53 protein-coding genes (1 of these 53 running past the window's edge) are annotated in these 57671 nt (G+C 42.1%); 29 read left to right on the top strand and 24 right to left on the bottom strand.

Translation table 11 applies throughout. From position 1 onward, the window contains the following. The 3 genes from FLL46_RS22380 to FLL46_RS22370 all read left to right on the top strand — a co-directional run. A protein-coding gene (locus tag FLL46_RS22380) for a CheR family methyltransferase (protein ID WP_168204288.1) crosses the window boundary here: on the top strand, window positions 1–111 show its 3' end. The gene continues 720 nt to the left of window position 1, outside the view; only the last 111 of its 831 coding nucleotides appear in the window; its start codon lies beyond the left edge, outside the window; its stop codon occupies window positions 109–111. Then, window positions 108–707, top strand: a complete 600-nt coding sequence (locus tag FLL46_RS22375; RefSeq protein WP_142933931.1) for a chemotaxis protein CheB — start codon at window positions 108–110, stop codon at window positions 705–707. Before FLL46_RS22380 ends, FLL46_RS22375 begins: the two co-directional genes overlap by 4 nt. Before the next feature lie 170 nt (window positions 708–877). Next, a complete protein-coding gene (locus FLL46_RS22370; protein WP_142933929.1) occupies window positions 878–1822 on the top strand; it encodes an ABC transporter substrate-binding protein in 945 nt (314 codons plus the stop codon). 5 nt (window positions 1823–1827) lie between these two features. On the opposite strand, the gene FLL46_RS22365 is transcribed toward FLL46_RS22370, so the two are convergent. Next, entirely contained in the window at window positions 1828–2580 is a 753-nt protein-coding gene (locus FLL46_RS22365) for an AraC family transcriptional regulator (RefSeq protein WP_142933927.1), read from the bottom strand. Window positions 2581–2811: 231 nt separating this feature from the next. Between FLL46_RS22365 and FLL46_RS22360 the strand changes: the two genes are divergently transcribed. The 7 genes from FLL46_RS22360 to FLL46_RS22330 all read left to right on the top strand — a co-directional run bounded on the left by FLL46_RS22360 (window position 2812) and on the right by FLL46_RS22330 (window position 12555). Beyond that, the gene (locus FLL46_RS22360; protein WP_246119383.1) at window positions 2812–3978 is read left to right on the top strand and encodes a Gfo/Idh/MocA family protein; all 1167 of its coding nucleotides are present in this window, start codon (window positions 2812–2814) and stop codon (window positions 3976–3978) included. Window positions 3979–4056: 78 nt separating this feature from the next. Next, a complete protein-coding gene (locus tag FLL46_RS22355) occupies window positions 4057–5109 on the top strand; it encodes a sugar phosphate isomerase/epimerase family protein (RefSeq protein WP_142933925.1) in 1053 nt (350 codons plus the stop codon). A gap of 129 nt (window positions 5110–5238) precedes the next feature. Continuing rightward, window positions 5239–6474: an MFS transporter gene (locus tag FLL46_RS22350; protein ID WP_142933923.1), complete on the top strand. Its 1236-nt coding sequence runs from the start codon at window positions 5239–5241 to the stop codon at window positions 6472–6474. Between the two features lie 96 nt (window positions 6475–6570). Continuing rightward, entirely contained in the window at window positions 6571–7191 is a 621-nt protein-coding gene (locus FLL46_RS22345) for a gluconate 2-dehydrogenase subunit 3 family protein (protein WP_142933921.1), read from the top strand. A 50-nt stretch (window positions 7192–7241) separates the two neighbouring features. Next, window positions 7242–8960: a GMC oxidoreductase gene (locus FLL46_RS22340; protein WP_142933919.1), complete on the top strand. Its 1719-nt coding sequence runs from the start codon at window positions 7242–7244 to the stop codon at window positions 8958–8960. A gap of 40 nt (window positions 8961–9000) precedes the next feature. Then, a complete protein-coding gene (locus tag FLL46_RS22335; RefSeq protein ID WP_142933917.1) occupies window positions 9001–9900 on the top strand; it encodes a sugar phosphate isomerase/epimerase family protein in 900 nt (299 codons plus the stop codon). 489 nt (window positions 9901–10389) lie between these two features. Beyond that, window positions 10390–12555: a cytochrome D1 domain-containing protein gene (locus FLL46_RS22330; RefSeq protein WP_142933915.1), complete on the top strand. Its 2166-nt coding sequence runs from the start codon at window positions 10390–10392 to the stop codon at window positions 12553–12555. 79 nt (window positions 12556–12634) lie between these two features. Here the strand turns inward: FLL46_RS22330 and FLL46_RS22325 are convergent, their stop codons facing one another. Continuing rightward, window positions 12635–13255: a DUF2238 domain-containing protein gene (locus tag FLL46_RS22325; protein WP_210418798.1), complete on the bottom strand. Its 621-nt coding sequence runs from the start codon at window positions 13253–13255 to the stop codon at window positions 12635–12637. A 184-nt stretch (window positions 13256–13439) separates the two neighbouring features. Between FLL46_RS22325 and FLL46_RS22320 the strand changes: the two genes are divergently transcribed. Beyond that, window positions 13440–14801 (top strand): MATE family efflux transporter, encoded by a 1362-nt coding sequence (locus FLL46_RS22320; protein WP_142933913.1) that lies wholly within the window; start codon window positions 13440–13442, stop codon window positions 14799–14801. 163 nt (window positions 14802–14964) lie between these two features. On the opposite strand, the gene FLL46_RS22315 is transcribed toward FLL46_RS22320, so the two are convergent. The 5 genes from FLL46_RS22315 to FLL46_RS22295 form a co-directional block, all read right to left on the bottom strand. After that, window positions 14965–15681, bottom strand: coding sequence for a YebC/PmpR family DNA-binding transcriptional regulator (locus FLL46_RS22315; protein WP_142933912.1), 717 nt, complete (start codon window positions 15679–15681; stop codon window positions 14965–14967). A gap of 55 nt (window positions 15682–15736) precedes the next feature. Next, window positions 15737–16855 carry a hypothetical protein gene (locus tag FLL46_RS22310; RefSeq protein ID WP_142933910.1) on the bottom strand — a complete coding sequence of 373 codons (1119 nt, stop codon included), beginning with the start codon at window positions 16853–16855 and terminating at the stop codon, window positions 15737–15739. A gap of 336 nt (window positions 16856–17191) precedes the next feature. Continuing rightward, on the bottom strand, window positions 17192–17674 hold the full coding sequence (locus FLL46_RS22305) for a hypothetical protein (protein ID WP_142933908.1): 483 nt from the start codon (window positions 17672–17674) through the stop codon (window positions 17192–17194). Window positions 17675–17694: 20 nt separating this feature from the next. Next, complete coding sequence (locus tag FLL46_RS22300; RefSeq protein ID WP_142933906.1) at window positions 17695–18270, bottom strand: RNA polymerase sigma factor; 576 nt, start codon at window positions 18268–18270, stop codon at window positions 17695–17697. A gap of 14 nt (window positions 18271–18284) precedes the next feature. Continuing rightward, complete coding sequence (locus FLL46_RS22295; protein WP_142933904.1) at window positions 18285–19262, bottom strand: hypothetical protein; 978 nt, start codon at window positions 19260–19262, stop codon at window positions 18285–18287. Window positions 19263–19823: 561 nt separating this feature from the next. Here FLL46_RS22295 and FLL46_RS22290 point away from each other — a divergent pair. From FLL46_RS22290 to FLL46_RS22255, 8 genes are all read left to right on the top strand, one after another. Then, window positions 19824–20201: a tetratricopeptide repeat protein gene (locus FLL46_RS22290; protein WP_142933902.1), complete on the top strand. Its 378-nt coding sequence runs from the start codon at window positions 19824–19826 to the stop codon at window positions 20199–20201. Between the two features lie 137 nt (window positions 20202–20338). Continuing rightward, complete coding sequence (locus FLL46_RS22285) at window positions 20339–20830, top strand: hypothetical protein (RefSeq protein ID WP_142933900.1); 492 nt, start codon at window positions 20339–20341, stop codon at window positions 20828–20830. Window positions 20831–20895: 65 nt separating this feature from the next. Then, entirely contained in the window at window positions 20896–21264 is a 369-nt protein-coding gene (locus FLL46_RS22280; RefSeq protein WP_142933898.1) for a DUF1428 domain-containing protein, read from the top strand. Between the two features lie 407 nt (window positions 21265–21671). Continuing rightward, entirely contained in the window at window positions 21672–22439 is a 768-nt protein-coding gene (locus tag FLL46_RS22275) for a hypothetical protein (protein ID WP_142933896.1), read from the top strand. Continuing rightward, window positions 22436–23395 (top strand): hypothetical protein, encoded by a 960-nt coding sequence (locus FLL46_RS22270; RefSeq protein WP_142933894.1) that lies wholly within the window; start codon window positions 22436–22438, stop codon window positions 23393–23395. Before FLL46_RS22275 ends, FLL46_RS22270 begins: the two co-directional genes overlap by 4 nt. 140 nt (window positions 23396–23535) lie before the next feature. Further along, entirely contained in the window at window positions 23536–24699 is a 1164-nt protein-coding gene (locus tag FLL46_RS22265; protein WP_142933892.1) for a COG3904 family protein, read from the top strand. 243 nt (window positions 24700–24942) lie between these two features. Next, window positions 24943–26160, top strand: a complete 1218-nt coding sequence (locus tag FLL46_RS22260; RefSeq protein WP_142933890.1) for a S8/S53 family peptidase — start codon at window positions 24943–24945, stop codon at window positions 26158–26160. 71 nt (window positions 26161–26231) lie between these two features. Next, entirely contained in the window at window positions 26232–31133 is a 4902-nt protein-coding gene (locus FLL46_RS22255) for a hypothetical protein (RefSeq protein WP_142933888.1), read from the top strand. A 47-nt stretch (window positions 31134–31180) separates the two neighbouring features. On the opposite strand, the gene FLL46_RS22250 is transcribed toward FLL46_RS22255, so the two are convergent. Continuing rightward, window positions 31181–32308 carry an S-(hydroxymethyl)glutathione dehydrogenase/class III alcohol dehydrogenase gene (locus FLL46_RS22250; protein WP_142933886.1) on the bottom strand — a complete coding sequence of 376 codons (1128 nt, stop codon included), beginning with the start codon at window positions 32306–32308 and terminating at the stop codon, window positions 31181–31183. A gap of 135 nt (window positions 32309–32443) precedes the next feature. On the opposite strand from FLL46_RS22250, the gene FLL46_RS22245 reads away from it, so the two are divergent. Continuing rightward, on the top strand, window positions 32444–33307 hold the full coding sequence (locus FLL46_RS22245) for a LysR family transcriptional regulator (RefSeq protein ID WP_142933885.1): 864 nt from the start codon (window positions 32444–32446) through the stop codon (window positions 33305–33307). 23 nt (window positions 33308–33330) lie between these two features. Here the strand turns inward: FLL46_RS22245 and FLL46_RS22240 are convergent, their stop codons facing one another. The 4 genes from FLL46_RS22240 to FLL46_RS22225 form a co-directional block, all read right to left on the bottom strand. Beyond that, window positions 33331–33603, bottom strand: coding sequence for a CBU_0592 family membrane protein (locus FLL46_RS22240; RefSeq protein ID WP_142933883.1), 273 nt, complete (start codon window positions 33601–33603; stop codon window positions 33331–33333). A 343-nt stretch (window positions 33604–33946) separates the two neighbouring features. Beyond that, window positions 33947–34363 (bottom strand): MAPEG family protein, encoded by a 417-nt coding sequence (locus tag FLL46_RS22235; RefSeq protein WP_142933882.1) that lies wholly within the window; start codon window positions 34361–34363, stop codon window positions 33947–33949. 73 nt (window positions 34364–34436) lie between these two features. Then, a complete protein-coding gene (locus tag FLL46_RS22230) occupies window positions 34437–34991 on the bottom strand; it encodes a YHS domain-containing (seleno)protein (protein ID WP_210418797.1) in 555 nt (184 codons plus the stop codon). 134 nt (window positions 34992–35125) lie between these two features. Beyond that, window positions 35126–36052, bottom strand: a complete 927-nt coding sequence (locus FLL46_RS22225) for an AraC family transcriptional regulator (RefSeq protein WP_210418796.1) — start codon at window positions 36050–36052, stop codon at window positions 35126–35128. A gap of 252 nt (window positions 36053–36304) precedes the next feature. Here FLL46_RS22225 and arfB point away from each other — a divergent pair, with 252 nt between their 5' ends. Together arfB and FLL46_RS27910 are read left to right on the top strand one after the other, a co-directional pair. Further along, window positions 36305–36721, top strand: a complete 417-nt coding sequence (arfB, locus tag FLL46_RS22220; RefSeq protein WP_142933878.1) for an alternative ribosome rescue aminoacyl-tRNA hydrolase ArfB — start codon at window positions 36305–36307, stop codon at window positions 36719–36721. 387 nt (window positions 36722–37108) lie between these two features. Further along, window positions 37109–39067: a PKD domain-containing protein gene (locus FLL46_RS27910; protein ID WP_142933876.1), complete on the top strand. Its 1959-nt coding sequence runs from the start codon at window positions 37109–37111 to the stop codon at window positions 39065–39067. Between the two features lie 183 nt (window positions 39068–39250). Here FLL46_RS27910 and FLL46_RS22210 read toward each other — a convergent pair whose 3' ends face one another. The 5 genes from FLL46_RS22210 to FLL46_RS22190 all read right to left on the bottom strand — a co-directional run bounded on the left by FLL46_RS22210 (window position 39251) and on the right by FLL46_RS22190 (window position 44617). Next, window positions 39251–41725 (bottom strand): ABC transporter permease, encoded by a 2475-nt coding sequence (locus FLL46_RS22210; protein WP_142933874.1) that lies wholly within the window; start codon window positions 41723–41725, stop codon window positions 39251–39253. Window positions 41726–41910: 185 nt separating this feature from the next. Continuing rightward, window positions 41911–42594 carry an ABC transporter ATP-binding protein gene (locus tag FLL46_RS22205; protein WP_142933872.1) on the bottom strand — a complete coding sequence of 228 codons (684 nt, stop codon included), beginning with the start codon at window positions 42592–42594 and terminating at the stop codon, window positions 41911–41913. 10 nt (window positions 42595–42604) lie between these two features. Beyond that, a complete protein-coding gene (locus FLL46_RS22200; RefSeq protein WP_142933870.1) occupies window positions 42605–43030 on the bottom strand; it encodes a hypothetical protein in 426 nt (141 codons plus the stop codon). A gap of 7 nt (window positions 43031–43037) precedes the next feature. Then, entirely contained in the window at window positions 43038–43715 is a 678-nt protein-coding gene (locus tag FLL46_RS22195) for a DUF2306 domain-containing protein (RefSeq protein WP_142933868.1), read from the bottom strand. Between the two features lie 44 nt (window positions 43716–43759). After that, window positions 43760–44617, bottom strand: a complete 858-nt coding sequence (locus tag FLL46_RS22190; RefSeq protein WP_142933866.1) for a DUF2306 domain-containing protein — start codon at window positions 44615–44617, stop codon at window positions 43760–43762. A 296-nt stretch (window positions 44618–44913) separates the two neighbouring features. On the opposite strand from FLL46_RS22190, the gene FLL46_RS22185 reads away from it, so the two are divergent. The 3 genes from FLL46_RS22185 to FLL46_RS22175 all read left to right on the top strand — a co-directional run bounded on the left by FLL46_RS22185 (window position 44914) and on the right by FLL46_RS22175 (window position 48465). Then, on the top strand, window positions 44914–46428 hold the full coding sequence (locus tag FLL46_RS22185) for a sigma-54-dependent transcriptional regulator (protein WP_142933864.1): 1515 nt from the start codon (window positions 44914–44916) through the stop codon (window positions 46426–46428). After that, window positions 46418–47842, top strand: coding sequence for a sensor histidine kinase (locus FLL46_RS22180; protein ID WP_142933862.1), 1425 nt, complete (start codon window positions 46418–46420; stop codon window positions 47840–47842). The genes FLL46_RS22185 and FLL46_RS22180 overlap by 11 nt, the downstream gene beginning before the upstream one ends. A gap of 119 nt (window positions 47843–47961) precedes the next feature. Further along, a complete protein-coding gene (locus FLL46_RS22175; protein WP_142933861.1) occupies window positions 47962–48465 on the top strand; it encodes a DUF6488 family protein in 504 nt (167 codons plus the stop codon). A 33-nt stretch (window positions 48466–48498) separates the two neighbouring features. On the opposite strand, the gene FLL46_RS22170 is transcribed toward FLL46_RS22175, so the two are convergent. The 5 genes from FLL46_RS22170 to FLL46_RS22150 form a co-directional block, all read right to left on the bottom strand. Then, on the bottom strand, window positions 48499–49638 hold the full coding sequence (locus tag FLL46_RS22170; RefSeq protein WP_142933859.1) for a 5-(carboxyamino)imidazole ribonucleotide synthase: 1140 nt from the start codon (window positions 49636–49638) through the stop codon (window positions 48499–48501). After that, a complete protein-coding gene (purE, locus tag FLL46_RS22165; protein WP_142933857.1) occupies window positions 49638–50138 on the bottom strand; it encodes a 5-(carboxyamino)imidazole ribonucleotide mutase in 501 nt (166 codons plus the stop codon). Before purE ends, FLL46_RS22170 begins: the two co-directional genes overlap by 1 nt. A 42-nt stretch (window positions 50139–50180) precedes the next feature. Continuing rightward, on the bottom strand, window positions 50181–51116 hold the full coding sequence (locus tag FLL46_RS22160) for a sodium-dependent bicarbonate transport family permease (protein ID WP_142933855.1): 936 nt from the start codon (window positions 51114–51116) through the stop codon (window positions 50181–50183). 9 nt (window positions 51117–51125) lie between these two features. Continuing rightward, window positions 51126–51353: a hypothetical protein gene (locus FLL46_RS22155; RefSeq protein WP_142933853.1), complete on the bottom strand. Its 228-nt coding sequence runs from the start codon at window positions 51351–51353 to the stop codon at window positions 51126–51128. A 292-nt stretch (window positions 51354–51645) separates the two neighbouring features. Then, on the bottom strand, window positions 51646–52611 hold the full coding sequence (locus tag FLL46_RS22150) for a LysR family transcriptional regulator (RefSeq protein WP_210418795.1): 966 nt from the start codon (window positions 52609–52611) through the stop codon (window positions 51646–51648). A gap of 238 nt (window positions 52612–52849) precedes the next feature. On the opposite strand from FLL46_RS22150, the gene FLL46_RS22145 reads away from it, so the two are divergent. Together FLL46_RS22145 and nhaA are read left to right on the top strand one after the other, a co-directional pair. Continuing rightward, entirely contained in the window at window positions 52850–53326 is a 477-nt protein-coding gene (locus tag FLL46_RS22145) for a Rap1a/Tai family immunity protein (protein ID WP_142933849.1), read from the top strand. Between the two features lie 132 nt (window positions 53327–53458). Beyond that, on the top strand, window positions 53459–54679 hold the full coding sequence (gene nhaA, locus FLL46_RS22140) for a Na+/H+ antiporter NhaA (RefSeq protein ID WP_142933847.1): 1221 nt from the start codon (window positions 53459–53461) through the stop codon (window positions 54677–54679). A gap of 21 nt (window positions 54680–54700) precedes the next feature. Here nhaA and FLL46_RS22135 read toward each other — a convergent pair whose 3' ends face one another. Then, the gene (locus tag FLL46_RS22135; RefSeq protein WP_142933846.1) at window positions 54701–55777 is read right to left on the bottom strand and encodes a ParB/Srx family N-terminal domain-containing protein; all 1077 of its coding nucleotides are present in this window, start codon (window positions 55775–55777) and stop codon (window positions 54701–54703) included. 408 nt (window positions 55778–56185) lie between these two features. Further along, window positions 56186–56347: a hypothetical protein gene (locus FLL46_RS27205; protein WP_168204287.1), complete on the bottom strand. Its 162-nt coding sequence runs from the start codon at window positions 56345–56347 to the stop codon at window positions 56186–56188. 464 nt (window positions 56348–56811) lie between these two features. Between FLL46_RS27205 and FLL46_RS22130 the strand changes: the two genes are divergently transcribed. Beyond that, window positions 56812–57054, top strand: a complete 243-nt coding sequence (locus FLL46_RS22130; protein ID WP_142933844.1) for a hypothetical protein — start codon at window positions 56812–56814, stop codon at window positions 57052–57054. A 99-nt stretch (window positions 57055–57153) separates the two neighbouring features. After that, a complete protein-coding gene (locus FLL46_RS22125) occupies window positions 57154–57429 on the top strand; it encodes a phosphopantetheine-binding protein (protein WP_142933842.1) in 276 nt (91 codons plus the stop codon). The last annotated feature ends 242 nt before the right edge of the window (window positions 57430–57671 follow it).

Genomic DNA, 57671 nt, shown 5'->3' with positions numbered 1-57671 from the left:
AATGGTTATCTCGTCATTGGTGCAAAGGAAAGTTTGGACACCTCTCGTATTTTTAGATCGCTCAAAGTTATTGACGATGAGTCCAGAATTTACCAACGTAAAGCAACATGAATCAACCGATTGGACGTGTGGTCTTAATAGGCGGGTCCGCAGGCTCGATTAAGACAGTCCATCAAATAATTACCAGCTTACCGGCCGACTATTGCTTTCCAGTCATCATCGCTATTCATTGCGCCTTTGATTCTGATCCAAATATCACGCGGAATTTAAGAGATAAGTCACCTCTCAATGTCATAGAGGTAACGGATAAGCTGAAGATAACTTTGGGGAGTATTTTTGTAGCGCCTTGCGGCTATCACTTATTGATTGAAAACGTAACGAATTTTTCTCTTTCGCTAGATGAAAAAGTTAACTTTTGTCGGCCTTCGATCGATGTTCTTTTTTCGAGCGCGGCAGAAGTATTTGGCGCGCGTTGTGTCGGAATATTATTGAGTGGCGCAAATAAAGACGGGGCAGATGGATTACTTGACATTGTGCAAGCGGGCGGCTTTGGAGTTGTCCAGTCTCCTGAGTCATCACTTGTTAGCGCAATGCCCCAGGCCGCGATCGACTTAGGGATCGATAAACGTATACTTGATCCTGAAGAGATCGTTTTATTTCTTAATTCACTGAGCAAAAAAGTTGATAGTGACCAGGCTAATAATTAGCTTAAGTTAATATCAAATGCTACAGTTGAATAGATAATATCGGATAAATAAAGCAGTCGGATCATAAAACCGGGTTGCTAAACTGAGTTAATCCCGGTTTCTTGGTTTCTTAGTTTCTCGGTTACTGAGCACTGCAATATACTTTTTTGGGGCAAACAGATGAGAGCTCAATGAAATTCTATTTACTGTTAATCATATTTTTATCAAACTTTGCCGCCGTTCACTCTAAACCTAAACTATTTTCTTCAGATTGGCCTGTCTGGAGCATCACTGAAGGGATGAAAGATAGTCACTTACTTGATGGTTTTGATTATAAGATTAAAAAGTATGAAACGTCACTAAAATGGTTCAGGGCTGGCAATCTAGATGTGACATTTATGACGCTTTACGATTTTATTTCAATTCAACCCAGTAAAACGCCGACGGTGATCCTGGGGGTTACAGATTATAGCAATGGTGGAGATAAAATTATTCTTCGAAATGACATCAAAAAAATCAGTGATTTAAGAGGCAAAAAGATCTTATTAGCCAGCAATACAATTTCGCTTTGGTTGCTGCATAATTTTCTTCGTTCCCATGGTTTAACTTTAGATGATGTGCAGATTGTGAATGAAAGCGTGACGTTAGCTCCTTTGTTATTTAAAGAAGATAAGCGTTACTCTGCTGTGGTTGGTTGGAATCCAAGCATTGATGGGGCGCTTGATGAAGACGCCTATGTTGCAAGTACTAGCTCAGATTTTCCAAGAGCAATATATGACCTAATTGTCGCGAAGAAAACTGTTGTTGATGAACATCCCGAACTCATCGAAGCGTTTGTTAAAAGCTATTATCAAAGTATTCGGAGCGACTTGATTATCAGCAAGACTGCGCAGACATTATCTGTTTCTGTCGCCGAGTATAAATCCTGGCTGGGAGATGCGAGTATTTTTCCAACGCGAACAGCATCCAATAATGAGTATAAGAGCCTGCTTGATAGTGCAAGGGATATACAGGCCTTTCTAACTGTCGCACCATTATCGGTTCAGGATAACGAAACCAGAAAAAGATTTAAACCGAGACAGCTCGATTTTAAATCATTGATGATTCAAGGAACTGCCACCGAGATCAATCGCTAGATGATTTACTGACAGCTTTCTCTGAACGCCGATGGCAAAGCGCCAAATTGCTTCGAAAATTGACGACTGAAATAACTATGATCAGAAAAGCCCACGTCATTTGCGATGACTGAAATGGGCAAGGTAGTTTCTACCAAGATTCGACGAGCATTTTCAAGCCTTATTTCATTGATAAACTGTTTCGGGGTTTTACCCAGGTGCTTTTTAAATCGCCGCTCTAGTGCGCTTATTGACAGGTGGCTTATTTCTGCGAGTTGTTTCAACCGGATGTCGTGCATGTAATTGCGTCTGATGTAGTTGACCGGCACTTTAATTGCCTCCATCCCACTTAGCACTAAAGAGCTTTTCTCAAGGTGTCGTGATATGCCATAGGAGCCAATGATATTCTGCTGAGAGTCGAATAATGGTCTTTTTGAGGTCACAAACCAGGCAATGTCACCGGATTTGGACAGGTTCATTTCTAAACGGTCATTCACCCATTTGCCTGACATTACTTTTTGATCGTCAACGATAAATTGGCGCGCGATATGAGGCGGACTAAAATCAAAATCGTCACAGCCGATAACTTGCTCCAGGCTTGAAACGCCGACGTGCTCCAGAAAATAACGATTACCAAAGACAATGCGACTTTCAGCATCTTTAATCCAGAAAAGTACATCTGAAAGCAGGTTGAACATTGAAACAATCTGCTGCACACCGATCTCGTTCATAATGTCACTAGCGGTGAAATGATTATTATCGTTTGTTTGATACGTCATATTTATTCTTGATCCCCAGTTTATCCTAAACCCCAATTTAATCTTGAGATTCTAGCAAGCTAAAATATTGTATGCAAAATCATGGCGCCGAATTTGTTGCATTGCGAACCGAATTTATCTTAACCACTCAAATTTTTTTTCTTTAGTATTGTTTGAACGAGTTTTTGAAGCCTGTTTCTCAGACAAAATCGTTTTTTAAGCAGTCATTGTTAAACTGCAAATCGAGGTAAAATGCGCAAAATAAGAATGGGGATGGTTGGAGGTGGTGAGGGCGCCTTTATTGGTGCAATCCACAGAATTGCTGCGCGCATGGATGGTGAAATAGAGTTAGTTTGCGGTGCCTTCAGCCGTGATGCCGAACGCTCGAAGGCATTCGGCGAGTCGCTGTATTTTGAGCAAAATCGCTGCTACCCAAACTATCATGCAATGTTTGAAATGGAGGGCCAAAAACCATCTCAGGAACGGATGGACATGGTCGCCATAGTCACGCCGAATCATTTACATTTTCCTGTGGCTAAGATGGCATTGGAACATGGATTTCATGTGCTTTGCGATAAACCGGCGACGCTTGATTTAGCAGAAGCCATCACACTGCGGCAGTTAGTCGATAAAACCGGGCTGCTCTATGGCTTGACCCACACCTACACCGGTTACCCCCTGATTAAAGAAGCGCGTCACAGGGTCATCGCCGGGCAATTGGGCCAGATCAGAAAAGTGGTGGTCGAATACCCTCAAGGTTGGCTGGCCGATAAACACAGCGAGCAGAGTAAACAGGCGAGCTGGCGCCTGGACCCTGCACAAGCAGGTTTGAGTGGTTGTATGGCTGATATTGGCGTTCATGGGGCGAACCTGGCGGAATATGTTACCGGCCTTAAAATCTCGGAGGTTTGTGCTGATCTCTCGACCGCCTTCGATGACCGAATGTTAGACGATGACGGTACCGTATTAATGAGATTCAATTCCGGCGCTCGCGGCGTGTTAATGGCAAGTCAGGTCTGCGTCGGTGAGGAAAATAACCTGAAGTTACGGGTCTATGGGGAGTTCGCCAGCATAGAGTGGTCGCAGATGGCGCCTAATGATCTGTGGATGAAATATGCTGACAGGCCTACGGAATTGATTCGAACCGGTGTCGGCTCAATGGCCGCGAACACACTGGCGAATATACGTACACCGGCCGGTCACCCGGAAGGTTACCTGGAAGCGTTCGCGAATATTTACCGAAACTTTGCACACCTGATACAGGCGAGAATCGCCTCAAAACCTGCTTCACAGGCTTCATTAGACGTACCGGGAATCGACGAGGCTATTCGCGGCATGGCATTTATTGAAAATGTCGTGGCGGCCAGTCGCTCAGAATTAAAGTGGCATCCGTTTCGAGTGGAGTTGGATTCTGAATAATTTTTGTTTGCAAACTGACTTGGCATCAACAGACGAATACGAAGATTAATTGATTAGTATGAAAAGACAAAAGCACAAATGAGAAAAATCAAAGGGCCGGCGATATTCCTGGCACAATTTATCGATGATTCAAAACCCTTCAATGATTTATCGTCGATTTGTCGTTGGGCGTCACAACTCGGTTTCAAGGGCGTTCAATTACCAACCTGGGATAAGCGGTTATTCGATCTGGATTTGGCCGCCGAAAGTCAAACCTATGCTGACGAAGTTCAGGGAATAGTCAATCAGTCAGGTATGGAAATATCAGAGCTATCAACTCATCTGCAGGGACAATTAGTCGCGGTACATCCTGCTTACGATAAAATGTTTGATGGTTTTGCGCCGAAGAGTGTACGAGGCGATAATCCGCAAAGAACGAAGTGGGCGACAGGTCAGCTGATTAATGCGGCTAAAGCCAGTCGGCGGCTGGGCCTTAAAGCACATGCCACTTTTTCCGGTGCATTATTATGGCCGACGATCTATCCCTGGCCCCAAAGACCTGCGGGGTTGGTTGAGCAAGGTTTTGCGGAACTCGGAAAACGCTGGATGCCAATTTTGCAAGCTTTCGATGAATCCGGCGTAGACCTCTGTTATGAATTACACCCCGGAGAAGATTTGCACGACGGTGCGAGTTTTGAGCGTTTTCTCGAGGTTGTCGATAATCATTCAAGGGCAAATATTCTTTACGACCCAAGTCATTTTGTCTTGCAACAACTCGATTACCTGCAGTTTCTCGATATTTATCACCAGCGAATAAAAGCCTTTCATGTTAAAGACGCAGAGTTTAATCCTTCTGGTCGTTCGGGGGTTTATGGGGGATACCAGTCCTGGCAGGAAAGACCGGGTCGTTTTCGTTCGCTAGGTGACGGACAGATTAATTTTAATGGCATTTTCAGCAAGCTCACTCAATATGGGTTTCAAGGTTGGGCGGTTTTAGAGTGGGAGTGTTGTATTAAAAATTCGCAAGCTGGTGCAGAAGAGGGGGCCGAATTTATTCGTCGCCACCTGATTGAGCCGGCAACTAAAGCGTTTGACGATTTTGCTACAACGAAGAGTGATGAAACATTGAATAACGCGATCCTGGGATTATGAAGTCAGGGTAGTTATAAGCCTGGGCAGTTATAAGCCAGCATAAACATGGGTTGTTTATACATTCAATTAAGAATGCTTAAAAGCTTATTACATCATCAAAAGATATTAATTAATACGAGAGACCTTAATATGCAACAACATTCTACTTCCCGCTTATTCAGTGCATGTTGTTTTGCGTTAATTGTAACCGCAATGACCTTCGCTATTCGTGCGGGAATTTTGACGCAGCTGGGTAAAGATTTTTTACTGAGCGATAGTCAGCTAGGTTGGATTAATGCAATGGCTTTTCTCGGTTTTCCAATAGCGACTATTTTAGGTGGGTTGCTCTACAATAGCCTTGGCGCAAAGAAACTACTAGTGATTGCTTTTAGTTGCCATTTATTTGGATTGGTATTCACCATCTTTGCCGGTGGTTTTTGGACGCTGTTGATTTCAACCTTTTTTATCGGATTTGCCAATGGTGCCGTGGAAGCCGGCGCCAACCCTCTGATCGCCAATATCTATCATCAACAGAAAACAACGATGTTAAATCGTTTTCATGTGTGGTTTCCTGGCGGTATCGTTATTGGCGCGATTGCTTCCAAACTGATGACCGATGCGGGGTGGAATTGGCAAGCACAAATTGCCATTATGTTATTACCTGCTCTTGTTTATGGGGTCATGGTTTTACGACAAAATTTTCCACAACCAGTCGCTCATCAGAACCAGTTAGAAACCTCAACCGCTACCAATGCAAAAGCCCTTTTATCGCCGCTGTTTTTATTGATGGTTGCCTGTATGACGCTAACGGCAACTACCGAGCTGGGTACTCAGCAATGGATTGAGCGCATTTTGGGAGCGTCAGGTGCATCGCCCATGCTAATTCTGGCCTTGATTACCGGTTTAATGGCTGTCGGTCGCTATTTTGCCGGTGGATTAATTCGCCGGTTTAATTCTGTTGGGGTACTCTTTTACTCCGCGATTATTGCGACTTTGGGAATATATGCGATGAGCCAGTCAACCGGTGTTTTTGTCTATTTTTCCGCTGTGTTATTCGCGTTAGGCGTCACTTATTTTTGGCCGACAATGCTCGGCTTTGTGGCTGAAACTATTCCGCAGTCTGGCGCTTTGGGACTTTCGGTATTGGGCGGCGCCGGTATGTTTGCGGTGAGTCTCTGGAACCCGGTTATTGGCAGTTGGATTGATAATGCGAGAGAAAATATTTCGGCGGTCACCAACTCTGGCGTTCAAACTGAGCTATTGGTCGGCCAACAGGTATTATCAAACCTGGTATTATTTCCGTTGGTGTTGATACTGTGTTTTGGTTTACTTTACTGGTTTCAAAGTAAGAAAAACTCGTTAGTGATTGCAACTGAAAAGGGATGATTTTTCATCAGGAAATCTTCGAAAGCTAATGCTATCGGTATTTGAATAATTTTAAAACTTAAAAAAGAAGTGTAATAAAAGTCAAAGAGAAATAGGATGAAAGAAAACGAGAATCAACCAAGTAGTTTCTCAAAAAGACGCTTTGTGCAAGGCCTCAGTTTCATAATTGGCGGAACGGCTGCGAGTAGTTTGCTCAGTGGCAACGCCTTTGCACACGCTATAAGCTATCAAAAAAGTAATGATAAATTAATTCGAGAAGGGAAAGTGCTTAATTCTGCGGAAATGGCGCAGCTTAAAAAAATCGCCGAACTAATCATTCCAAAAACAGATACGCCCAGTGCGGCGGATGTTGATTGTCATGGCTTTGCCGATAATCAGTTATTTCATTGTTATGATAAAGTGCAGCACCAACGCATTAAAAAGTTGCTCAGAAAAATTGCGCTTTCTTCTGATGATCGTTTTCAAATTCCGTTTTTAAAGCTGAAAGAAAATTTACAATATCGACTGCTTAATAATGTTGAGCAGGCAAAGCAAGAATTTCTGCCAGAACACCGAAGTGACTTTAAATTTTTAAAATACCTGATTGTTTTTGGATATTACACTTCTGAAGTTGGCGCGACACAGGAATTAAGTTATCAAGCGGTTCCAGGCGGCTATAAAGGCTCTGTTCCATATTCAGAAATTGGTAAGGGATGGGGCTCGCTTGCTTATTATTAAACTTGCTTAGAAAAAGCAATAAGGCGATGACTTAAATTGAGACTTGAACGATGAGTTTATATGTAAGCAAAACTTCCGAAGTTTTTGACGCTATTGTTGTCGGCTCTGGTATAACCGGCGGCTGGGCGGCAAAAGAGTTTTGTGAGAAAGGATTTAAAACCCTCATGATTGAACGGGGGAGAGTGGTTGAGCATCAAAAAGATTATATCGGTGAAAATAAAGCACCCTGGGAACTTCCTCTCAGAAGTAAAGTTGACAATCTTTTAATTGAGCAACAATACAAAATTCAAAAACAGTGTTATGCGTTTAGCGATACTACCAAGCATTTTTTCGGTAACGATAAAGAACTACCTTATCAAACTAAAGAAGGAACAGAATTTAGTTGGATACGCGCGAATCAGCTCGGCGGCAAATCGTTACTGTGGCATCGACAGTCTTATCGTTGGAGTGATCATGACTTCAATGCGAATAAGCTGGATGGGTATGGCAATGATTGGCCAATCCGATACAAAGACCTGGCTTCTTGGTATGCCCATGTAGAAAGTCACGCGGGTATTAGTGGAAGCACGGAGAATTTACCGCAATTACCTGACAGCGTTTATTTACCGCCGTTTGAAATGAACCAACCGGAAAAGTTTGTTAAAGCCAAAATAGAAAAACATTTCGATGATCGTAAAATGATCATCGGGCGCTGTGCTCATTTGAGCCAACCAGAAAAGCATCATTTAGAACAGGGAAGGGGGCCGTGTATGGCGCGAAATGAGTGTCATCGAGGCTGTTCCTTCGGCGCTTATTTTTCGACACAGAGTTCTACCTTGCCCGCAGCTGTGGCAACCGGCCATCTAAAAATTGCGCCAAATAGCGTGGTGCACAGCTTGATTTATGATGATAAAACTCAGCGCGTAAAAGGTATTCGAGTGATAGATAACGAGAATCTTACCCAACGAGAATATTTTGCCAAAGTTGTTTTTCTATGCGCATCAACTTTAGGTTCCACCCAGATATTATTAAATTCGAAATCCAGACATTTCCCAAATGGTCTGGGAAATCGTTCAGGTGTGCTCGGGCATTATTTGATGGATCATAATTATAATGCAGGCTCAACCGGTTACATTGACGGCTTTGAAGATGAGTATTACGCCGGGCGTAGACCAACAGGAATTTACGTACCCAACTTTAATTATACGCCAGATAAAAGTCGTGGTTTCTTACGCGGCTATGCATTGTCTGGAAAAGCATACCGAGAAAACTGGAAACACATGCAAAGCGCTGACGGATTGGGAGTTGAGTTCAAAAATCGTTTAAAGCATGCGGGCCGTTGGAAGTTTGGTTTACATGCCCAGGGAGAAATGTTACCTCGTTTTGAAAACCAGATCAGTTTGCATTCTAGCTTAAAAGATAAGTGGGGAATTCCGCAACTGGAAATCAATTGTCAGTATTCGGATAACGAAAAAAGAATGATGCAAAGTGCCGCGGAAGAAAGTGCAAAAATGTTAAAAGTGGCTGGTGTGAAGGATATCAAAAGTTATGTTTCGCATGATGCGCCTGGACTTGCCATTCATGAAGTTGGCACTGCTCGAATGGGAAATGACCCCAGAGAATCGGTTCTCAATGGTTTTAATCAGTGTCACGATGTTAAAAATTTATTTGTCACCGATGGTTCCAGCTTTTGCTCAACCGCGGTGCAGAATCCTAGTCTGACTTTTATGGCGTTAACTGTTAGAGCAGTTGATTACGCTGTGAAGGAACTGAAAGCACGGCGAATTTAACCTTTTATTTTTCTAGTAATATTTTAATCAGGACTTATCAATGAAACCAATCAAACTAGTGAGCTTTATATTGCTCATCGTTGCCAATGTCGGGTGTCAAAATACAGTGCAAGAAAAAGCGCAGAATAGTGCTCTACAAGAGCAAACTAAAGTATCTTCGATGCCAAAAGTTAGCGTACAACTTTATTCAGTTCGAGATAGCCTGAAAAAAGACTTCATCGGCACACTGAAAGAAATTGCCAGTTTTGGATTTGAAGGAGTAGAGTTTGCCGGTGTATTTGGTCCTTACGAAAATGATCCGCAAGGATTAAAAAAGTTGCTGGATGAGCTTGGTTTAAAAGTCAGCGGCGCTCATGTTTCTTTTAAGCATTTTACTGAGGAAAAATTTAATAGGACCGTAGAGTTTTATCGAGCTTTGGAAGCTCCAATGCTAATTGTTCCCTGGGATGACCGTTCGATCGATCCTGATAAAATTGATGAGTTTGCAAAGGACTTAACGGAGTTGTCGAAAAAGCTTTCCGCCTATGGAATGAAAACTGGATATCACAATCACGATGATGAGTTCGCCGAGTTTAAAGACAGTACTTACTGGGATTATCTTGCGCGTAGTACACCATCAGATGTTGTTTTGCAGTTAGATGTAGGCTGGGCCATTTATGCAGGTAAAGATCCGGTGAGCTACGTTAAGCGCTATCCTGGAAGAACTTTAACCACTCACTATAAAGCCAAATTACCGAAAGGAGCCAGCGACAAGCTTCCATTAATCGGCCAGGATGCTATCGACTGGGAGTCCTTAATTCAAAGTAATATTGCTGTCGGTGGAACTCAGTGGTTAGTTGTAGAGCAGGAAGATTACCCGAACGGATTGTCTCCGCTAGAGTCAGTCAGGGTTTCAAAACGAGGGCTTGATCTCATATTGCAAAAGATGAAGCTCAAGTAGTCTAATCGTAAAACCATATCGAAAAACGCTTCATATTGCTCATTGCTTTAAGCGGCTATCAAAGATGGTCGCTAATGCTTTTGTAATTATTTCAATCACTCAAAATTGATTGCCTTGCAACTTTCTCCACAGGAAATAACCCTAAAATAAAAATGGGTATTTTAAAGATTAGTTAACAAAAATTAGTTAACAAAATTAGCGTGGTCTAACTCGTGTTAACAAGCCTCAACTCTGCAGCAATTAACCCTAAAATAAATATGGATATTTTATAAAGTTAGTTAACGAAAGTTATTGTGTTGTGAACGGTTCTAACTGGCTTTTAAGATTGTCTTGCTGTTCAAAAAATTACTTTCTTCAGGTGTTTTTTTCGATTTCTTTAAACGCCGGTTGGTAACTTGATTTAGGTCAAAACTTTGTTTTGTTTAGCACTTAAACTTATTGTTGCACAAAACAAAAAATTTAAATTTTTGACCTTCCTGGAGGTAACCAATGAGTTCTTCTCGTGTCGTGCTCTGGTCAGTAGCAGTAGGAGCTATTTCTCTTCTTTCTTCCCATCAGTTGTTAGCTGAAAAAAATTCTGACGCTGCGCTCAAAACTGATGTTAACAAAGCGGGTATTCATAAAGCGCAAGTCGCATCGGCGTCATTTGAAAAGTCGATTGAGCGAGGAAAATCGCTTTACCTGAAAAATTGTTCAGCTTGCCATCAGGCATCAGGGACTGGGCTTAAGGGCGCATTTCCTCCGCTGGCCAAATCAGACTACTTACTTAGCAATAAGATGCGAGCCATCAAAGTGGTCCTGAAAGGACTGCAAGGGCCGATCACGGTTAACGGCGTTAAATATAATTCGGTCATGCCAAATCTCAGTAATATGAGTGACAGTGAAGTAGCGGATGTCATTAATTACACAATGAGAGCCTGGGGAAATAAAGGGCCAATGGTGAGCGTCGCTGAAGTTGCCAAAGTTCGCGGCGGACAAACTGATCGCTCCGCAGGAGAGCCACACAAAGGTGCGACTGAAACCGAGCTCAGGTATCGCGGTTCGCCTTCACCGATAAAGGCAGAAGATACTAAACAATATGTTTCTACCACTGGCCCCAAAATGACTACCGAAGAATATGCCCACGCAACGCAGCTTTATTTCGAGCGCTGCGCCGGTTGTCATGGCGTGTTGCGTAAAGGTGCGACGGGTAAACCTTTAACAACTGATATTACTCGCGAGAAAGGTGTTGATTATCTAAAAGCGCTAATCACGTATGGTTCGCCTGCGGGCATGCCGAATTGGGGAACTTCTGGCGAGTTAAGTCCGGCAGATATTGATGAGCTTACGCGTTTCTTGTTGCACGAACCACCGTCACCGCCAGAGTATGGTATGAAAGAAATGCGAAAATCCTGGAATGTTTTTGTGCCCGTTGATAAACGTCCCAAGAAAAAAATGCACAAATATAACATCGAGAATTTCTTTTCAGTCACATTACGAGACTCTGGTGAAATAGCGATTATTGATGGTGATAGTAAGAAAATCGTTTCGATTATTAAAACAGGATATGCGGTGCATATTTCGCGTTTCTCTGCCTCAGGGCGTTATTTGTTTACCATAGGCCGTGATGCAAAAATCGATATGATCGATCTCTATATGAACCCACCCACAAGAGTTGCTGAAATTAAAGTGGGTCTTGAGGCGCGATCAGTTGAGACGTCTAAATATTATGGACAGGGTGGTAAATTCGTGGATAAGTATGCGATTGCCGGTTCTTACTGGCCGCCACAGTATACCATTATGGACGGCGATACCCTTGAGCCATTAAAAATTGTGTCGACTCGCGGCATGACGGTGGATACTCAAGAATACCATCCTGAGCCGCGTGTGGCTGCTATCGTCGCTTCCCATGAGCACCCTGAGTTTATCGTGAATATTAAAGAGACCGGAAAAATTCTGTTGGTGAATTATTCCAACCTGGATAGTCTACAAGTACAGACGATAAACGCCGCACGTTATCTGCACGATGGCGGTTGGGATGCGAGTAAGCGTTATTTCCTTACCGCGGCCAACAAGTCAGATAAGATTGCGGTGATTGATTCGAAAGACAGAGAACTAGAAGCGTTAATCGACGTCGATAAGATCCCACACCCAGGTCGTGGTGCTAACCTGATTGATCCTGAGCATGGTCCGGTTTGGGTAACCAGTGCTTTGGGTAACGATAAGATTACTTTCCTCGGAACCGATCCGGTCAAACACAAATCTAAAGCATGGAAAGTTGCTCGTGTTTTACATGGACAGGGCGGCGGATCATTATTTGTGAAAAGCCATCCCAAATCTAAAAACCTTTGGGTTGACTCGCCTTTAAATCCTGATACCGGCATATCGCAATCAGTCGCGGTATTTGATGTGAATAACCTGGACAAAGGCTACGAAGTTCTACCGATTGCGAAATGGGCAGATATTGGTGAGGGCCCGAAACGCGTGGTTCATCCTGAATATAATCAGGCGGGCGATGAAGTCTGGTTTTCAGTTTGGAGCGGTAAGGAACAGCAATCTGCGATAGTGGTTGTCGACGATAAAACCCGCAAGCTAAAAGCTGTGATTAAAGATCCAAAGTTAATTACACCAACGGGTAAGTTTAATGTTTATAACACCATGAACGATGTGTACTAAGCATCAACGATAAAACTCAATTCAATCACAGGCCAAGGATGGCCGTAAAGATTGAAGTTAGAAGTAAAACATCAAGTGATTAGTTTGGAAGGGGATTTCGTTTCTGATAAAAGTAGAGAATGAGCATGCTGACGATTGAACCGACAGTTGCCACAAAGCTATCTTTTTGAGCATCCCATTCATCCCCCTGAGTACCGAGGAAAGCAGCCCCGAGTTCGGGACTGACAATAACCGCCGTAATTGCTTCTAACAACTCATAAAGGGCACTTAATGCAACAATCACCGTTATTGTCATAAGATAACGCCAGGAATGCTTCAACCCTGACTGGCGGCTAAGGAGTTCATAAAACGGCGCCGCTAACAATAATCCAAAAGCGCAATGCACAATGCGATCATAGTGGTTTCGAGACAAATCGAATGTCTCCTGCAGCCAGAATCCAAGTGGCGTTTCTGCGTAAGTGTAGTGTGCGCCAATTAAATGCAAGCTTAAAAAAACACAAAGTTGAAAATAGGATGCATTTGAAAAAGTAAATCTGCGATAAGTTAACCCAAGTAAGATTAGCGTGGCGAAAACTAACAGGTTTTCCAGCAGCCAGTCGCTGCGATCAAAAGGTTCGATAGCGGTCAATGACCAAAGTATGATTAGCCATACAATCATGGCTTGTAGAAAGTGATTATCTCGAAGTTTTCTTGGTTGCATGTCGATCAGATTATTCTGCCTGTCATGCGGTTAAAATATACCTTAATGTCGTCTGGCAGTTCCTGTTCTCGATCAATGTCCTAACCATAATAATTCTTAATTCTGATAAACTGCCTTCTCAGGCTGTAATTTTGTCTATATTTCAATTGGGTTATCAAAAATAAGGTTAACGAGAATAAATTCGATGACAGACCCTCAACCGAAATTCGTTACAGGCTCTATAGTCAGACATATCATTACCATGTCGCTGTCTTCTTCAGCGGCGATACTGGGGGTATTTTTTGTCGATCTTCTCGATATGTTCTTTCTCAGTTTGCTCGGTGAGTCTGAGCTGGCTGCTGCAATCGGTTATGCCGGAACCATTACTTTTTTCACGACATCTATTTGTATCGGTCTTTCGATCGCAACAGGAGTTGTTACCGCCAAAGCCATTGGAATGACCCAATACCAGGAGGCGAAAGACAAGTTCATAAGTTCTGCGTCCATAACGTTTGTCATTAGCGTGATAATTGTTGCACTGATTGTCCCTAACATTAAATTGTTGCTGAACTCGTTAGGCGCAACCGGAAAGACGTTAGAGTTTGCTCAGAACTACCTGCTGATTGTTGTTCCTGCGTTACCATTTTTGGGATTAGCAATGTGTTTTAGTGCGACTCTGAGAAGTTTGGGCGCAGCTAAGGCGGCCATGTTTTCGACGCTCGGTGGCAGTGTTGTTAATGGCGTTCTTGATCCAATACTAATCTTTTCGCTCGATATGGGAGTCGAAGGGGCCGCAGTCGCATCAGCGCTCGCAAGAGTTTCGATGTTTTTAATTTCCGGTTATGTGTTATTCAAGCACCACTCGTTTTTTACTCGAATTTGTTATGCAAAAATAAGCGCCAACGGCAAAGAAATTTTTGCTATCGCTTCTCCGGCCTTACTCACCAATTTGGCGACACCGGTTGGTAATGCTTACATTATCTATGTAACTGCGAGTTTTGGCGACAGTGCTGTGGCGGGTTTTTCGATAATTGGCCGAGTGATACCGGTTGCGTTTTCTGTGGTATTTGGTTTGTCTGGTGCGGTCGGACCAATTATTGGCCAGAATTACGGCGCGAAGGAATATCAACGAATTAAGCGCACAATATCGTTTGCGTATATTTTTGTCGCTAGTTATGTCTTGTTTATTTGGTTAGGTCTCATCGTTTTATCGGACTATCTGGTTGCTGTATTTAATGCCACAGGCGACGCAAAAAAATTACTCTTACTTTTTTGTCATTATGTCTCTTTGTCATTTCTATTTACCGGCATTACATTTGTTAGTAATGCGGTCTTTAACAATCTTGGGAAGCCTTTTTATTCAACGCTGACAAATTGGATGAAAGCAACGGTTGGCACCATTCCATTTGTCTATATTTTTAGCGTACTTTACGGTGTTGAAGGAATTTTGATTGGGCAGGCAATCGGAAATTTTGTATTTGGCGTTGTGGCTATTATTTTTGTTCATTATTTTATTACCAAAAGATGTGAAAGTGGTGGTAACGAGAGAGTTGAAATTAAACCATAAAGTTAATTACCAACTGGATTGAAACAGGGAAGGACTTGTGTAAATTGCCGATTCTAACCAAGAAAAGTGTAAGGCAGAAACTCTTTTTAGCGCAACTAAGCGTTTTTTTTTAGCTCCCTCTCCCTTTGGGAGAGGGTTGGGGAGAGGGGATAAATCACATGCTTCAAATCTCGGCATTATGGTAGACATTTTGAACGTCGTCCAGGTCGTTCAACATATCTAGAAACTTTTCAAACATTTCTTGATCTTCTTCGCCAATCGCAGTCATTGTTTGTGGAATAAATTGTATTTCATCAATTTCAAACTCAATATTTTCAATAATATTGATTAGCGTCTGTTTGGCTTTGAAATATTCTGTATTAGGCGTAAATACCGTAATTTTTCCATCGTCACTTTCGATATCGGTCACATCAACATCTTCTTCCATTAAAGCTTCGAGCACTGCCTCTTCATCATCACCCGCAAAAACGAAAATCGCACTGTGGTCGAACATATGTGAAACCGCGCCTTGCGCACCAATTTTCGATTTAGTTTTAGTAAAGCATTGACGAACATCGCCGAAGGTTCGATTGGGATTATCAGTGAGACAGTCTACAATCACCATGCAGTTACCGGGTCCGAAGCCTTCGTAACGGGCTGTATCAAAATCTTCTCCACCGGCACCTTGTGATTTATCAATTGCTTTTTCGATCACATGACTTGGCACTTGGTCTCGTTTTGCGCGCTCAAGCAAGCTACGTAACGCGAGGTTAGCTTCAGGATCGGGTCCACCCGATTTAGCCGTGACGTAAATTTCGCGACTATATTTGCTATAAACCTTGGCATTAGCGTCAGAGGTTTTTGCCATGGATTCTTTTCGGTTTTGGTAGGCTCTGCCCATAACTTGATTCTCTTTATCGTTTAGTTAAGGTTTTCGGGTGGTGGATTAGACCACATCAGTTTAATAGCGACTCAAATACTTCAGCAACTGACTCGCCGTCAACAAGCCGTTGGATAATGCTTTCACGGTGGGCTTTGACGTTGACTTTGGCGAACTTTTCTTTGTTAGCAAAATAATATTGAGACATTAATTTAGTCGCCGCCGCGATATTGGTTTTGGCCGTTTTGCGCTTGTCTATGGTCATCTTTTTTGGCTGCGCTACCGGTGCTTTTTTAACCTTAGGCTGGTATTCATTAGCCAGAACAGAGTGACTTTGAGGTTTATCGGTAACATGGTTTGCCGCTGGGACGGAGGTCATTTCTTCCGTCGACGTTTGCACTTCATCTAAATCCGGTGAGTTTTGAATGACTAGCCCTGCAGCGGGTGTCGCCGCAAATCGTTCCAGTAATGCCATTCTGCCGCGGTGAAAGGGGAGCTGTGCCGGGTCGGTCGGTTGATTGGTTTGAAACCAGTCAGTTTTGTGTATCGCCGTAATAATTTCGTCCCAGTACCGTTGAAAATCCTGTTTTTTCAACGGTTTTATTTTAAGGGCGCTGTAAAAAGTGTCAGCGGTTGCTTCACTAATTGCAACAAATTGATCGGGGCGCTTCATGCTTAGCAGACGGGTAGCGGGAAACAAAACAGACTGCTTGAAACCGTTAGCGGCGAATAGCTGTTGGTAGCTGTCAATAAATTGCATGAAATGCCAACCATCAATGGGTCCGGTTTTAGGAATAATTTTGAGTAATTTTGCAATACCAGCGGGATCGTTTCTTAGCAACTTTTTAAATGATGCAAAGCTTTCCATGTTACCCAGAATCTGAGTATCAAAGGGAAATTGGTTCGCGGTTTGTGCATCTTTCACGCCTCCAATCAAGTAACGCTCAGTTTGAGAGGCATTTGCCGGATCGTCTGCTTGATTGAGAATCTCGTCGGCGGCATTCAGTAATTTTAAACACTCGGGTATCTGGTAGTTAGCAGCTAGTTGCGACAACGCCTGGTAATAATCAGTCCAATTAGCGTTAATCAAGGTGTTAAGTTGAGCAACACAATGTTCTTTGTCTGTTGTCTCGGTTTGGTCCGCAGATGTTGTAACGTCTTGGTCTAAAAGCGCTTCTTGTTGTTCGTTTAGCATAGATCCCAACTTAATAATTGATAAACAGTGGTAGATAGTAATGATCGCACGCATTTTACGATATAAGCGACATCATTCGCATCATTATTTTTGGCTAATCTGTTATGTGGGGCTAAATCGAAGTTTTCCTTACTGATATAGACTCTACTGGCTGCAGGGAATATGGCAAATGATTGGTTTAATTGAACGGATTAATTGAGATAGGGGGAATTGGTTGGTTCTGATTCGAAGTATCTATAAAGTAATATTCAGATAAATCTATTTCTATATTTTTCAACTGGTTATGTGTTTTTCTTAAAGTAAAATATTCTAACCTGAGACTTTTGAAAGCAAACCCTAAAGAGCCACAATTCGCCGTTTAATTTTGTCCATATCAGACAGAATCGCTTTGTACTCATTCTCCAATTGCTGTGACGCGAGTTTCTGTTCATTATTTACTCGAAATAGCAATTCCTCAATCGAGGGCTCTTTAGTCGTCCGCAAATTAGTTGCTTGCGAATCAACTGGGGCTGTTATTTCCGATTGAGTGGCAACACCGGGTGAAGGCTTCTGTAATTGACCTGAATTAAAATAGACTGATAGAGCCAGTAGTGAAAACACAACACTGGCGGCCAGCGCAAAGTGCATTTTCCTGGTTGGCTTGTCCGATGTTTGCTCGCTTACATTTTGTTGTTTTAGTTGATGGAATAGTGATGACCTTAAATCGTCGTCTACCGAACAGGGGAGTTCCTGAGCTTCACGCTTTAACTGTTTTTCGAGTGAAGTGTCTTGTGACTGTCGCGCAGTATCAAGTTGTGTGATTGTTGGTTTGTTGGCCATAGTCAATTGTTCTCCCATCATCAGCTCGAAATTAAGTCGATAAGTTTGAGGTTTTCACTGGTTAGCGCCTGTTTGAGCTGTTGTTTGGCTCTAATCAAATTAATCTTAACCCAGGGAAGACTTCTATCGAGCATAAATGCGACTTCTCTACCAGTATACTCCTCAGCATAAGTAAACCACAACAGGCAGAACTGTTCGTTGTTGAGCGTTTTTTTAGCTAAATGCCAAATATTTTGAGTGGTATTTTGCGTCGTCTCATGATTCGCCTCTAAAACTGGTTCAACGGTCGGCAGGTTCGAGGGCTCCAGACTGTCTATTTTCTGGCTGCTTTTTTCCAAACCACCTTTAACGTGTTTTTTAATCAGGTTTAACGCAATATTAAAAAGCCAGGTGCTAAACGCATAACGCGTGTTGTAACTCTGTAAATAGAGGTGCGCATTTAAAAAGGTTTCCTGAAATATGTCGTCGGCGTCATTTCGACAGTTGCAGCGTAGTATTAAAAAGCGCATTAACTTTTTTTCATAGCGAATCACCAGTTGCTCAAAGCAACTGGTGTCGCCGGTTAAACTTTGACTAATCAGTTCTTGTTCTGTCAAAGCGTAATCTCTAGTTAGTCTTTGCCATTGAGTAATGCTTTAAAAGCTTCGACCGAACCTGACATGATAACTTTCAACTCGCCCGCATCTTGCTCGAAACGAATATTCGCGAGTAGGTTAGTAATGGCTGGATTTTTGACCGTTAGTGATTTGAGCGCTACGAGGCCTTGAACTATCGATTTAATCTTGGTTGCCGTTTCCGTGGTTTCAGCGCTTAAGCCGAGTTGCAGCTCGGAATCCATATCATTCTCGTTGTATGAAACTGATACTTGCGACAATTGTTTAGCCGAAATTGATTCGAAATTAAAGGCTTGCGCTTCTTCATCCAGGTTGATTCCAGCGTGTAACATGGCTTTCTGAATATCGACCACGACTTTAAAAATTCCCGGTTGCGTTTCGGCAGGCGATGCTTTTTTATCTTGCAATAGTGATTCTATCTCTGAAATGTTGTTGCTGAAGATAATATTGTCATCATGGGTAAAAGCGGCATAAACAGACTCTTTAAACTCGCTTTTTTCTGTGAGTTCTTTAATTTTGATATCCTTGTCCGATTCGATTAATCCTGCTTTCTTGGCATCAGCGTGAAGATTGGTGAGCACTTTTTTGAGAGTACCGTGATGGATAGCCTGTTGATTAATTTCGCTGGATTTAGTTAAGCCCAGTTGTTGCAGCCTCTCACGAATTTGCTTTTTGTTGACGGTAAAGTCACCTTGAACGAGTAGTGCTTTGTCGCGCTTTTTCTGATTGGCATTTCCAAACGCGGTGATGAATTCCACCTTATTAAAAACTTGTTCGCCGAATAAAAGCTTTAGAAACTTAATTCCTTTTTTGGAATCTACATCGACTTGTTGGCTCAATACACTCTTTTGTAGACCGTTGACATCAAGATGAAGGTACCAGTCAGACGGCTGACCTATCTCGGCGAAACTCGTTGAGATATGGCATGATGCCGCAATCACTAACCCGCAAACAAACTTTACATGCTTCTTCATTTATTGCTCCTGGAATGGTTGTCTTTTCACTGAGTTATAGTGAGACAATATTAAAAAGGATACAGAAAATTTTAAAATAGTTGATCAATAAGGTGTGAATCGGTTGGGTAAGATGTTTCAGGATGTTTATTTGTAGTGGTTTAGAGTTAAATTGAGCGTTTCGACATATTGCTTCAATTAATTCTGGAGATGGTAGTTCATAGTCTTAATCTGTCATTTGTGAACGATATATGATTGACCCAAACGGATCCAAAACAGCCGAATAAGTTATTTTCTCGACAACCAATTCATTCAACAAAGCGATCTATAACGTGTTCGTTATATTAAACAAAGTTGGCTTTATGCCGTTGGATAGGTTGCCGAATTTCACTTAAACACTTGAATCTAATATCTATTTTTAAAAACACGCCAATTGACTTTATTTGGTAAAAACATAAAGTCAAACCTGCTAGAATACGGCTACTTAAATAATCTATTGAAAGCAAAAAGAATTTACTCAAACTTAGTTTTTGACTGGTTGGCTTTATTTTTAGCTGAATAAAATCACTGTTAAGTATCGAAATGAATATTGAAGATATAAACAAGAAAGTAAAATCATTGATAGGTGAAACTTGGAAAGATAGTTCCAAATGGCATCTGAACTTCGATGAAGCCAAAAGGCTACTAGAACGCGCTTTGAGTTTGGCTCCTGATGATGAGACCACTCTAATAAACTATGGTACTGTTTTGTGTGATATGGGCAATCATAAAGAAGCTGCTGAGTATCTTAGAAAAGCAATAGATCATGGTACTGTAAACAAGCACGCATTTTTTAACCTTGGTGTGGCATTAATGAATTGTTCCTCTCACGAAAATGCGATGATGTTTATGAAAAAGGCTAAATCAAAAATGGCTGGTGCTTTAACATGGGAGGCATATTTTGACCCAATGGGGCACTAGAAACTTAATACCAAATACCCAGTATCATAATGATCCGGATTAATAAGAAGTTACGTTTTAAAATTAGTGACTCGTTTTCGCTTCGCTTAGTATTAACCTATAATTTTTAGCCCATTACTAGGACATTAAATGTATATATGGCCATCACTCTAGAAGAAGCAAAATCAATTGTCGAGGACTACAAAAAAAGTCACTTTGTAACGGAGTTTGATAGCAATGTTGTTGAGCAGGAAAAGTTTTGGTACTTTCGAGTTGGGTTTGTTGGCTCTTCGGGTGTAATAGTAAATAAGTTTGATGGACGCCTTTTTGTCATGGGGTCAGGATTATCGAATGAAGAAATGTTTTGGGGTCATGAAAACGGTTTTTCCCCAGATAAAGTTGATATTGAAATTTTTGAAGTAAATAATCCACTAAAGGTTAGCGGTATGGTCGGGGCCTTGTTAGTTCAGTTGGGAAAAGCTCCATCGCACCCAAATCGGGCGGCCCGAGAAATTGCACGAGAACTAATTAAGGAACTGCCTCAAAAATTTCATGGAGTCTCTTTGTGGCTTCAAATACCGTGGTTTATAGAGGCAGTTGAACAAAATTGGTTAACCTATAAAATCAATGAACATCGAGCAAACACTTAACGACTATCAGTTGAGTGTCTGATATTGCTTGAACACAATATTTAGTAACAAGACTGGAGGATAACGTGACACACTATATCGACGGGTTTGTTCTACCTGTGCCAAGTGACCAGCTACAGACGTATAGAGACGTCGTTGAAAAGGTTGCGAAGATTTGGAAGGAACACGGCGCACTCGATTACTCAGAATATGTTTGTGACAATTCAAATTTGGAAGGCACCCGATCTTTTTTTGACGCGGCAAGTTCAAAAGAGGATGAAGTCGTCATCTTCGGCTGGGTTGCATTCGAATCTCGTGAGGCACGTGATCTTGTAAATAAAAGAGTCGCAGCCGATCCAAGGATGGTAGATTTGATCAATCCACTGACTAGTTCATCAAGGCCCATCTTTGATGCTGAACGGATGGTGTATGGCGGGTTTCGGTCGCTCGTTTGATCATCTAATTAGAAGCACCGTGTAGCCAGTGTTTTCACTCGACATTTTTCCGCTACGATCTGAAAGTACGAGTGAAACAAAGCGCTGAATGGTCGCGATTGGGAAAGTAATCAACAAAATCGGATTTGCTAGTTAGATTCAGACTTTCCCAGTTTATTATTGTCTTCAACGGCCTGGCAGGAACGAAATATTTAGAGGTTAATTAGTAGAAACAAGCATGGGAGGATAGCTAGAGTGATGACACCACAAGCTAACTATTCGGTGAAAACTGAGAATCTCATTTTAGTATATTTGCTGGTTGTGACCGCATAATTCTTGCTAGTCTTACATCTGTGTGTTTTGTAGCTGCGCGATTATAAAGAGACAAGAATCTAAGCCCCAATGATTGCTGTTTAAATGGAAGCTGTATGAACTACATAAAAATAATAAAAAATTCGGTTGTGTTAGTTTTGATTGGTTTTCTGACCTTGCTGGCTACGTCGAATAAATCGCTTTATGAGCAAATATTTTCGAGCTGGCTTGCCCAATGTCGTATAGCGATTGAAACTCGCTTTGAAACAAATGTGGGTTCATCAGACACCAGCAAATCTTTCGCCTATGTTTCTGTATTTGCTTTTGGTGATGCTCCGGAAGAAATGCTGATGCGGTTTAAAAGTAAGGTTCCCATGCACAAAGTCGAAATGTTGCAGTCCCGAAGAAATAATCGGTTGCTTCATCAAGATGTTGCTCGCTTTTGTCCTGACACCAGTGGTAAAGAGCATTGTCAAACTGATGCGCAAACTCACAATCGCTACCCACAAATTGACTGGAACATTACCGCATTTAGCGCCAATCTAAACCCGGTTTTCAGGGTTGAGTTATCACCCGGAGATAAAGAGCTGACTGAAGAAGTTTTTACCGCTTATGTGGTGAACTCGGCATCGCTAAAACAGTGTAAAGTAGAGCAGGTGAGTGCTTGGAATTTCTGGGCTTGGGGTAGTAAGGGGTACTCGATCATGTTACTGCTGGCGATCCTTATTGTGCTGACAGCATTAATTCAAATTCTCAGGTCAAGCCTCAATGAATCTAAAAGTGAAACAGCGAAAGCTGATCCTGAGACTGCGGCTGATCCTGGGGTTGCACCAGCGGCAGATAATAACGCTAATCAAAACCATGGCAAAGGAGAAAAGCAATGATGACCGTTAAGCATCCAATTGTGATAGGGGGCATTGTCTGGTTGTATTCTGCCGCAGCTTTCGGTGAGGGAGTCACTGAAGTAAAAGTGAATGCGCGTCATCAAGATGCCTTTGAAGCCGGGGTTTCTCATCCTATTGCCCGAGTACCTTTAACTATCGTCGATACGCAATTTGGCAATGTGACTGATGTTAAGTGTGGAAAAACGAGCCAGCAGGGGATTGCCGGGTGTCGTGTGGTTAAATCTGATTGTGCGAATGATACTTCTGATGTTTCTTATGAACTCCGCTTGGAGCAATATTTTGACGGTTATTATCTTGAACGCAATATGGTTGAGCTGGAAGTCAATCAGTGTGAGTTTAAGTTACCCGAAAGCCACAGCTTTTTATATGTACCTGAGAATCTGATTGTTTATCAAAATTCTGCTAATAGTCTAAAAATCGCTTTTACCGAGTCAAGCACTGCAATCGGTGGATTCGATAAGGCTAACCCTCAGTATGTATCAACCATTGATGCTTTCGCTGGGTTCGCAGCGAAGCAAGAGCCTCAGGACGTAAAAAAACTCATCACTGATTCCAACAATTTGGTTCAATATTATGTCAAGGTGGCTTCGTCTTACGAAAAGGGAAGTGAGGAGTATAAGCGCTATCAAGAAAAGGCGACTTATTTTGAGCGGCTTTCAGTTTTAACCGCCAACAGTGAATTAGCCTTAATTGCGCAAAAGTCTTTACCCGATTCTCAACGGGAGAAATTTAAGGTTTCGCCTTCATTAAAAGACTACATGAGCAATATTAAAAATATCGCCGAGTATCAAACAGAAATTTTAGCAGCTTGCGCGAGTTGTGATAAACAACAAATTGAACTCAAACTCAAAGACCTGTCGTCGCGAGATAAGTTAGATGCTAAGGCTATAAAGATGCTTAAAGACATTTCGAGTGAGATCCGCTCTTTCGATTAAGCTTATTCTCTTGATTAAAAGCTGTTCTTTCGGTTGAGAGAGTTTTTTTTAGTCATCTTAGATAAGCGCAAATCTATTGCACAGTGAAATAGACTATGGGGTTGTTGTTAAACGGATTCTCTAAACAAGGAGTTATAGTAATGGATAAAAACAGCACACTCGCGACACTATTGTTGATTATTTTATTTGTCAGTTTACCGGTTATTTCCGTTGTGCCGGAACAATCAATGACCTTTAAGGAAATGAGTTCCGGTGGAAACTGTTCTCATTGCTCCTGGATAGTCGCTCAGGGAACCATAACCAATCAAACCGTCGCTGAATTTGAGAGCCTGATTGCTAATGGCGATATGAGGACTGGAGGGATCGTCATATTGAACTCCCTTGGTGGGGAACTCGGCGCTGGCTTAAGGCTCGGTCATTTGCTTCGAAAAATGGAGGCCAATGTTCATGTTGGCTCTGAGTTTTCCGGGGAAGGTGAAGGCACGGGAGGCGTTTGTTACTCGGCATGTGCCTACGCGTTTTTGGGTGGAATGACCCGAAGTGTTTCTCATCAAAGCAGCTATGGTGTACATCAATTTTTTATAGCAAAAGAATCGAAAAAAATTGCTGGCAGTTTTTCCAGTATTGGTGATATTTCTTCGACTCAATTAGTGGCAGCCGTTATTCTTGACTATGTGATTAGCATGGGGATTGATCCGAAATTGGTTGCGATAGCGTCGAAAATTCCGCCGAATATTCCAATTCGCGAATTGAATGAAAAAGAACTACATGAATTGCAGATCGATAATTCAACGCCGTTGGCAAGTCCGTGGCGATTAGAGCCCGTTGAGAATGGGATCGTCGCGGAAAATCAGCAGAAACAGAGCTTTTTCGGCAAAAAACACCAGGTGATAACTGCGCAAGTATTTTGCAAAAAAGGAGACCCATTGCCTGTTTATTTCCTCAGAATCAAAGAGAAGTTATCACCCACGCTGTTGAAACTTGACTGGATAAAAAATCACTCGATTCGGCAACAAACTTTTATCGATGTAAAAATTCATATCGATGAAACATTTAACATTAACAGCGAGGATTTTCCTGTTGTTAGTAACCTGATCGAAAATAGCAAAACTTTGACTTTTGAAATATTGTTGAATAGGAAGCTTGTTGAACGACTGATTAACAATACTGCCCAATTTTTTTATGTCAGTAGTAACTCCGCACATTTTACCTGGCCGGTTTTAAGGGCTTATTTCCCCTTGGAAGAGAGAGCGACAGGAACAGCAAACAAAATTAAGTTTGCTGTCAACCAATGTCACAACTAAAAGCTTATTCTACGCTGACCAACATGAACCATCGATTGTGCTTGATAAACGGCTTAAGATAAAATGGCTTAAATATAGCCAAAAGCAATTTTTTGTGTCTACAATGTAATTGTATGGTTTTTATAGGATCTTGAGTTAAGTACCCCGCCTAAGCAGTCCATCATCTTGATTTTCAATGTAATTTATTAATGTTTTTTGAATACAGAGGATTTAATCCAAAATAATGCGCTGAAAAGGACTAGCATGGCTGAAACACTTCAAAATTGGATGCGTCAGGGCGTTTACCGTGTACTTGACTATCATCATGCCGATAGCGATGGAGAGCTTATCGACTGGGATTCTCTCGATAAGGAATTTATTAAGCTGTTTGGTAAAAAGAATAGCAAAACTGTCAGAATTGCCGTCCTCGACACCCCGGTTATCGCTCAAGGCTACTTAGGTGCTAACGATAAACTGCAACACGCTGCCAGAGAATTTTTTCCAGCGACAATCAGGCGCGAAAACTTGGGGGCACATGGTACCTTTGTCGCTGGTCGCGCAGGGTGGGGCACACCGGCTATTCGTATTCTTGATGTACCGATAGGCTACCATCACGGAAGCGCAACCCACAATATGCGCGATGTGTACGACGCAATTGTTTATGCGATTGAAGAAGAAAAAGTTTCGATAATTTGTTGCTCAGTAACGCTCAATTTTGCAGCGAGTTTTCAGGTTGGCGAACAATCAACAACGCTTTCGCAATTACTCGCCGCACACCCTGATATTCTCTTTGTCATGACAAGCGGCAACAATCATGGACCGATATTACCCGGTGATGAACAGGAATCGAATTTATGCAGGGGGCGGCGATACGCGCCCAAGTTAGACCACGTACTTTGTGTCGGTGGCTGCACTCGCCGCGGCCAACTGCACTGGCAAAGTATGTACGGAGAAATCGACGTTTGGGCGCCTTCGGGCTACTTTCCGCAATTTCGTCCGAGCAATGCTGACATTCACGGCGGCGGCGCGCCGAAAGATACAAGGTCAGGGACTATGAACCGTGTGATCCTGAGCGAAGTTGATGAGTTTAATGCGACTAATATCGTACCTTATCAAGATGACGAAGCAATCAACTATGTCATGGATTCTGGCGTTTCATTTGCTGTGCCTATGGTGGCAAATGTTGCCGCAAAAATTAAGTTACTCCAGCCAAAAGCAAACGCCAAAAAGATTGCGCAAATCATCAGGAAAACATCTCGAACAACCCATGAGGGAATTGATTTCAAAGCGTCATTATTTAACCCAACGACAGGCCGTCCCTTAAGTAGAACCGGTTCGACTCAAGTGAAAATGCTTGATCCTGCTGCGGCCTACAAAACTGCGAAAAAATCAAATAATGTCGTGATTGGTATAGCCATTACCGCGATATTATTTCTTGCGGCCGGCGGGATTATTTATAAAAAGGAAAAAGATAAAAACTGACGCAATCGTTACTCTGAAAATAATGATTTTAGAATAAGAAACTAAAAACAAAAGCGACCCCGGAAGCAAAAATGCATATCCAACAGTTGAACGAAAAGCTGGATGAGAAAATCGATCACAATCAATTGTCTATCAGCGACTTAATTCTCGTCCTGCCTGAAGTTGCCGACCTGATATCCACGTTTCCCTTTCCGCAATCAGGCAAATTACAAAATGTCGACCAAGCGCTAACGGCAACACGTTTAAGGCTAAGCGGCGAGTTTTCGATGGAAAATACGGGAGTCGTTAAATTAGGTTTTGTGTTTAACGGTCCGAATGTTAAAAGCGATATTGCATTAGAAGCCGATTTGGAAAGGTTCTCTGCGATTAGTTTCGCAAGTTTTGATAATTTCGCTTTAAAACAACTAATGATTAGCTTGCAGCTAAAAAATAACGAGATAAACGGTAAAGCCTCCGCGAATTTACAGATAGGGAATAAAGTCAACTTGCCGATTAGCATTGCGTTTCCTCCACATCCATCTCATTGGTATCTTGAGTTAGAACGTGCAGTCCACCTATCAGATTTTGCTGATTTCTCCAGCCAATTTGGCGGGCAATCACTCCAACCTGTCACCGAAATTCTAGGTGTTGTTAGTGGGGTTACCATTAATGCTTTTGGAGTGGGTTTTGATATCGAAGAAAAAACCATCAGTCGACTATTTTTTCAGATCGATCTCAACACCGAATGGGATATGTTGCCTGGCGTCATAAAGTTGCGTTCTCCGTCATTAGGACTTGGTTTTTCCGGTAGCTTATCGAGTCTTGAAATTACTCTGGGTGGTTCGGTTGTTGTTGACGACTTTGAAATACCACTCGCTGGACTACTTAAAAAAGACTTTTCATTTGGCGGCGGAATCAGCCACTTAGCATTAACAAAAATAGCGAGAGAACTCTATCCCGCATTACCCGAAATGATTCCGGAAATTAATTTAGATGACGCCGTTGTCAATGTCGACTCTACCGGACTATTCGCTTTTAGCGGCAACCTCGCTATGAACTTTAGCACCTTGGCCAGTAGGTTTAAGCTACCACTGTTACCGGGTATGACAGATTTAAGTTTGTCTGACTTATCTTTCGAGTTTAATCCAAAAGCCGATAAATATCGTTTGGCGGGAGAGTTAGATGGGCCAATTGTTTTTCCCATTGGCAATGAAGAAAATAATAATCTGCAAATAAACCGGTTAGCCTGGTCTTTTTCAAGAGAAGATGGAAAAGCGAATACCAGTTGCCAGCTATCACTGAGTGGTCAAACGAAAATCTCTGAACAGCTTTATCTCAACTGTGAAAAGTTGGAGATTTCCTGGGATTCTGCTGCGCAACAATGGAAAACGCTCGGGCAAGCGAGAATTAGTGCATGGGGAGAGGAGTACGCATTTGAAGTTGAAGTTGTTCAGAGAAAGTCGGTCCAGCAAAACTCTCAACAGGGAGAAAGTGAATTATCGCTAGTTTTTAGCTATTTAAAAAGTATTCGATTGAGTAATCTTGGCGGTTTAGGCCAACTACAACTCAATGAATTTTCGATTTTTACCCGGTTAGGTAATCAAGGTACTGAGTGGGGAGTGAGAGGTAACGCTCAACTCACCATTGATCATTTGTTTGACGAAACTGCCGAGTTACAACTCGCGCATACAACCGAAGGTAATGAACTAATTTTTACGGTTAAAACACCAAATATACCGGCTATCGATTTACCGATAGAAGGTATTCCTCATGCGCCCAGTTTCGATATTGAGCTGGATGACTTAAGGCTGTATCTGCGTGCCGCTGGTAAAAAGTCAGAAGCCAATGATAGTGCTTCCTGGGAAATCAATGCAGCCGGGAAATTGACCGTTAATGATTTACCTGACTGGTTATCACAGTATTTTCCCAAAGCGATGGGAGGGAGCTTCGCTGCAAGTCCAAAAGGAATTAAATTAATCATACCCAAGGAAAATTTACCTCAACCGGATTTTCCAGAACTCAAATTAACCTTCGCTGATGAAAGCGTGCTGTCGCTGGGAAAACCGAATGTTGTGGTTGAGTCACTCGAACTCAATCTGAGTAAACCGCTCGCGATCAAACAGACACTTTGGGTCGGCCTGCCGCAACAACTTAATTATCTTTTTGGACGCAAAGGGGACGAACCCAATATTCAATTTATCAATGAATCATTTCGACTGGAATTGCAACTGGCGAAAAAGCTCAGCCTCAGACCACTAAGCTCGCCGTTTAGCAGTTTAACCATGTATGAACGCGATGGAAAAATGTGGTCTGACTGGGTATTCGGTGAGTTTGCCAGTTTTCGATTACAAACCCCTGAGTTTGGTTATAGCAACGGCAGTTGGCAAGGTTCAATGGCGTTTGAACGATTAACGCCAATTAAAATACCGATGACGCCAGTTAAGTTTGTTCTTAAACAGCTTGGCATCAGCGAAACCTTATTAAATTCGTTACCGGATGCTATTGAACTGGTTGAGGTCGATTTTGGCAGTGAGCACTTTTATGACCAACTTGAAAAACTTTTGGGCATAAAGGCACTCGCGAAAAAGCAACCTAAACTGGTGGAATTATTAGCGGAGCTGCTGGAAAATATTAAGAAAGTTATCGAGCGGCTGCCGCAAGATTTTCAAGATTATTTGCAAATAAGAATCCCTGAAACACTGGCTGTAGAAATTAGCGTTGGCGGGGGAGGTAGCACTCGGTTTAACATCGCAACACAAGATGACAAGCCATTAAAATTACTCGTTCCCGGCGTATCACTCACTGGTCCAACGCTGTTCGGTTTCACTTTTTACCGACTTGCTTTTGGACAGATGGCTGGTGGCTCATTGGCGATTCTTGAAATTGATGGTCACATTGATCCCTTCAGCTTAATTACTTTAGTGGGCGCGCCGTTATTACCTGACGAAGGTGGAGTTCAGTTACGCAATCGAATAACTTTGCAAGACACCACGATTGTAGCGCCCACCGCTTTGCCGATCCCAATTCCGTTGTTTTATAAAAAACTCGGATGGGATCTGAAGAACTTGTTGGGCCTGGAAATTAACAGTCACTGGTCTTATCCACAGCCTTCGGCGTCCATTTTTGATCTGGCTGGTTTGTTTTCGAAACTGGTTAACTTTTTTAAAAATCCAGATTACCTGTTGCATAAACAACCGCAACCGGAAAACCTCGAACTTGAGTTTACCTTAGGACGAAACGCGCTTTGCTTACCGAGCTATTTAGGTGGCGCCGAAATTGGATTACCTAAACCCTTACCACCACTCAATGTTTACCGAAGCACCGCTCGCTTATTAGATGCCATGAAAACCGGCAATGCGAGTTATTTTATTGAAGCTGTCCCGTTACGTCATAATGGCAACTGGATCAGAATTGGCGAGGTTGAACTGAGTTTTGGACCGTTAACTTTACTAAAAGCAAGCTGGTGTATTACCACTGAACTTGAATTTCAAAAAGAAATTTTAAACGACTCCGAAGCGCTCGCTTTAATCGGTGTTGAGAAAGATAACAGTTTAATAAAGACGTTACACGCGGTTCCGAGCGATGAAATTAGCGATAAAGGATTTATCGTTTTACTAAAAGCGGGGGCGGGTTTAAAAGGTGTTCTCTCTGGCGAATGCCAGTTTGGGTTATCAGTCACCGCTAGTGGCGGTTTTGCCACTGGTTTTAAATGGCAATTAAAAATTGCCGAAGCGGTTTCAATTAATATTCTTGGTGTCATTCAGATCAATAATGATGCACTGTCAGTGGACGGCAGTTTAAATTTATCCTTCGGTAATAAGATGCTCGCAGAAACAAATGCGGGGCTGGAAATTAGCAAGCAGCATTTTAAAACTTACCTGGAATTTAAATTAACCGACGCTTTCCGAGTTCGCGGTGACCTGTACATTGGCGTCAAAGGGGTTGAAATAAAGGGCACTGTCGCTTGGGGAATTCGCGCGAAGGACAAAGCCGATCAACTTGAGTTATTGGCGAGGTTTGATAAGCAGGGAATTACCTTTGGAATAAACAAGTTGTCCGTATTTGGGAACCGGGCCAACGCGAAAATAATTTTGGGAAATCCGAAAGCGCCGCTTATTGCCAGTATTGAAATAGAACCCCAGCCAGGTATCGCGAAAGCGTTACAGGATAGTTTGAATCAATTGGGAAAAGATGTTGCTAACGAAGTAGATAGGGCCACTAAGGAACTCGACCACGCCGCAGAAAATGTCAATAAGGTGACTCTCGACTTAAATAACATTAAAAATTTCGTCGCACAACAATTGATAACCACTGCGAATGATTTACCCGGCATCGTTAATCGGCGAGTCCATGTTGCGGTTGCTCGTTTTATCCGTGGTGTTCCAAAAAGTTGGGGGCGACGCTGGGCAGTAAAAACAGCCTGGAACCTGGTTAAAGGCGGCGTTATGAAGACTATTCAAAGAGATCTGGCAGAGCCGATAAAAGACATGCGCATGTTATCGGCACAGCTAAAAAGAGCTGATGAAGCCACCGCTAAGAAGCTTATGCTACAAGCGCTTAATGATACTTTGAAGCGCTATCGAAGATATCGGTATACTTACCGAGTTCGAATCGTCAGAAACTTTAGTTATACCTACACCTACCATATGCCAGCTAGTTTACAGCAGCAGATTGCCGAGGGAATTAGCGCGCTTAAACAACTTGATGTGGGCCAAAAAGTGGTTGTGAATCGTCAACACTTTATTGCCGCAGAAAAACGCAAACAGATTTTGCTTAAAGATATTCAAAAGGGAATAGAAAAACAGACTGCTGGCGTAGTACCGCAGGTAAAATACATACGCTTTACTACTGGGTTAGGGGTGATTAGCGCGGCACAAACGAAATTGACAATTGGCTTAAATTATAAAGGAAAAACACACCAGTATGAGCTGGCCGGCGACTTGTCTTCGCCGGCTGGTGCGCTGAAAAAAGCACTCAATCAATTGCTCAATTAAAGTGCGGTTGGTCAGGATGGGAATAGCTCGAAAAACTCAAACAGTCTCTATTCAAAATGTATCACTGTGCGAATACTTTCCCCTTGATGTAATAGTTCGAATGAATGGTTGATGTCTTCCAGCTTCATTGTGTGAGTAATAAAATCGTCTAACTTAAATTCACCTTTCAAGTAGCGTTCAACATAATCTGGTAATTCTGAACGACCTTTTACACCGCCAAATGCTGAGCCGCGCCATACCCGGCCGGTCACTAATTGAAAAGGGCGAGTGGATATTTCCTGACCCGCGCCGGCGACACCAATGATGACCGATTCGCCCCAACCTTTATGGCAACACTCAAGTGCAGAGCGCATCACATTGACGTTGCCAATACATTCAAAGGAATAATCGACACCGCCGTCGGTTAATTCGATAATAACCTCCTGAATTGGTCGATCATAGTTTTGTGGATTAATGCAATCTGTGGCACCCAGTTTTTGCGCTAACTCGAATTTCGATTCGTTGATATCAATTGCAATGATGCGAGACGCCTTCGCCATGGTCGCCCCAATAATCGCCGATAATCCGATCCCTCCTAAACCGAAAATAGCCACGGTTGCGCCTTGCTCAACTTTCGCTGTGTTCATCACCGCGCCCATACCTGTGGTGACCCCACAACCTAACAGGCAAATCTCTTCTAACGGGGCGGCAGGATTAACCTTGGCAAGCGAAATTTCCGGTAACACGGTATATTCAGAAAAGGTTGAACAGCCCATATAGTGGTAAATCGGTTTGCCATCTTTATAAAAACGTGTGGTGCCGTCAGGCATCAAACCTTGACCTTGAGTTTCGCGTATTTTCTGGCAGAGATTGGTTTTTCCAGACAAACAAAATTTGCATTTGCCACATTCTGGCGTATACAGCGGAATAACGTGGTCGCCGACTTTTACATCGGTGACGCCTTCGCCGACATGCTCCACAATACCACCGCCTTCGTGGCCAAGTACGCAGGGAAATATGCCCTCAGGGTCGTCTCCTGATAAAGTGAAAGCGTCAGTATGGCACACACCAGACGCGAGTATTTTAACTAGCACTTCGCCTTTCTTCGGTAACATAACGTCGATTTCTTCGACAGATAGTGGCTGTTTTGGCCCCCAGGCTATCGCCGCTTTTGACTTAATAAATTGTTCAGACATGTCGTTTCTCACTCTTCAGGGTCAAACGGGTTAGAAAATAACAAATTGATTTAGTGATGGACGCTATTATATTTGTTTCTACTTAATTGATAATCTAGTATTTTAGTAATTCACTTTTACTGTATGGTAACAATCATGAATTGGGAAGGTATTAGCGAATTTGTCAAAGTTGCTGAAACCGAGAGCTTTACTCAGGCTGCGAAAAAATTACAAATTTCGACGGCCCAGGTAAGCCGCCAGGTGAGTGCATTGGAACAGCGATTGAATGTGAAGTTGTTCTATCGTACCACTCGAAAAGTATCGCTTACCGAAGAAGGGCGTGTCTTTTACCTGCATTGTCGAGGTGTTTTGGAAGGACTCGATGAGGCTGAACGAGCGATCACCAATTTACAGACACGACCACAAGGAAAAATTAAACTCACTGCGCCGGTGACTTATGGAGAGCATCGGATTTTGCCCCTGGTGAATAATTTTATCGAGGAATATTCTGAGCTTGAAATTACGGCTTATTTAAGTAACCGGCAAGTCGACCTGGTTGAAGAAGGTTATGACCTGGCAATTCGGCTCGGTAAGCTCAATGATTCAACCATGATGGCAAAGAAATTAGCAGAAAGAGTGAGTCACCTTTGTGCGTCACCAGCCTATCTGAATAAATATGGTAAACCTCAATCCCTGGCTGAACTTGAAAATCATAATTGTTTGTTAGGTACTCTGGATTATTGGTTTTTTAAAGAATCTGGAAAAGAAAGAAAACTTCGTGTCAGTGGTAATTTACGTTGTAACAGCGGATTGTCCCTGGTCGATGCTGCGTTGAAAGGTTTGGGAGTAGTACAGTTGCCAGATTATTATGTTCAAGCTTATTTAAAAAGCGGCGAGTTAGTATCTTTGCTTGATGATCATCGCGCTGCTAACGAAGGGGTTTGGGCTGTTTATCCTAATAATCGTTACCTGTCTCCCAAAATTCGTTTGTTGATAGATTTCCTTGCAGATAATTTGTAAATGAAACCACATCCGTCGTTGATTTATTGTTTCGCATCAGCATTGTCAGTGGCGTGATTTTTTATCAGTCCGACGACAGCTACCGTTGCCCAAAAGGCATTCAATAATGTGTAATGGTATAGTTCAGAAAAATAACTATTCGCAACGAGCAAGGACGCACCCAGAAAATTCACAATTAAAAATGTTTTTGATTCTGAAGTGAACCGTTTAACTAATACGTTCAACGAAAAGCCAACTAAAATTAAAGACACACCTAGCCAGCCTGACAGGTAAATAAGCAAATTAGTTTCGTTCATTGCTGAGTGGACCTCTGCTATAAATATAATAGTGAGTTTGTAAAACAAAAATGCTAACGATTGCTCGGAACGATAGGACAACCTGTTCTATGAATATAGTACAAGAACCGATGGAACTGCGATAATTAATCCTATTATTTATCGGCGTATTTATCGGTATTATTAGTGATGTATCTCGCGTGGAGAATCAGATTTGTCGCAAAGATTTTTTGAATGGAAAAATACTGACTAAGTTGCTTTTGAATGATTGAGAGGCAACCGCAATTAGTTGCCTTCAATCAATTGATTTTAACGGAACAACAAGTCGCTAGATCTTCAAAAATTTAAAACAGGGTAAGCTTGATTAGTTAACTTGTCCTGCAACTTGAACTCCTATCATTAGTATAGCGGCCCACGAAATTAAATAACTCGGCGTTCGCAAATAGGGAATTCCCAATATGTAAACAAGCGCATGAGCTATTCTGGAGTAGAAAAATACTTGAGCCCAAAGCGCGATGGCATCGAAGTTGTTTTGAACGATACTGCCTGCAGCAACGATCACTGCGATAAATGCCGGCATAGTTTCAACCAGATTTAAATGAGCCCGATGTGAACGCTGTGCCCACAAAGGTGGCTCTGGTTGCTCTGCAGGATAGCCTTTTGGGTAGTTATTTAAAAACGTCGGCACTCCCCACAAAACCATTCTGGCTAAAATGTAAGGTGTCCATAAGAGAACTGTAAGCACACCGCTGAGTGCTAAATATAAATAGGCTGTTTCCATTTCTAACTCCTGTTCGTTAAAAGGTTAAACTGTTTTATCATGATGATTAGCATTTTGTTGAACCAACTTTCTATTACAGTTTGGTTGCTGCGACATGCTTAATTTTTTTCCAGTTCGACGCTGCTTTTTTAATTGTTCCTTTGCGATCTTTTTGAAACTCTTTGAAAATGGCTTCGTTTAAAAAGAGATAGAGTTTGCCTTCTTCAATCGCAGCAAAGCGTGGGTTACCGTCAAACTTCTTGCCGACTGAAACACCAAAGGTGCAAAAGCCACCATTTTGGGGAACATAACTTTGTGGAGACTTTTTGAACATTTCCAGGTTTTCTTTCGACGCGAAGTAATAGGCAACATTATTGTGGACGCCAGTGTATTTTGCAGTGCCCGTGATTCGATTATTAATGTTAACAAATGCGACCGGGTCAATACCGTGCATGCCTAAAGCGGCACCCGCAGCAGTGAGACCCGGCACTGTATTATTTTCGTCTGCGGAAAAAACTGGAGACGTAAACGTGCTGAATACGATTAATGTAGCGATAGTAAATTTTCTCATTTTGATGACACTCCAAAAGTGAATTGATGGGGCGGCGCTGATTTCGCCGAAGTAAGGTGACGCTATTATTTGCGCCAACTTAATTCGCCCATTGATTACAACGAAATATGTTCAATGGGCTTAAAAATGAATTTACGGAAGATAAGACAGTAGAGCAATAATGGGTGAATAGATGTGGATTAACTGCAAATCATTCAGGACGATCTGCATGTTCAGGCGAAATTTTGTCGATATTTAGTGGGGGTGATTCCCATTTTTCCAGTGAATGCTCGCGTGAATGCCGCTGGGGATTGGTAACCGGTTTTACTGGCTACTTGTTGCACGCTGCAATGTGAGTCGTTCAGTAAAGACAACGCTTTTTGTATTCTCCAATCGCCGAGGTAAGTCATCGGTGCAATCCCGATAAGCTGGTTAAAACGATCAGCAAAACGGCTTCTAGACATGCCGATTTTCTTTGCCAGACTTTGAACTGTCCAGCCGTGTTCTGGATGCGCATGAATTAACTCTAGCGCGTTGCTGATATGCTGATCATTAAATCCGGCGAGTATTTGTTTCAATCTCTCACTTTGCTCGATTCCAATTTTAAGTAACTCGATAAATACACTTTCTGATAATCGAGTTACAACTGCATCCGAACCGACATCGTTGGAAAAAATTCGGCGCACAATTAACCTGAGCATATCGTCCAGCCAAGGTTGTTTCGCTCGCATTGTGCCGGTGGTTACGAGGTATTCAGGTAGTGCGCGCAAAATAGGGTGGTCAGCTCCTTGACGAAAACTATAGTGACCACAAATCATTTGCGTTGACGCATCAGGATCGCCGTTACCAATAACTAAGACGCCTTTGCCATCGTATCGAGATTTTTCGAGAACTTTTTCCAATGAAGGAGCGCGATGAGTTTTTTCGTTAGCTAAAACATGAGAATGGCCGCGTGGAATTAGTACCAGATCGCCCGCCGCAAGCTCTGTCATTTCTCCTGACGCGAAACTAACATGGCATTGACCTTGAACGACAAGATGAAAGCGTGCGGCTTGAGGCAAGTCAGGCACCTTAATTGCCCAAGGTGATGAGAAATCGGTACGAAAGTATAGTGCGCCTTTCAAATTAAGGGTGTTGAGTATATCCTGAAATACATCCATCAAACGCTTTCCTGCGACAAAATTTGTCGTTTTTTAGCTTACTAAAAAATAAGCGGTTTTTAAGGGATAATGAGTTTTAGAATAAATCGCGTCAGAATTGTTACATTTTGGTGCAAAAAAATGGTGCTATGAACAGCTAAAATACTTAATCGGCGTTTAGTTGTCTCATTTTTTGATTGATTATAAAATTGGCGTTCTGGAAAACGGACTAATAAAAATCTGGCGCATTATTTATATAAAGGAGTTACCTAAGTGATTAAAATTTCACAGAATGTCACCATCCCTGACGAGGAGATCGACCTGTCTGCAATTCGAGCGCAAGGGGCTGGCGGACAAAATGTGAATAAAGTTTCTTCCGCAATCCACTTGCGTTTTGATATCAAAGCTTCGACATTGCCCGAGTTTTATAAAGAACGATTATTAAAGCTGAAAGATAGTCGCATTAACAAAGAGGGTGTTGTTATTATTAAAGCGCAAGAATTTCGCACCCAGGAGAAAAACAGAGAGGCCGCATTAGCAAGATTAAAAAATCTGATTGAAGCTGCAACCATTGTTCAAAAAGTGCGAAAAGCGACTAAGCCAACCAGAAGCTCTCAAAAAAGAAGAATGGATAATAAATCTAAACGAGGTCTAACAAAATCTCTGCGCGGCAAAGTCAACGACCGATAAAACTAACGGTTGTTAAAAATCAATCATTAATAAAAGTTAACCTCAAGAAATCTACAAAGTTCTCACTTTCCGCAACCCTGCTTGACATTATTATCGCGACTATGTCATTAATAGTTGACAGCGTTGTCAGTTAGGCTTGATTTCGTGCACTTGATTGCCAGACAACGCTTTAAAGGATCTATAAAGTTTTATCAGCTTTGTTGTTAGATTTTCAGTCATGTATTTTAAAAATAATGGGATCAGAATAAAAAGTGATTCAAATAAGACTGTTGGTTTTTCGGCTTTGTATTTAGGCTTTTGTTAACCGTTATTTGTTTTTAATAAGAACTGTAACAGTCGAATCACTCGCAATTTAGTCCCATCAAATCTAATAACTAGGAGGGTCTAATGAAAATAATAAACAGCGTTCCGATAATTGTTGTCGGTCTATTTATCTCTCAGTCTGCGCAAGCAGTTAATTGCGACGGGCTATCAACCTGGGACAGTAGTACTGCGTACCTCGGTGGTCATCAAGTTCAGTATAATACCAACGCCTATGAAGCTAAATGGTGGACGCAAAATCAAAATCCTGAATCTCATTCAGGGCCGTGGCAAGAGTGGAAGTTGTTAGGTGCCTGTGATGGAAGCGGCGGCAATCAAAACCCGATTTCGAAAGTGAACGGTCCTTATAGTGGCAAGGAAGGCGAAGCGATTTCTTTTAGCAGCGCCGGTTCTAGTGACCCTGACGGAAATATTGTTTCGGTTAATTGGGATTTTGGTGATGGTAATAACAGCACTCAAAACAACCCAACTCATACTTATACTTCGGCTGGAAGCTACACCGTCACCTTGAAAGTGACTGACAATGAAGGCGCCAGCCATTCCAGTTCGACCACGGCGACCATAACCTCAGATGGCGGCGGTGGTTCTTGTGATGGCGTACCTCAGTATGTCGTAGGAACCGCTTACAGCACAGGCGATTTGGTCAGTAATGTTAATAAAAAATACCGCTGCGACATTGCCGGTTGGTGTTCGTCAAACGCTGCCTGGGCTTATGAACCCGGTGTTGGCGCACACTGGCAGTCAGCCTGGTCATTTGTGAGTGATTGTGTGGGTGGTCCGCAACCGCCGAAGGCTATGGCCAATGGGCCTTATTCGGCAACAGTCGGTAACGCCATTGCGTTTAGTAGTGCAGGGTCGAGTGACGCTGACGGTAATATTGTCAGTTACTCTTGGGATTTTGGTGACGGCAATAGCAGCACTCTGGAAAATCCGAGTCATACCTATAGTTCCATTGGAAGTTATACCGTGAGTTTGACTGTCACTGATAACGATGGACAAACCGATACAGCAACGACCAGTGCGTCAGTTAATGATGGCCAGGTTGACCCGCTACCACATCGATTATTGGTTGGTTATTGGCATAACTTTGATAATGGCTCAACGGTTATCAAAATGAAAGATGTGATTGAGGCATGGGATATTATTAATGTTTCGTTCGCGGAAAATAAGCCGGGTGGGCAAGAAGGAGAAGTTGCTTTTGAACCTTTTAATGATACCGATGCTGACTTTATTGCAGGGGTAAGATTACAACAATCCAAAGGTAAAAAAGTTCTGATTTCATTAGGCGGTGCAAATGCGCACATTCAATTGAAAACAGCAACTGCGCGTGATAATTACATTCGCACCATGGGAGACATTATTGCTCGATATGGTTTTGATGGAATGGACATAGATCTAGAAGGTGGTTCGCTTAGCATGGACGCCGGAGACACCATTGCCAATCCTAAAACACCAGCCATTATTAATCTGATTGATGCAACACGCGCATTAAAAACGCGCTTTGGCCCAGACTTTATTCTAACTATGGCACCGGAAACGGCTTATGTTCAAGGTGGTTTGAATAACTTCGGCGGCATTTGGGGCGCTTACCTACCATTAATTCATGCACTACGAAATGATCTGACAGTGATTCATGTACAACATTACAATACCGGATCCATGTATGGGACTGACGGAAAAATATATCAACCGGGAACAGCTGATTTTCACGTTGCCATGGCTGACATGTTGATTACCGGATTTGACGCGGCCAGCAGCGATAACCCATTTCCTGGTTTGAATCCCAGCCAGGTTGCTTTTGGATTACCTTCAGGCGGCAGCTCGGCGAGTTCCGGTTATACCACACCGGCGAATGTACACAAGGCGTTGGATTGTCTTATTAAACTCACTCAATGCGGCACTTATCAGCCGGGACAGGCGTATACTCATTTTAGAGGGCTGATGACCTGGTCGATCAATTGGGATGCGAGTGATGGTTACAATTTTTCCACGCCACATCGTGCTTATTTAAACCAAAACCCTTAATCGTCAGTCGATAATTATCTGGTGTTTCGCGCAATGCGAAGCATCAGATGATTTGTTTTACTTTTCGTAGCTTGGGTTGAAAAATGAAACCCAACATCAGAGTTAACATCGGCCAGGGATGTTGGGTTTTGCAACCCAACCGACAATATTTTACTAACTCCATTTATACGAACTTCAGAATATTTACTCATAACGAAGTGAAGTGATTGGCGTTTCGTTGGCGGTGCTAATCGCGTGAGCCGCAATAACTCCCCAGGCGGTTAAAATGCTGATTACACTCGCTACTATGATTAATGGAACGACAGACTCAATCCGCTCAGGAAAAAAGTTTAGATAGATATCGGCCGCAAAATAAGCTGCTGGTATAGCGATCAACATTGACCACATCACCGGCAGCGAGATTTGCCATATCAGTAACCGCACAATTTGATTAACGCTCGCGCCCATGACTTTGCGAATACCTATTTCCTTAGTACGCCGGCGGGCCATAAAAGCCGAGAGCCCAAACAGACCAATCAATGAGAGTGACAGTGCGATACCAGCGAAGAAAGCGATAACCTGGTAAATCACCGACGGAATGCGGAAAAAACGATTGAAATAAAACTCTAGCGGTTGTCTTATGATCGGGTAGTTTTCGAAGACCTGTGACCAAGCCCGATCAATATTGACCAATGTTTCAGCGTCGGCATTTTGATTGAGCCTGATTGAAGCATAGCGGTGGGTTTGTGGTTTGACTAAAAAAATAATCGGACGTTTTTTCATATGAACACCCAGAAAATACTGATCGGGCATCAAACCGACAATGTTATATTGAAGCGTCTCGCACCGGTTAGAAGGACGGTTAGAAATACACTCTCTATTTTGTTGTTCGCTGTCTTCAGGCAAGCTAAAGAATGATTGCCCAATGACATTATAATTTCGACCAAACCCCAACTTTTCTGCAGCGAGTGGGTTGACGATAACATTGGCTTGTTTGGATCCGGGGGTTAACACGTCTGCGTCGATTTTCGGGTCAAATGAACGACCGGCGAGAAGTTCGATATCGTAGGTTTTCATAAAATCAAAGTCGATTGAAACCAGGTAAAGTTTTACCTCGAGTGACTCTCCATTTTTAGTGGTCGCAACAATTCCAGAGCTTCCGGTTTCAAGGAATGGTACGCCGGCTGAGAAAGTCATTGATTGAACACCTTTAACTTGTTTTATTTCGTGACTTAGCGCTTGATAATTTTCCTTTATTTGATCAATGCCCATGCGTTCCAACACGATAATCTGAGATCGTGGAAAAGCACTACTCAGTGTTTGTACTTTCTGATTTTGAAAATAAATAATCATAACCAGCGCCAGAATAAAAATAGAAATCGAAAATTGCGCGGCGATCATCAGGTTACGAAAAGAGTGACCCTGGCGGCTTTTTAATAGCGTTCCATGAAGACTGTTAATAGGGCTGTCACGAGAAATCAAATAAGCAGGGTAGGCTCCGGCCATGAAGCCGACGATGAGCGTTACTAGAACCAGTTGTGGCAATATAGTTTGGTAATTAAGTATCACTTCTTTAGAAGACCATTCGTTATAGGCGGGTACTAGTAACTCGATACTGGATAAGGCGATCAACATGGCGAATGCTGTCAGGGTTAAACTTTCTGTGAGAAATTGAGTGTAGAGTTGTGATTTTTCTGCGCCGAAAGTTTTACGTAAGCCGACCTCCCGGGTTCGGCCGAAACTTTGCGCTATGGCAAGATTTGCATAGTTGAGGCAGGCCGTTATTAAAATGAGTAGTCCTAACAGCCGCACCGATTCAAGCACGGGAAAACCCAGTGCCTCCCAAACCTGGGTATTCTGTTCTATCAATGGCCGAACTTTAAGCGCGCTAATATAATCTCGTTGTGACTCTGGCGTGAAACGGGCGTAAACCAAATCCACTCGTTCTTGTAACCAGGCTCTACTAATATTTTTTTGCAACAAAACATAAGTTAAATCTGCTGGATTTAGCGAATTCCAATCGCCTGTCTCGTTAAAGTCGCTAACCGCAACTAAAGCTTGTAGTGAAGCAAACGCAGTCAGCTTGGTATTTGGCATGAGAGACGAATTAAAATGACTGTCTGCGCTAACGTCTTCAATCACAGCCGTTACTTTCATGTTGTAGACGTGTTCCAGAATAACGGATTCGCCCAAAACATCGGTATGGCCAAAAAGTTTTTTTGCCGTTGACGCGGTGAGAACCAGACCGTGAGGATCATCTGTCGCAGTCTGGTCACCGTGAATGTATTGAAAATCAAAAATGCGAGTAAAATCTTTTTCTACAAATCGAATCCCTTCGTAATAACTTTTCCTTTTTGTTTTCAGTATTCTTTCTCTTAGCACTGAACGAGCCACCAGGCCCGCCTGCTTTATTTCTGCTTTCAGCAATGGCGCATAAGCTAATCGAACGTTGGGAAATTCGCTGATAGGTTCACCTGATGCTGGCGAAAAAATACTGCCTACTGTAAAAATGCGATCACGATCGGAAAACATATGGTCGTGATTTTCTTCGTAATTAATCAGTAGTGAACTAAAAACAAAAATGGTCAAACCGAGAGTGAGACCGGTCACATTAATAAACGCATACAATCGATGCTTAGTCAGATTTCTTAAGGCTAGTTTAAAATAGTTGGCTAGCATCGGCGGTTTCCGGTTTTCTTTTTATCGCGAAAATTTTCTTTCGCGGCGTGATAGACTGTTGAGTTTTCACAATGGTTAAATGGCGAATAAGGTTAAATGGAAAATAAAAAATATGGTAAAAGTTCATCACTAGATTTCATGGTCCAAATTTGCACAGCTAAAAACTGACAATTAAGCATCAGCAATCAAGAGACGGCGCGAATGTTTTCGGTGACAACTTGCCCGTCAAACAGATTAATCGTTCGACGCGCGTAGTCTGAGTGAGTCGCCGAGTGAGTCACCATCACTATCGTGGTGCCACGTTCGTTCAAACCAACTAACATGTCCATCACTTCATGACCGTGAGTGCTATCAAGGTTGCCGGTCGGTTCGTCAGCTAAAATCAGTGTTTGATTACCGACGACCGCACGAGCTACAGCAACGCGCTGTTGCTGTCCACCGGATAATTGAGACGGTAAATGTCTGCCACGGTGAGCAATAGCGACTTGATCCATGACCTCTGCGACGCGTCTTTTTCTTTCTCTTGGTTTGATGTTTTGATAGAGCAGGGCTAGCTCGATGTTTTCTTCGACGGTTAACTCTTCAATTAAATTAAAATTCTGAAAAATGAATCCAATATTTTGTTTACGAATGTGTCCAAGTTTTTTTTCATTAAGCGGCGTTACTTCCTGGCCGAGAAATTGATATTGGCCGTCATCGGGTTTATCCAGCAGACCGATGATATTGAGTAAGGTTGACTTTCCACAGCCGGATGGCCCCATAATAGCGACAAATTCACCCTGGGTAATTTCAAGGCTCACAGAGTTCAAAGCAACGGTTTCTACATTGTCAGCACGATAGATTTTGCTAACCTTATCGAGTTTCAACATCCTTCTTTTCCTATTGATATTCAGTTTTTTCGGGGCTAGCCGCAAGCGCGGCACAAATCAGGTAAACGCCGAGTAACACATCAAAGCTTCGGCAAAACTCAGCCCCCCACAGGAGAGTGCTAGCGTTGTCGAATAGCGATTGATGGATCACGTCAAAGAGCCCATGGCTGATATATCCCACTGACAAAACCAACAGACCGGTAAACTTATTCTGCTTATAGCCTAAATAAGCTAGATAGGCAATCGCCAAAAACAATAAACTCATCATCCCGGCCGAGTTATCAAGAGATTGATAATCTAAAGGGTAGCTGGCTACGCTCCAGTAATAAGCGGGGAGCGTCGGCCATAGTGCTGCTGAAGACCAACGTTTTTTGTGAAACTTAATAACAATAAAAGCCGCGATAATTATCGCAGCGATTAAGGTGAGAATATTCATCTTTTTGCTAAATTCTTGTGTATCGATTCAACAGGCGAACTCGTACCAACCAGAACATCATTAATAAAACAATCACAATGACAGGTGCCGCCAGAAACTCAATTTTCCTGAGAGGATCAGGAAATATTTTCGCCTGCCCCAGAAAAAATGCGGCAGTGGCCATAAATAGTGGAAAACACATACGCCAAAGGTGACGAGTTATTCGGATGGTGCCGGCGACACCGCCATGATAAATCATCTTGATATCTAGCACAGCGCTAATTGCGGCAACAGATGCAAAGAAAAAGAAAACCTGTGGTGGAAAACCATCTTTTGAGCCGGTCTCGATAGCCTGAAAACCGAAGGTGAGTAACATGGTAAAAATACAGAGTGCCAGAGCTAATGCGCCTTTCTCAAAATTACCGATTTCTCCAGCTTTTCGTTTTACCGCCATCCAGCCGGTTGAGACCAGATAGATTACCAGGAGTCCGTTGGCAAAAGACAACATGATTGATCTCGAGTAAGCTATGAATACGCCGGTTAAAGCCATGACTAACATTGCCACTAAAAATATTTTTCCTGATTTTTTATGTTGATTCGAGCCTTTGCGAAACATCAGTGCTAGCGAGCCGGATATCAATCCGATCGCTCCGGCACCAATGTGGATAGCGACCAACGAAGAAATGATTGATGAAAAAATTGTCATTATTTACCTCTAGTTCAAATTATTCCAATGTGTGCCAATACTCGTCATATGCGAGGCAGCCACAATCCCATGGTTGCTGCAAATACGCCTGCTCCTGTTGCAATTGTCACGATGAATAAACTCAAGGCGACGGTTAATTGTCCCAAATTGCCGGCGCGCTCTTTGGCGTAAAAATAAAGTTCCAACATGATCAGGGGCAAAATATATTGAGCGTAACTTAGAAAATCGAGGAAAGGGCCTTCAAATGTTTTCGGATCGAAGCCCACCGGTTCGCCGTGAATTAATAGCCATAACATCAGGCCAATTCGAAAATACCAGACGCCGACGGCAACAAAGAACAGACGAAGTGCCCAGCGACGATGGACTTTGATGTTGCGTTTAATCGCGAAAAACAACGCCAGTAAAGCGCAAAGTATGATCAAAAGCGCGTTGATGCTGATAGCTACCTGCCCGCCGCCGAGGGTGCCGCGAGTCCAGACCATAAAAAGTCCGCCGATGCTAAGCAGGATAGTGGTTGTAATATAAATTCTGCCGTTCCAATGGTGAAAGGTCGGCAGGTGAGTTCGAATCTGCGGAATAAGTTGTAGTGGCCCGCCAACTAGAATGATGATCGCTAAGAGAATATGCATGCCAACGGCGAAATTACCAATGGTATCACCGGGAATGTGGCCCTTAGGAAGCACTTTATTCCAGGCTTCGAAATCTCCTTCTATTGCGGTAGTTCCGTAAAATGAAATAACGTAGTAAGCAAAAATCCACTGACCGATAACAGTGACCAGAAAGCAAAGTTGAGCCGCTGATTTTAGCGCCTTGTTCGACAGAGCGTTAATTTTTAACTTCTGCGCGACGACATTTCTGTCTGCGGTTTCTATTACTGAAGGGGTTGTGATGCTATCTGTCATTTTAGCTCCGCCGATAAACTAGAAAATTTTGCCATTAAGTCATATTGATTAATCGCTGTATCGCAAAGTGTGTGCCAGTTTTTATCTCTTTGATATTCATAGAAAAAATATCTAGAGCTATAAAAAGTGTATTAATCCGAACACCTGCTTGTGTATAAAATCGGACATAAACTGTATAATAATGAACACTTTTCTGAGTCAGTTTGAGCTGGTACCGGGTTAGCCGTTGCTGGCCGAGACTGATTTTTCATCGAAGCACGCGAGAAAGCGTATTAGATTTTAAGAGAGCTCTTTGAATGAGTATTGAGAAGCGCATATTAATCGTTGACGATGACGAGGACATATTAGTTGCGGGCGAACTATTATTAAAAAGACATTTCAGAGAAGTTGTCACTTGTAATCGGCCTGAACTTATTCCCGGAGTGATGGCGGAGCAGACATTTGACGCGGTGTTACTCGATATGAATTTTTCCCCGGGCGAAAGAAGTGGACAACAGGGTTTTGCCTGGCTTAAACAGATCTTAACGATTGACCCAGATGCGGTGGTCGTGATGATCACCGCACATGGCGGTATCGATACTGCCGTTGAAGCAATGAAGTTTGGCGCCACCGATTTTATTTGTAAGCCCTGGCAAAACGAGAAAGTCATTGCAACTTTGTCTGCCGCTGTTCAGCTGCACCAAAGTCGTGTAGAAGCAAACCGGCTAAAGCACAGCAATCAATTATTGATGGAAACATCGGCGGCAAACCATCAAAACCTGCTAGGTAATTCAGCAGCGATGAAAGCCGTACATTCGATGATTCGTCGTACTGCACCAACCGATGCCAATGTGCTGATTATTGGGGAAAATGGCACAGGTAAAGAGTTAGTCGCGCGCGAGTTACACCAACAGAGCCATCGAACGGGTAGCATATTTATGTCAGTCGATCTTGGCGCTGTTTCTGAAACACTATTCGAGTCAGAGTTGTTTGGTCACAAAAAAGGCGCTTTTACCGGCGCGACGAAAGATCGCATTGGGCGTTTGGTTGCGGCTAATGGTGGTACGCTTTTTCTGGATGAGATCAGTAATATTCCTTTGCATCTACAAGCCAGATTATTAACCGTATTAGAACAGCGCAAAGTGGTCCCAATAGGTAGTAATCAAGCCGTTGAGATTGATGTCAGGGTGATCGCAGCGACTAATATTTCAAGAGAAGCGCTCAACGATGAAAAAAAATTCAGACAGGATTTGTTGTTTCGTTTGAATACAGTAGAAATTAATGTGCCTCCACTACGACAACGTGCGCAGGATATTGGTGAAATTGCGATTCATTATGCACAAATGTACGCGCGCAAATATCGTAAAGAAGAGAAGTCGTTCACCCATGAGGCGCTTCTGGCAATCCAGGCGTATCACTGGCCGGGTAATGTTCGAGCGCTACGCCATGCGGTTGAACGAGCGGTTATTTTGTCGGAGGGAAAAGAATACCTGGCTAAAGATTTTCAGCTGGAAAATGTTTTGCTAAATCATCAAAAAGTTCCTCACGAAGATTATTTGGAGCGGATGACAAGGTTGCCCAGTGTTGATAGTAACGCACTGCAAACTATGCAATCGTCATCTAATGATGAAAGCCTTGAGAAAGCGCATTCAGATTTTGAGACTTCAGCAGGAGCGTTAGAGACGTCCACAGATTTGAACTTGGTTTCGATGGAAAAACGACTAATCAAAGCGGCGTTAACTAAGCATCGTTATAACATTAGTAAGGCGGCTAATGAGTTGGGATTAACTCGAGCAACTTTGTATCGGCGGATAGAAAAATATGGTTTTTAATCGCTTTGCAACGCTTTTGTTTTTTCGCGTCATTTTGCTGACCGTAACTTTAGCTGGATTAAGTGTCGCTCTGACTAGTTCAGGTTATTATGGGATTACTTTATTACTCACCATTGTTGCGACGGCGTTGTTTTATGAGTTGTATCGTTATGTCACTAAAACCAATGTTGAGCTATCGCGGTTTCTGGATGCTGCCCGTTACGAAGATTTTGGTCAGAGGTTTAAAGCGACTGAGTCTCAGGGGCTAAAGGCCGGCGCAGGTTTTGAGCGGTTGAGTGATGTCTTTGATGAGATCATGCATGGTCTAAAACAAACTCACCAGCGACAAGAAGAAAAGCTTCGACATTTACAATCACTGACCGAACACGTTCCTGTTCCTTTATTGTCTTTATATCCAGACGGTCGTGTTGAATTACATAATAATGCAGCGCGACGTTTGTTTAGCGGTATTGTTGTCAATCGTATTGAGAATTTGAGTATTTTTGGTGAGGAAGTTGTTGCGGCAATTGAATCGTTAGAGCCAGGTAGTCGGCGCTTGATTAACTTTTCTTTTGATGAAGTCGAACGACAATTATCGGTGTTGGCAACGCAGGTTGTCACTGCAACGGGGAACGAAAAATTAATTAGCTTGCAAGATATTCAGAGTGAGTTAGATGATGTTGAATTACGAACCTGGCAAGGCCTGGTCAGGGTGTTAACCCATGAAATTATGAACAGCATTACGCCGGTTGCCTCGTTAGCAAAAACAGCGACTGATCTGGTTGATGATGCAACAGGTAAACTGGATGGCTCAACCAGTACCACCAGAATCCAGGAAGAACTTAAGGTGGAGTTGCAGCAGGAGTTGGGAGATGTTCGCCGTGCAGTCGATACCGTAGCTAGACGTTCTGATGGTTTAATGCAGTTTGTGAAGAGTTATCGAAGCCTGACTCAAATGTCAACGCCGCGAAAACAAACTTTACCTGTGGTGAGTTTGTTGCAACGAATAAAGGCGCTGTTTGTAAATCAATGGGCGGAAAAGGGAATAACGCTCAAAATAGAAGTTGAGCCTGAAGATCTGCAGCTGAGTGCCGATCCAGATTTGTTGGAGCAGTTACTTATAAACCTGTTGCAAAATGCTGAACAGTCGTTGATGGATAGCCAGAGCACCGCAATAGAATCTCAGAGTGAGCCAATGGTAATGGTAAGAGGGCGCTTAAACAGAAGAGGTTACGTGTTACTAGAAGTGATTGATAATGGACCGGGAGTACCTGCGGAAATTGCCGAAGAAATTTTTGTTCCATTCTTCACAACCAAACGACAGGGCGCCGGTATTGGTTTAGCATTAACGCGTCAAATAATGATCGCCCATGGCGGAGCCGTTACACTTAGCCAATCAGAGATAGGAGGCGCGAAGTTTACATTAATATTTTGACCGCAAAGGAAGGGGGAGGACTTGAGGCCAGAGGTTTAATAACTGAAAATGATTCGATATTTAATCGGAAAAAACTGAAAATCAAAAAACAAAACTAAAAAATCAGGCGGGAATAACTAATGCATAAACAAGTGGCGGGAAAGCTAGTATTGAGAAAAGAAGTATTGAGAAAAAAAGTACTGAGAAAAAAAGTACTGAGAAAAAAAGTACTGAGAAAAAAAGTACTGAGAAAAAAAGCCGCGAGAAAACCAAAAAAACGATTGCCAATTAATATAAAACTATCACTCAAAAACAAACTTTATGTCATTATACTCTTGTTTACCGTTTTAACCGGCTGGATTAATGCGCACCCAAAACATGATAAAAAACCGGCGTTGATTACGCAATCTCAAGCACTTTCTACCGCTAGTCATCATGTTAAGCGACTAGTGAAAAGTGGTAAACTGGGAAAGTCCTGGAAAGATGCTATCGCCGTGAAAGCAGCAATGGAACGTCGATCGTCGCGTGATGTTTGGGTGGTATCGTTTAACCGGCAAGTTGACGGCGGGCAGAAAGACAAAACTTTATATGTCTTTCTGACTAACACCGGTTACTACAACCATAATAACTTTACTGGCAAATAACGAAAGATAAACACGCCTGGCACGAGCAGCATACTAAGAGAACAGCTGAAACGTTTTACCATTGCCTGAATAGATTGTTTGCTCAACCAGTTTCACTTTATTCAATAAACTATTTCGTTGCGGATCACTCAAGTTGATATGGCCAAGTTTTCTACCAGGCTTATCCATTTTGTTATATAAGTGAACGCTGGTTTCAGGCAAATTGATAGCGGCGCTTTCAGATTCGGTTCCAAGAATATTAACCATTGCCGAATAACCTTTACTCATGGTACTACCCAGGGATAAGCCTGATATTGCCCTGATGTGATTTTCGAACTGACTGGTGACAGAACCTTCGTCGGTCCAGTGGCCGCTATTGTGAATGCGGGGCGCAAGCTCGTTTACCATAATTCCATCTTTGGTTACAAATAGCTCCATAGTGAGTACGCCGACATATTGCCATTTCTCCAGCAGAGAGGTCATATTTCTTTTCACATTTTGCAGCCAGTCTTCAGGAATAAAATCAGCAGGCGCCATTGACCGTCTCAAAATACCGCCGACGTGATGATTTTCTGTCAATGGGTAGAATTTAACTTCTCCTGATAAAGCGCGAACGCCTATCAGGGAAACTTCCGTATCGAATTCAACGATTGGTTCGGCGATAGCTTTTATTTTCTCATTGGGCTCGATGAAATTATCAATGTATTCGTTGAGTGCGTTTTCATCTTTTATCCGAGCCTGGTTTTTGCCATCATACCCGTGTTCTGCCGACTTAATGATAAACGGATAATTAAGGTATTTAGCGGCTTCGAATAATCCTGTGGTATCAGTGACCGCAAACCACGGAGTGCTGGCGATATTCAGTTGACTAAGTGCAATTTTTTCTTTAATTCTGTTTTGACATATCGCAACGCTTTCCGGTCTTGGAAACACGTTAACCCGCATCGAAAGGTCCAATAACAATCTAATGTCGATGTCTTCGCGTTCCACGGTTACAACATCGGTTTCTCCGATTGCTTGTAACAAAGAAGTCGTACTGACGTGTTTGGACCAATGGACGATTTTTGCCAGCTTGTCAACGCATCGCGTTGACTCATTATCGATCGCGACAAAGGTAAAATCGATAGCCATCTTTTTGCCGGCTAATGCCATTAGTCGAGCCAGTTGACCACAACCTAAAATGGTAATATGCATTATTCAACCTCCGTTGGAACATTGTTGGTTTGATGAGCGCGCCACTCGACTAACCGACTTCTAATTTCTGGATCGTTTAACGCTAAAATTTGCGCGGCCATTAATCCGCCGTTATAGGCACCGGAACTGCCAATGGCTTGCGTTGCGACACAAACGCCTTTTGGCATTTGCACAATGGATAACAAGCTGTCCATGCCTTTTAGGGCTTTACTTTCAACCGGAATCGCGATAACCGGCAGGGGAGTCAGTGAAGCGACCATACCGGGCAGGTGAGCCGCGCCGCCCGCGCCGGCGATTATTATCTGGAGACCGTTATCGACAGCTGAACCGGCAAAATCAAACAGTCGATCCGGCGTTCGATGCGCCGAAACAACCCGGGTTTCAAATGGGATCTCAAATTGGTTTAGTAAGTTGGCAGCCTCTTTCATTGTCGGCCAATCCGATTGGGATCCCATCACGATACTAACAACGGGTTTTTGACTAACTTCGATTTTTTGCATAATTGATTTATCTCTTGCCTTTGAATTTGATTTATCATTCCGTTAGTTGGCCATCAGCCATTGTGCAAATAACCAATAAATTGGCAGCCCGACAACAATGTTAAATGGAAAAGCAACACCCAAAGAGGCGGTTAATCCCAGCGCTGGGTTGGCGCTCGGAATCATAGTACGCATCGCCATCGGGACCGCAATGTATGAAGCGCTGGCGCTTAACACAATCGTCAAAAATATACCGCCGGCAGAAAAACCTAATGCGCTGCCAAGTAAGCCTCCGGCAGCGGCGTTAATGAGTGGCATTAAAATACCGAAGGCCACCAGGAACGAGCCATTCTTTTTTAAGTCGGCTAATTTTCCTGCGGCTAAGATTCCCATTTCGAGTAAAAATATTGCGAGTACGCCGTAAAACAAATCTGCGAAGAAGGGCATAATTTTGGCAGTTTGTTCGCCGGCAATAACACCGATAGCCATACCACCGAATAGCAACACCAGACTCTGGTTGGCGAAAATTTCTTTCAGCCAGGTTTTGGCGGACAATTTTTTATTAGTCGATTTGGCGAGAATGACACCAATAATCATGGCCGGAAATTCGAGTAATACCACAAACACCGGAAAGTAGGCTTCATAAGCAATGTTTTGAGATTCAAGTAATGCAACAGCAACGGCGTAAGTTCCGATACTCACTGAGCCAAAATGAGCTGCAACAGAAGCTGAATTATCGCGAGAAAAACCGCCGAAGTAAGTGAGTAATGGATAAGCGATTAAAGGAAATAAAAAGCCTGACATCATGATCACAAAGGATTGTTTCAGGATATCGTAAGAAATATGCCCCGCGAGCGCTATACCACCTTTTAAACCAATCGCCAGCATCAGGAAAATGCTGATCCCCTGGTGCAGACCGGCCGGAATATTTAAGCCTGATCGGGATATCTTAGCGATGACGCCGAGAATAAAAAACAGGATGATGACATCGAGTTGCATGACCGCGCCTTAGTTCGACGAGCGATTTTGTGGAGAGCGAGCAGCCAACAGCAACGGCTGTTTTATCTCGACCAGTTTATTCGGGTTTATTAGCCAGAAGTAGACGGTCATCGCCAATAGCCCGAAGCCAACGAACACCAGTGACCACTGACTAGGGTCGACAGAGAAAACAACAAAACCTGCAGCCATTGTTAAAATACTCACTGCGAAGCAAAAAACGGTTTGTCTTAAATTCATCGCAAATAATCTCTGGTTTGCTTGTTAATGATAGACATATTTTGTCAGAGATTTTATATAGATAAAAATAGATATTTTCTAGTAATGTTATTTATGATTATAAATGTTAAATTTTCGAGGATTTATGCAAAACAGACCAGTTTTGGAAGGAATAACCAGGAAAGGGGATTGAAAAAGAGGCGTTCGAAAAAGATGTAATGAGAACAGTTCTGCGCAGAAAATTAACATCAAACTGCAGAACAACAATTTTTGCAGCAGACGCAATGGGTTGCCAATTAACTGGTTCTTAAACTCAAATGTAATTGGCCGCTGGCGAATTGACTAAAAGGTTACCAGCAATTTGCGCGCCTTCATTCTCTAAATATTCAAGAAACGTTTTTGCAACATCCGACAATTTTTTATTACGCAAATAAACAACATACCAGTGATAAAGCATTGGGAAACCTTTCACATCGAGTATTTCTATTTCTGCATTTCTTTCGAGTGCCAAGGTATGTACAGATAAAATCGATAAGCCAAGACCTGACATCACAGAGTGTTTAATAGCTTCATTACTCTCTATTGTCATTTTCTCATTAATCGAATTACCTGACTGAAGCAAATATTTTTCGATAGAATAGCGAGTTCCTGAACCCGGTTCGCGCATAATAAACGGTTCGGCAGCCAACTGAGAAAACTTGATGTTCTTTTTGCCGGAGAGCCTGTGATTAGAGGGCGCAACGACCACCAACGGGTTTTTGATAAACTCAAAAGTTTCGATATCAATATCTTCAGGTGGATGGCTAAAGACATAAAAATCATCTTTATTTTCTCGAAGTCGGTTAACCATCGAATTCCGATTTCCGATATTGAAGTTAACTTCAATATTTGGATATCTTTGACAAAATGGGCCAAGTAAGTGCGGAAAAAAATACTTTGCTGTGGTTACCACAGATAATTTTAGCAAGCCGGCCTGGAGTCCGGAGAGGCTCGCCAATCGACTTTCTAGTCGGCCGACAGAATCAAATATTTCGAGAGAACTTTTATATAATTCTCGTCCGGCATCAGTTAAAAAAAGTTTTCTACCGATTTGCTCTAACAGCGGTACATCAAGGTTGTCAGAAAGTTTTTTGAGTTGAATTGACACAGAAGGTTGTGCCAGGTGAAGCTCGTGTGCGGTTTGACTGATACTACCCGTTTCCGCGAATTTTACGAATAGTTCGAGCTGACGAAATGTACCTAACCGGGCATGAAATCGAGAATGTGGTAGTGACATCATTGCTCCTTTCTAAAAAAACAACACATTTATAATGATAAATATTATCGTTAATTTAAATATATTATCATAAATATTACTTGAATGACATAATTGGTCCATCAAGTCACTAAATTTAAGGGTAACGATTGAGAGATGCAATTTATTCGGTGGGTACAGATGAACAAAACGTTAATTAGAAGTTCTGGCATATCGCCGAGTTCCAGGTTGCTTTGTTGTCATTTAATTTCGAGGGCTTATCATGTCAATTTCTAAGAGTATTTTTTCATTGTTGCTTAATTTATTAATCATTAGTGGTTTAATTTATTCCCGTTCTGCAGGCGCAATACAGCCTTTGGAATCCAAGGAATTAGCACTTCTGTGCGAAAATTACCAGGCGCAACCTGATTCAAGTGAAAGTATGCAGTGTATTCGTTATATCAAAGGTTTTATTGACGGTGCAATTGCAACCGATGGTGGTGTCGCAAAAAATGCACAGGGTGACTCTGATAAAAAACCATCGTTTACCGAGCGAGCTATCAACACTAGAATTGGTTCTCGTATTAAGCGGTACAATATAACAGTTAATAGTGATTTTTGCCTTGGCGAACCGCTCTTGATCAGAGAAATCGTCGATAAGGTAACTGCCGAACTGATGAGTTCCTCCCAGCCCGAAAAACTAGCGCTTTCCGTTGTTTATAAAGTGCTTCGCAAAAATTATCCTTGCGAGAAAAACTAACGAGAAAAATCTTAGTTTACGAGATTCGTAATACAACACGCATTTTTCAGAAATTTTCAAATAGTCAACAAGTTTTGATGGGCAAACTCGTGCCTTAATTATTTTTTTCTTAATGGAGCGTCGGAAAATAAAATGGTGGATTCGGTAAAGTATTTGTTCAGGAGCGAAGCGGCTGGCGGAATTCTATTGGTTACAGCTTCAGTGCTTGCGTTGATGATTGCCAACTCGTCGATTCAACATTGGTATGATTCTCTGTTAGAAATGCCGGTGGTTTTTAAAATTGGTTTATTTGAAATCAATAAACCCATGTTACTCTGGGTGAACGATGGTTTAATGGCATTGTTTTTTTTCCTGGTTGGCCTCGAAATTAAGCGCGAAGCAGTTAGTGGCCATCTTTCCAATATTCGACAATTAACACTGCCGCTTGTCGCGGCTATTGCGGGTATTGCTGTACCAGCGCTCATCTTTTTGTGGTTTAACGGAGACGATCCGATCGCCTCTAACGGTTGGGCCATTCCTTCTGCCACAGACATTGCATTTGCGCTCGGCATCTTCGTGATATTCGGTAAGCATTTACCCTTAACGTTAAAATTATTTTTATTATCGGTTGCTATTTTTGATGATATTGCTGCAGTGATTATTATTGCGCTATTTTATTCTCAGGATTTATCCGTTGTTTCAATTGCCGTTGCTGTGACGGGATTAGTTGGATTAGCCGGGCTCAACTATTTTAACGTACAGAAAAAGGCAGCATACATTTTACTGGGTCTTATTGTCTGGGCCGCGGTGCTTAAGTCTGGTGTTCATGCAACTTTGGCCGGGTTTGCTATTGCATGGTTTATTCCGCTCAAGCGTGAGCAATCACAACAACCATCAATGTTGGAAGACATAGAACACTCACTTCATCCCTGGGTTACATTTTTTATATTACCGTTTTTTGCTTTTGCCAACGCGGGTGTCAATTTATTAAATGCAACCATAGAAACCCTGACTAACTCGGTGACGCTGGGGATCGCTTTCGGTTTATTTGTAGGTAAGCAATTCGGAATCTTCTTGGCATGTTGGTTAGCGATAAAGCTACGATTGGCAAAACTACCGGAAAATACATCCTGGATCCAGCTTTACGCCGTTTCTTTACTTTGCGGTGTCGGTTTTACTATGAGCTTGTTTATCGGCACACTCGCATACGAGCAAGAGGGGTTGATATTTCTGGAAAGCGTGAAAGTTGGTGTTTTGATCGGGTCGGTTCTTTCTGCGCTGTTTGGCGCCATAATCATCTCACGGATTAAAGTGAAGAAGTCGTTGCAGAATGAATCAACGGCGCACGCCAATGTTCCAGCGCAAAATGCTTAATATTATTGTTGGAGCTCAGTTTTACTGGGCTTTTTCCAAATATTCGATAACGGTTGAGATGGTCTTTGAAACATCAAAATGATCATCCCAGTCAATATCATCCCAGTTGATACCTGTATCTAATTCCATCACATTTGTGGTCAACAATGACTTGATAGTTTTAGCGGATTTAATGGGTTTTAATTGGAAATTCTTTCTCGGTGGAGAAGTTTTTTCTTTACTAAATAATCTGGACTCAATTTCTTTGGCAATTTTTTTCTTGTCAGTAATATTCAACACAGATTTATCGTGTTCCGCTTTATAATCAGATTCTACTTCAAGCACAACTTTTTTGGTTTTAACAAAAGGGTAGCTTAGCCCGGCCTGATACAAATCGAGAACACATGGATATCGAGTTAAAACATTATAGTTGTCAAAAGCGCCCATCGAAATTCCCAAACTGGTTGCCGTTTCCTTTACCGTGAGTTTTTTTAACCCAACTTTTATTCTAGCGGCGCTTAATGCTTCTATTTCCGCCATAGCGTTGACAAATGCGGCCAATTTGCCATATTGAGGCAAATCTTCTCTGCTGGCATTTTCCTGAAACTGCTTAACTTTGGTGAGCAGGGGCTTAGATTCGTATAACTTAAATTGCGCAGCTGAGCCATATCCTTTCGCATAAACCAGGGCAAAGAATCGTCTGTGACCAGTCAATACCTGGTATTTTGAATCGCCGACAGGGTAAATTGTTGGCGCCTGAATAAGCTCGGATACTGAAATATTATCACCAAGTTCGAGAATTGATTCGATAGTCTGATTCGCTTTTTTCCAGTCAGCAGAGCCATATTCCAGGCAGTTAACAATGCACGACTTGCCAATAATCACATGATCTTCAGCGTTATACATATTGACCAGTTGTTTCTTGCTCATTTTTCGACTAACAAATAGTTTCGCGTCTTCGTCCTCGATAAGAACGGCCGGCAAAAACCGCGCATTGGAAGAGTCTGGAACGATTGAGCTCAAGAAGATTGATTGATAGGTAAAAGATTCAGTATGTAACTTTTTTTCTTGGTTATTAAGACTACTGACCAATAATTGGTCATATTTTGGGTCGTTCATTGATATACCTGCAGATAATAAGGCACATTGTATCACAAATTAAAAGTATATCGATATCAGGTCATAGGGCAAGTGAAGATCACCCGACTAACGATAATGCTTATTAACTTTAGATAAAAAACGCGGATTGCGCCTCAATATACCGAGTTTCCGTCCTTTGTGTGAGTGATAATTTTAGATTCTTGTACAGAACAGACTACCTGTAAAATGGGGAGTTTCTGTGATTGACCGCTTCGATGGGTACCAGACATTATTGATTTTTGTTTGACTCGATGACATTTCTGGTTAATCTCCTTTGGTTGTTTTTTAACCGGTTACAATCTTCCGGTGACTGAATTTGGAAGAGGCCTGCAAAATATTGCATTACCTCAGCTCCTAAAATTAAACGAAAACCTTTGGTTTACAACCCTAACGATTAAGCGGCAAAAAGGTTACAGTTTTAAAAGAGCAATCTTTTAAAAGTGAACTGCCAGCCAATGTGGAAAATCGTTTGGTAATCCCTCGTAAATGATAAGTACAATCCTGATAATTTTCTTCCAATGTTTGCGCCTTTTCTGAATGAATTATCATTGGCTATTCTTTCGACTACTAATCAAGCTCAGAGTTTCCTGAAGTATAATTTTTGTCATATTTCTAAAGTAACAATTCACTGCTCATTTTTTGTTATGCAGAACTTGAAGTTTAAATAATATATCTTAGAGCAATAAATATTTTTGTCATTAATTACCTGTAATCTTCTGCGCCGTCGTCGAAGTATTTAATCTGTGTCTGGTTAAAATAGTTGCTAAATGCTGTGAAAACTGTTTGCGGTTTATATCACGCATGAGACGGTAAAACTGAATTCGCTTGAGGCATTAATTATTAGTCTGGTGTTATTTTTATTTATTCTTGCAACTTCAACAAAATTAAATATTTGGTAATTTTGTTGATTAAAATTGAGCATTTGTAACGCGTGATTTTAAAAGTAATTATCTAGCTCAATACAGAATAAAAAAAAATGAAATAATATCTCAAAGCGAGTATTGTGTATCAGTTTGATAAAGTCTATCTTGGGGAATCTCGAAAAAGGATTGGAAGTAAAAGTTATGTATAACAATATTGAGGACATTGAGAATATCGATGTTATAAAATGGGCTTTTAAGAAAGGGTACGATTTAGGTACTAACGATATCAAGGAAGACGTTCACATCAGTTTTGCCGAGACTCAAAAGTTTTTTTTGGACGAATTAGCAAAATTTTATGCTCAAGAAAATCAGGTTAAATATGTTTGTACGTAACTGATCGTCGGTATTATCGTTTTTTCCACTTGTTATAAAAATGATACGGCTGACTAATAGTAGTCATGTAAGTCAATATAAAATAGTCAAGGAGTTGATATGTATATTCAAAGAGATGATATATTCACCGTTTTGGTTGGACACACCAAAAAATTTGTCGCCGATATTGAAGAAGAAATTCCAGATATCACCGCAGACACTCATTTTGTAAATCTCGGAGCGAGTTCTTGTGATCGAGCAGAGATCGCTGCAGAAACTTTAGAATCTTTATCTGTTGAAACCCCACTAGAAGAAATATTAGTCGCGAGTACACTTGGTGAAATGGTAGAGCTGATCTACGCTGGACATGAAGTTCGACACCAACGATATGGTTAAATAACCTTATTTAATTTTCGTAATACGTGTTCTTGTTCGACCAGTTAACTAGCAAATTATGAGATGATAGTTACCTGAGATTTCGATGATTAAAAATGAGATAATTTTTCAGAGAAGTGCTCAAAAGTTGAGCGTTTTTTGAGTACTGTAATTTCTATTTAAAAGTTTCGAATGAAAGACAACAAAATTAGATTTTTATATCATGCATGAGATGTTTTGTGCGTTTTTCCAGTAAAATTTTA

This window comes from Aliikangiella coralliicola, assembly GCF_007004725.1.
Classification (GTDB): Bacteria; Pseudomonadota; Gammaproteobacteria; order Enterobacterales; family Kangiellaceae; genus Aliikangiella; species Aliikangiella coralliicola.
The sequence above is the reverse complement of the archived record's forward strand: the minus strand, read 5'-3'. Positions and strand labels throughout refer to the sequence as shown.

Coding starts and splice junctions, on each gene's coding strand:
- FLL46_RS22190 (WP_142933866.1), bottom strand. CDS start 44,617: ATGACAGATAGCATCACAACCCCTTCAGTAATAGAAACCGCAGACAGA.
- FLL46_RS22260 (WP_142933890.1), top strand. CDS start 24,943: ATGGCTGAAACACTTCAAAATTGGATGCGTCAGGGCGTTTACCGTGTA.
- FLL46_RS22275 (WP_142933896.1), top strand. CDS start 21,672: ATGAACTACATAAAAATAATAAAAAATTCGGTTGTGTTAGTTTTGATT.
- FLL46_RS22175 (WP_142933861.1), top strand. CDS start 47,962: ATGCATAAACAAGTGGCGGGAAAGCTAGTATTGAGAAAAGAAGTATTG.
- FLL46_RS22360 (WP_246119383.1), top strand. CDS start 2,812: ATGCGCAAAATAAGAATGGGGATGGTTGGAGGTGGTGAGGGCGCCTTT.
- FLL46_RS22290 (WP_142933902.1), top strand. CDS start 19,824: ATGAATATTGAAGATATAAACAAGAAAGTAAAATCATTGATAGGTGAA.
- FLL46_RS22345 (WP_142933921.1), top strand. CDS start 6,571: ATGAAAGAAAACGAGAATCAACCAAGTAGTTTCTCAAAAAGACGCTTT.
- purE (WP_142933857.1), bottom strand. CDS start 50,138: ATGCAAAAAATCGAAGTTAGTCAAAAACCCGTTGTTAGTATCGTGATG.
- FLL46_RS27205 (WP_168204287.1), bottom strand. CDS start 56,347: ATGATAATTCATTCAGAAAAGGCGCAAACATTGGAAGAAAATTATCAG.
- FLL46_RS22240 (WP_142933883.1), bottom strand. CDS start 33,603: ATGAACGAAACTAATTTGCTTATTTACCTGTCAGGCTGGCTAGGTGTG.
- FLL46_RS22315 (WP_142933912.1), bottom strand. CDS start 15,681: ATGGGCAGAGCCTACCAAAACCGAAAAGAATCCATGGCAAAAACCTCT.
- FLL46_RS22125 (WP_142933842.1), top strand. CDS start 57,154: ATGTATATTCAAAGAGATGATATATTCACCGTTTTGGTTGGACACACC.
- FLL46_RS22145 (WP_142933849.1), top strand. CDS start 52,850: ATGTCAATTTCTAAGAGTATTTTTTCATTGTTGCTTAATTTATTAATC.
- FLL46_RS22285 (WP_142933900.1), top strand. CDS start 20,339: ATGGCCATCACTCTAGAAGAAGCAAAATCAATTGTCGAGGACTACAAA.
- FLL46_RS22250 (WP_142933886.1), bottom strand. CDS start 32,308: ATGTCTGAACAATTTATTAAGTCAAAAGCGGCGATAGCCTGGGGGCCA.
- FLL46_RS22355 (WP_142933925.1), top strand. CDS start 4,057: ATGAGAAAAATCAAAGGGCCGGCGATATTCCTGGCACAATTTATCGAT.
- FLL46_RS22370 (WP_142933929.1), top strand. CDS start 878: ATGAAATTCTATTTACTGTTAATCATATTTTTATCAAACTTTGCCGCC.
- FLL46_RS22225 (WP_210418796.1), bottom strand. CDS start 36,052: ATGGATGTATTTCAGGATATACTCAACACCCTTAATTTGAAAGGCGCA.
- FLL46_RS22335 (WP_142933917.1), top strand. CDS start 9,001: ATGAAACCAATCAAACTAGTGAGCTTTATATTGCTCATCGTTGCCAAT.
- nhaA (WP_142933847.1), top strand. CDS start 53,459: ATGGTGGATTCGGTAAAGTATTTGTTCAGGAGCGAAGCGGCTGGCGGA.
- FLL46_RS22265 (WP_142933892.1), top strand. CDS start 23,536: ATGGATAAAAACAGCACACTCGCGACACTATTGTTGATTATTTTATTT.
- FLL46_RS22205 (WP_142933872.1), bottom strand. CDS start 42,594: ATGTTGAAACTCGATAAGGTTAGCAAAATCTATCGTGCTGACAATGTA.
- FLL46_RS22200 (WP_142933870.1), bottom strand. CDS start 43,030: ATGAATATTCTCACCTTAATCGCTGCGATAATTATCGCGGCTTTTATT.
- FLL46_RS22325 (WP_210418798.1), bottom strand. CDS start 13,255: ATGCAACCAAGAAAACTTCGAGATAATCACTTTCTACAAGCCATGATT.
- FLL46_RS22185 (WP_142933864.1), top strand. CDS start 44,914: ATGAGTATTGAGAAGCGCATATTAATCGTTGACGATGACGAGGACATA.
- FLL46_RS27910 (WP_142933876.1), top strand. CDS start 37,109: ATGAAAATAATAAACAGCGTTCCGATAATTGTTGTCGGTCTATTTATC.
- FLL46_RS22235 (WP_142933882.1), bottom strand. CDS start 34,363: ATGGAAACAGCCTATTTATATTTAGCACTCAGCGGTGTGCTTACAGTT.
- FLL46_RS22330 (WP_142933915.1), top strand. CDS start 10,390: ATGAGTTCTTCTCGTGTCGTGCTCTGGTCAGTAGCAGTAGGAGCTATT.
- FLL46_RS22295 (WP_142933904.1), bottom strand. CDS start 19,262: ATGAAGAAGCATGTAAAGTTTGTTTGCGGGTTAGTGATTGCGGCATCA.
- FLL46_RS22195 (WP_142933868.1), bottom strand. CDS start 43,715: ATGACAATTTTTTCATCAATCATTTCTTCGTTGGTCGCTATCCACATT.
- FLL46_RS22340 (WP_142933919.1), top strand. CDS start 7,242: ATGAGTTTATATGTAAGCAAAACTTCCGAAGTTTTTGACGCTATTGTT.
- FLL46_RS22170 (WP_142933859.1), bottom strand. CDS start 49,638: ATGCATATTACCATTTTAGGTTGTGGTCAACTGGCTCGACTAATGGCA.
- FLL46_RS22150 (WP_210418795.1), bottom strand. CDS start 52,611: ATGATGTCACTACCACATTCTCGATTTCATGCCCGGTTAGGTACATTT.
- FLL46_RS22245 (WP_142933885.1), top strand. CDS start 32,444: ATGAATTGGGAAGGTATTAGCGAATTTGTCAAAGTTGCTGAAACCGAG.
- FLL46_RS22320 (WP_142933913.1), top strand. CDS start 13,440: ATGACAGACCCTCAACCGAAATTCGTTACAGGCTCTATAGTCAGACAT.
- FLL46_RS22350 (WP_142933923.1), top strand. CDS start 5,239: ATGCAACAACATTCTACTTCCCGCTTATTCAGTGCATGTTGTTTTGCG.
- FLL46_RS22155 (WP_142933853.1), bottom strand. CDS start 51,353: ATGAATTTAAGACAAACCGTTTTTTGCTTCGCAGTGAGTATTTTAACA.
- FLL46_RS22255 (WP_142933888.1), top strand. CDS start 26,232: ATGCATATCCAACAGTTGAACGAAAAGCTGGATGAGAAAATCGATCAC.
- FLL46_RS22270 (WP_142933894.1), top strand. CDS start 22,436: ATGATGACCGTTAAGCATCCAATTGTGATAGGGGGCATTGTCTGGTTG.
- FLL46_RS22310 (WP_142933910.1), bottom strand. CDS start 16,855: ATGCTAAACGAACAACAAGAAGCGCTTTTAGACCAAGACGTTACAACA.
- FLL46_RS22365 (WP_142933927.1), bottom strand. CDS start 2,580: ATGACGTATCAAACAAACGATAATAATCATTTCACCGCTAGTGACATT.
- FLL46_RS22210 (WP_142933874.1), bottom strand. CDS start 41,725: ATGCTAGCCAACTATTTTAAACTAGCCTTAAGAAATCTGACTAAGCAT.
- FLL46_RS22160 (WP_142933855.1), bottom strand. CDS start 51,116: ATGCAACTCGATGTCATCATCCTGTTTTTTATTCTCGGCGTCATCGCT.
- FLL46_RS22180 (WP_142933862.1), top strand. CDS start 46,418: ATGGTTTTTAATCGCTTTGCAACGCTTTTGTTTTTTCGCGTCATTTTG.
- FLL46_RS22305 (WP_142933908.1), bottom strand. CDS start 17,674: ATGGCCAACAAACCAACAATCACACAACTTGATACTGCGCGACAGTCA.
- FLL46_RS22135 (WP_142933846.1), bottom strand. CDS start 55,777: ATGAACGACCCAAAATATGACCAATTATTGGTCAGTAGTCTTAATAAC.
- FLL46_RS22375 (WP_142933931.1), top strand. CDS start 108: ATGAATCAACCGATTGGACGTGTGGTCTTAATAGGCGGGTCCGCAGGC.